The organism is Stutzerimonas stutzeri (assembly GCF_000935215.1).
Lineage (GTDB): Bacteria > Pseudomonadota > Gammaproteobacteria > Pseudomonadales > Pseudomonadaceae > Stutzerimonas.
Genome location: NZ_JXXD01000027.1, coordinates 56,930 through 103,516, shown reverse-complemented (window position 1 = coordinate 103,516; position 46,587 = coordinate 56,930). Strand labels below are relative to the sequence as shown.

Sequence of the window (46,587 nt, the reverse complement as noted above, 5' to 3'; positions counted from 1 at the left end):
ACCTGCCCCCGCACAAGGATCTGTTTCATGCTGACAAGACTCTGGCTCTGGATCGGTCGCCTGCTGGGCCGGCTGCTGCTCGCCGTCACCGCCGTGGGCCTGGCAGGCTGGGCGATTGCCGCCGTCCACTTTCACCTCACCCATCGTGGCCCCGTCTCCAGCGAAGAAGTCATCGCGCCGAGCGAAGCGGCCGACACCCAGGCGATCATCGCCGACGCCATTGCCGTGGTAGAGCAGCACAGCGAGAACACCCGTGTGCTGCGCGACGCCCATGCCAAGGCCCACGGCTGCGTGCGCGCCGAGGTCAGCGTGCGCGCCGACCTGCAGCCCGTACTGCGCCAGGGCGTTTTCAGCGAACCGGGCAAGACCTGGCAGGCCTGGGTGCGACTGTCCAACGGCAACGCCTATCCGCAGTTCGACCGCATCCGGGACGCGCGCGGTATGGCGATCAAGCTGCTCGACGTGCCGGGGGAAAAGCTCAGCCGCGACCCGCGCCACGCCAGTGAACAGGACTTCGTGATGTTCAACCACCCGGTGTTCTTCGTCCGCGACGTTGCCGAATACCGCAGCAACTTCGCCGCCCAGGCGCAGGGCAAGAAGGCGCTGGCGTTCTTCCCTAGCGTTGATCCGCGCAGCTGGGAGCTGCGCCACCTGTTCATCGCGTTGCAGACCCTGGCGCCTGCGCCGCAAAGCCCGGTTGCCACCACCTACAGCTCGGTGGCGCCCTACAAGTTCGGCCCGCACAACATCAAGTACCGGGTCATCCCGACGCCGGAGAACTGCCCAACCTACCAGCTGCCCGAGCAGAACCGCGACCTGCCGAACTTCCTGCGCAGTGCGCTCTATCAGCAGCTGTCCCTCGACCGCGCGCCCGCCTGCTTCGCCCTGCAGGTGCAGCGGCAGAACGCCGAGCACTACATGCCCATCGAGGACACCAGCATCGAGTGGGACGAAGCCATCGCGCCATTCGAGACGGTCGCCGACATCCGCCTGCCGCCGCAGGACTTCGACAGCCCCGAGCAGAATCTCGCCTGCGATAACCTCAGCTTCAACCCCTGGCACGCACTGCCGGAGCATCGCCCCCTCGGCGGCATCAATCGGCTGCGCAAGGCGGTGTACGAGGCGATCAGCAGCTATCGGCTCGAGCGTAACGGCGCACTTTGACGCGACCGTCGTGGTTCATCCGCCGGCCGTTGCCGACCACGGGCCACCCGGTCCTGTCTTGCCGGGCAGAGCCCTGCTAGCATCAATCGGGACTCCATCGCCCGACATAGGCACCCGTTTGCAGAAGATGAGCTCCACCCTGTCCTCGTCTCCCGGTTCGGTGACCCTCGATCAAGGGGCTTCACCATTGCGGGCGCACATCGTCGGTGACTGGACCCTCACCCATTACGCAGCACTGCGTCGTGAGGTGCAGCGGCTCAGGGCGCGGATCGACGAGCGCAGCCAGATCGAGCTGAGCGGGCTGGGTGCACTGGATACGGCAGGCGCCGGCCTGCTGGTGGAACTGCTGGGGCCCGAGCGGATCGCCGCCATTGAAGCCTGGGCGCCGCAATTGCCGGCCGAACGCCTGGCGCTGCTGCGCACCGTCGCCAGCGCCCTGGATCAACCGGATGCCGCCGAGCCGCCGCGTGGCTATGCCTTCGGCGACATACTGGCCCACGTCGGTCGCACCGTCGCTGCGGTATGGAAGCAGCAGCGCATGCTGCTCGGCTTTATCGGCCTGACCCTGCAGACGCTGCTGCTGACCCTGCCGCGACCGCGGCGCTGGCGGCTGACCTCACTGGCCGTGCATATCGAACAGACCGGTCTGGACGCGGTGCCGATCGTCGCATTGCTGACCTTTCTGGTCGGCGCGGTGGTGGCCTTTCTTGGTGCGACCGTGCTCGCCGACTTCGGCGCGACTATCTACACCGTCAATCTGGTGGGCTTTTCCTTCCTGCGCGAGTTTGGCGTGCTGCTGGCGGCGATCCTGCTCGCCGGACGCAGCGCCAGCGCCTTCGCCGCGCAGATCGGCTCGATGAAATCCAATGAAGAGATCGACGCGATCCGCACCCTCGGCCTGAGCCCGATCGAGCTGCTGGTGCTGCCACGGGTGCTGGCGATGCTGATCACGCTGCCGATCCTGACCTTCGTCGGCATGCTCAGCGGCATCGCCGGCGGGCTGGTGGTGTGCGTGCTGGCGCTGGACATCTCGCCGACGATGTTCTTCAACATCATGGCGCGCGATATCGCCGTCAGCCATTTCCTGGTCGGACTGGGCAAGGCCCCGGTATTCGCCTTCATCATCGCGGTGATCGGCTGTCTGGAAGGATTCAAGGTCAGCGGCAGTGCGCAGTCGGTGGGCGAGCACACCACCTCCAGTGTGGTCCAGGCAATCTTCATGGTGATCCTGCTGGACGCCATCGCCGCGCTGTTCTTCATGGAGATGGGTTGGTGACGAGCAACGACTCGCTGATTCAGGTACGCGGACTGGTCAATCGTTTTGGCAGCCAGACCGTGCACGAGAATCTCGACCTGGACATCCGCCGTGGTGAGATTCTCGGCGTGGTTGGCGGTTCGGGCACCGGCAAGTCGGTGCTGCTGCGCAGCATCGTCGGCCTGCGCCGGCCCAACGCCGGCAGCGTAACGGTATTTGGCGAGAACCTGCTGGAACTGTCGGCCGAGCGCCGCTCACAGCTGGAACGACGCTTCGGCGTGCTGTTCCAGCGTGGCGCACTGTTCACCTCGCTGAATCTGCAGGAGAACGTCGCCCTGCCGCTGATCGAGCACGCCGGGCTCGAGCGCCGCGACGCCGAGCACTTGGCGAGGCTGAAGCTGGCACTGGCCGGTCTCCCGGCCAATGCCGCGTGCAAGTATCCCGACGAGCTGTCCGGGGGCATGGTCAAGCGCGCCGCCCTGGCCCGCGCGCTGGCGCTAGACCCGGAGGTGCTGTTCCTCGACGAGCCCACCGCCGGCCTCGACCCTATTGGCGCGGCAGCCTTCGACCAGCTGATCCTGACCCTGCGCGACGCGCTGGGCCTCAGCGTGTTTCTGGTAACCCACGATCTGGATACGCTCTATACCATCTGTGATCGGGTCGCCGTGCTGTCGCGCAAGCGGGTGCTGGTGGCTGATCGCCTGGAGGTGGTGAAAGCCACCGACGACGCCTGGATCCGCGACTATTTCCATGGCCCACGTGGCCGGGCGGCGCAACAGGCTGCCGACTTGCAGGAGAACTGACATGGAAACCCGCGCCCATCACGTGCTGATCGGCCTGTTCACCGTCCTGGCAGTCGGCGGCGCCCTGCTGTTCGCCCTCTGGCTGGGCAAGTCGAGCATGGATCGCGAATACAACTACTACGAGATCAGCTTCAATCGCGCGGTCAGCGGGCTGTCCAACGGCAGCTCTGTGGAGTACAGCGGCATCAAGGTCGGCGACGTCGAAGCGCTGTGGCTCGAGCCGGACGACCCACGCAAGGTGCGGGCGCGCATCCGCGTGTATTCCGGCACGCCGATCAAGCAGGACACCCGTGCCCGCCTGGCGCTGGCCAACATCACCGGCAGCATGATCATCCAGCTGCACAGCGGCACGCCACAGAGCCCGCCACTGGAGGGCAAGCGCGGCGAGCCGCCACTGATCATCGCCGACCCATCGCCGCTGAGCGCGCTGCTGGAGAACGGCGAAGACCTGATGACCAACATCAACAACCTGCTGCGCAGCGCCAACCTGATGCTCTCCGAAGACAATGCCGGTCGTATCGGCCGCACCCTGGCCAATCTGGAACAGGCGACCAGCGTGCTGGCCGAGCAACGGGGCGATCTCAGCGAAGCGCTGACCCAGCTCGGCCAACTGGGGCAGCAGACCAACACCGCACTGGCGGAAATCACTCGCCTGACGCAGAACGCCAACGGCCTGATCGATGATGAGGGGCGCCAGCTGCTGAGCACTGCCGGTGAATCGATGGCGGCACTGGAACGCGCCACCTCGCGACTGGACGCCCTGCTGGCAGACAACCAGGGCGCGCTGAACAACGGCCTGCAAGGCTTCAGCGATCTGGGCCCGGCGATCAACGAACTGCGCGGCACCCTCGGCGCGCTGCGTCGCGTTACCCAGCGCCTCGAAGACAACCCGAGCGGCTTCCTGCTCGGCCGCGAAAAGATTCAGGAGTTCACCCCATGAGCCGCCTAGCGCTGTTCCGCCCCCTCGTCCTCGCGACGCTGTTCGGCACGCTTTCGGCCTGCACCTTGCTGCCCGACGCCGAACCAATCCGGGTGTTTCTGCTGCCGACCGGCGACGTGCCGGCAAATCAGTCCACTGGCACCTTGCGCCAGGCACTGCGTATTCATACCCCCCATGCAAGCCGCATCCTTGCCGGGCCACGCATCGCCGTGGTGCCGAACGGCAACCAGATCAGCAGCTATCAGGGCGCGCGCTGGGGCGATGCGGCACCGACGCTACTGCGCGACCGCTTGGTCGAGCAGTTCAGGCAAGGCGGGCAGGCCGCGGCAGTGAGCAATGAGGAAAGCAACCTGTTCGCCGAGCTGGAGCTGTTCAGCGATCTGAGGGCGTTTCAAAGCGAATACATCGACGGCCACCCTCATGTGCGGATCCGTCTCGACGCGCAGCTCGCCTCGACCGCTGACCAGCGGATTCTCGCCAGTCGCCGCTTCGACATTCTCCAGCCCGCCCACAGCCCACAACTGGAAAGCGTCGTCGATGCCTTCGCCCAGGCCAGCGACGAGCTGAGTCAGCAGTTGCAAAGCTGGGTCGTGGCGGTAGCAAAAAGCCATCCCGCGCAGTGAAAACCGGCGAAAAAGTCGATTAAAGACGCTGAATCGCAGTTTTATTGACTCAGGCTAAGCGTAACCTTCAGGGCAATCGCTTAGCATGCGAACTATCGCTTCACGTAAGGAACGCCCATGAAAGCGCCAGCCCAGAAAAATCTTCGACGGGTGCTGTTCGCGCTCGTCGCGCTCGTGGTAATCGGCCTGCTGGCATGGTCGGAGTTGCGCACGGATGGCTTGGGCGAGGGCTTTGCCAGCGGCAACGGCCGGATCGAGGCCACCGAGATCGATGTGGCGACCAAGCTCGGTGGGCGCATCCGCGAGATCACCGTCGACGAGGGCGACTTCGTCCAGCCGGGCCAGATCATCGCGCGCATGGATACCGAAGTGCTCGACGCCCAGCTCAACCAGGCCCGCGCCCAGGTGCGCCAGGCGGAAAACGCCATCCTCACCGCCCAGGCGCTGGTCACCCAGCGCGAGAGCGAGAAGGCCACAGCCGAGGCAGTGGTATTGCAGCGGCGCGCCGAACTGACCGCCGCGCAGAAACGCCACCAACGTACCAAGACGCTGGTCGACCGCAACGCCATGCCGCGCCAGCAGTTGGACGACGATCTCGCCGCCATGCAGAGCGCCCAGGCCGCGCTGGCCGCCTCCCGCGCACAGGTGCTGTCCGCCGACGCCGGTATCGCCGCCGCCAGGTCCCAGGTCATCGAAGCGCAATCTGCACTGGAGGCGGCACAGGCCAGCGTGGTTCGGCTGCAGGCGGACATCACGGATAGCGAACTGAAGACCGATCGCGTGGCGCGCGTGCAGTACCGCGTGGCGCAACCGGGCGAGGTACTCGGCGCCGGCGGCAAGCTGCTCAATCTGGTCGACCTGGCCGACGTCTACATGACCTTCTTCCTCCCCGAGCGCCAGGCCGGCCGGGTGGCGATGGGCAGCGAGGTGCGCCTGGTGATCGATGCGGCGCCACAGTACGTGATTCCCGCCAAGGTCACTTATGTCGCCAGTGTCGCGCAGTTCACGCCGAAGACGGTGGAAACCGAGAGCGAGCGGGAGAAGCTGATGTTCCGGGTCAAGGCGCGGATCGATCCGGAACTCCTTAGAAAACACATGGAGCAGGTCAAGACCGGGCTGCCCGGCATGGCTTATCTGAAGCTAGACGCTGACACCGAATGGCCGGCGCACCTGCAGATCAATGTCGGCAAATGAACCAGTCTCCTGACCCGGTCGCCGAGATCAGCGGAGTCAGCCTGCAGTACGGCAAGACCCGCGCGCTGGATGACCTCAGCCTGAGCCTGCCGGCGCGCTGCATGGTCGGCCTGATCGGTCCGGACGGGGTCGGCAAGTCGAGCCTGCTGGCGCTGATCGCCGGTGCGCGCAAGTTGCAGCAGGGCCAAGTGCAGGTGCTCGACGGCGACATGGGCGATGCCGGCCACCGCCGCGCGGTCTGCCCGCGTATCGCCTACATGCCTCAGGGGCTGGGCAAGAACCTCTACCCGACGCTGACGGTGTTCGAGAACCTCGAGTTCTTCGGCCGGCTGTTCGGTCAGGACGCCGAAGAGCGCCATTGGCGCATCGCCGAACTGACCCGCAGCACGGGCCTCGCGCCCTTCGTCGAGCGCCCGGCGGGCAAGCTCTCCGGCGGCATGAAGCAAAAGCTCGGCCTCTGCTGCGCCCTGATCCACGACCCCGACCTGCTGATCCTCGATGAACCCACCACCGGCGTCGACCCGCTGTCGCGCGCGCAATTCTGGGAGCTGATCGAGCGCATCCGCAGTGAGCGCCCGCAGATGAGCGTATTGGTCGCTACCGCCTACATGGACGAGGCGCAGCGCTTCGACCATCTGGTGGCGATGGACGCCGGCAAGGTGCTGGCCACCGGCACACCGGCCGAGCTCCTGGCGCGCACCGGCAGCGACTCGCTGGAGCAGGCCTTTATCCGCCTCCTGCCGGAAGCCAAGCGCAGCCAGCATCGCGAGCTGGTCATTCCGCCACAGCCGCACAGTGACAGCGTCGCCATCGAGGCTCACGGCCTGACCATGCGTTTCGACGATTTCGTCGCAGTGGATCAGGTCAATTTCCGCATCTCCCGCGGCGAAATCTTCGGCTTTCTAGGATCCAACGGCTGCGGCAAGACCACCACCATGAAGATGCTCACCGGCCTGCTGCCGGCCAGCGAGGGCGAGGCGCTGCTGTTCGGCAAACCGGTGGACCCGCACGACATGCAGACCCGCCAACGCGTCGGCTACATGTCCCAGGCCTTCTCGCTGTACAGCGAGCTGACGGTGCTGCAGAACCTCGAGCTGCATGCGCGACTGTTCCACCTGCCGGTGGAGCGGCGCGCCACGCGCATTCAGGAGATGCTCACCCGCTTCGATCTCACCGGCGATGCCGAAAGCCTGCCGAGCAGCCTGCCGCTGGGCGTGCGCCAGCGCCTGTCGCTGGCCGTGGCGGTGATCCACAACCCGGAAATCCTCATCCTCGACGAGCCCACCTCCGGGGTCGATCCGGTGGCGCGCGATGGCTTCTGGGAGTTGCTGGTGCAGCTGTCCCGCGAGGACGGCGTGACCATCTTCATCTCCACCCACTTCATGAACGAGGCACTGCGCTGCGACCGCATCTCGCTGATGCATGCCGGACGGGTGCTCGATAGCGACACGCCGCAGGCGCTGATGGCCAAGCGCGGCCTGCCGACGCTGGAAGAGACCTTTATCGCCTACCTGGAGGAAGCCGCCGCCGCACATGCCGCCGACCAGCCAGCAGCGCCGCCTGCCGCGACGCGCAACCCGATCCAACCGGCCGGCAACAATGGCCGTCAGGCCCGCTTCAGCCTGCGCCGCCTGCTCAGCTACACCCGTCGGGAGGCCATGGAACTGCGCCGCGACCCGATCCGCGCCACGCTGGCGATGCTCGGCAGCGTGCTGCTGATGTTCATCATGGGCTACGGCGTCAGCTTCGACGTGGAGAACCTGACCTATGCCGTGCTCGACCGCGACCAGACCACCACCAGCCAGCACTACCTGCTGAACATGGCCGGCTCGCGCTACTTCATCGAGCAGGCGCCGCTGGCCAACCATGCCGAGCTGGACCAGCGCATGCGCAGCAACGACATCAGCCTGGCGGTGGAGATTCCGCCGAATTTCGGCCGCGACCTCAAGCGCGGCGCTGTGCCGCAAGTCGCGTTCTGGATCGATGGCGCCATGCCGATGCGCGCCGACACCATCAAGGGCTATGTGCAAGGCATCCACCTCAACTACCTGCAGCAGCTGGCCCGCGAGGCGGGCGTCGACGGGCAGCTGGCACCGGCTGACGTGGCCATTCGTTATCGCTACAACCCGGACGTGCAGAGCCTGCCAGCCATGGCACCGGCGATGATCCCGCTGCTCCTGATGATGATCCCGGCGATGCTCACCGCCCTCGGCGTGGTGCGCGAAAAGGAACTGGGCTCGATCACCAATTTCTACGTCACGCCGACCACCCGCCTGGAATTTTTGCTCGGCAAGCAGCTGCCCTACATCGCGCTGGGCATGTTCAATTTCGCCACCCTGGCGCTGCTGGCGGTGTTCGTCTTCGGTATTCCGATCAAGGGCAGCATCCTCACCCTCTGCCTCGGCGCCCTGCTCTACGTGACCTGCGCCACCGGCCTGGGCCTGCTGATGTCGTCGATATTGAACAGCCAGATCGCGGCGATCTTCGGCACCACAATCGTCACCCTGCTGCCGGCCATCCAGTTCTCCGGACTGATCCACCCGGTTTCGGCGATGGAGGGCGCCGGCGCCTTCATCGGCAAGCTCTACCCGACCAGCCACTTCCTGATCATCAGCCGCGGGGTATTCTCCAAGGCGCTCGGGCTGGCCGAGCTGTACCCCTATTTCATTCCCATGCTGCTGGCGATCCCGCTGCTGACCCTGCTCAGCGTCGCCGGCCTGCGCAAGCAGGAGAAATGACATGGGCGGCCTGCGACGCAAGCTCGGCAACATCTTCCAGCTCGGCCTCAAGGAGCTGCGCAGCCTCTACCGCGACCCGGCGATGCTGGTGCTGATCATCTATTCGTTCACCCTGGCCATCTACGAAGGTGCCACCGCTGTGCCTGAGGCACCGCACCGGGCGAGCATCGCGGTGGTCGACGAGGATCGCTCGCAAGCCTCGCTGCGCATCATCAACGCCTTTCAACTGCCCTATTTCATCGAGCCGAAAGCGATCAGCCTGCAGGAAATGGACAGCGGCATGGACGATGGCCTCTACACCTTCACCCTGAACATTCCGCCGCGCTTCCAGCAGGACCTGCTCGCCGGCCGCCAGCCGACCATCCAGCTCAACGTCGATGCCACCCAGGTCAGCCAGGCCTTCACCGGCGCCGGGCATATCCAGCAGATCATCGCCAGCGAAACCGCCGAGTTCGTCCGTCGCTACCGCAGCAACGACGCACTGCCGGTCGAAGCGGTGGTGCGCACCGCGTTCAACCCCAACCTGAGCCGCGCCTGGTTCGGCGCGGTGAACGAGGTGATCAACCAGATCACCATGCTGGCGATCATCCTCACCGGCGCGGCGCTGATCCGCGAGCGCGAACACGGCACCATCGAGCACCTGCTGGTGATGCCGGTGACGCCATTCGAAATCATGGTCGGCAAGGTCTGGGCGATGGGCCTGGTGGTGCTGGCCGCAGCCGCGTTCGCCCTGCGCTTCGTGGTGGAAGGCTGGCTGGATATTCCGATCCAGGGCTCGCTGTGGCTGTTCGCCGGCGGCGCGGCGCTGCACCTGTTCGCCGCCACCTCGATGGGCATCTTCTTCGGCACGGTGGCGCGCTCCATGCCGCAACTGGGCCTGCTGGTGATCCTCACGCTGATCCCGCTGCAAATCCTCTCCGGCGGGGTGACGCCGCGCGAGAGCATGCCGGAGCTGGTGCAGAACATCATGCTGGTGGCACCCACCACGCATTTCGTCGAGCTGGCCCAGGCGATCCTGTTCCGCAATGCCGGCGCGGCGATCGTCTGGCCGCAGCTACTGGCGCTGGTGGTGATCGGCGTGGTGTTCTTTCTTGGCGCACTGTCTCGCTTGCGGGTGTCGTTGCGCTAGGCCGATCTACCTGCCACAACGCGATTACGTCCCCTGTGCTTGGCCCGGAACAGGGCGTCGTCGGCCTCGCTGAGCACAGCGTCGAGGTTGCAGGTGGCGCAATTGCATGCAGCGACACCGAAGCTCGCGGTACAGCGTATTGTTCGATCACCCTCCGCCACCTGTACCGCCTCGATTACCGTGCGTAGCCGCTCGGCAGTGGCCACCGCCTGTTCCAACGTCGTATCGGCGAGAATCACTGCGAACTCCTCACCGCCCAGACGCCCGAGCACATCATTCGGGCGCACCAACGGACGCAGCGCCTCCCCTACCGAGCGCAGCAATTGATCGCCTATCGCATGCCCATAGGTATCGTTGACCTGCTTGAAGTGATCGATATCGAACATGATGACTGCCATCGGCCGCGCCCGACGGTTGTGCGGGAAGAGCCGTTCGCCCAGTTCGAAGAATGCCCGACGATTGTTCAACCCGGTCAGCTCGTCGGTTCGCGCCAGTGCCTCAGCGCGTGTCACGGCCAGGTGCAGTTCCTGTTCGATGCGCTTGCGCGCGGTAATGTCGGTGGCGATCTCCAGCCGCACGATACGCCCGTCCGGCCAGGGTATCGCCTGGTCCCGACATTGGTACCAATGACCGTTGGCGGTATTCTGAAATTCCCAGACATGCACGCCGGCCGGCCGCCCCTGGGTATCGAGCAGCCTTCCATTGCTGCAGAAGCGGCATGGCCCGTCCTGGTCGGCCTGCAATACCTGCCAGCAGGTTTTACCCTGGTAGTCGCCCCAGACGTTGCGGCCGTACTCGTTCAGGTAGAGCAATTCGTAGGTCTGCATGTCGGAGACGTAAACCAGCGCATCGAGGCGATCGAGGATGCTGGCGACGCCATGACTCTGCTCGCCGGACGCTGGCACCGCGTGCGTATCGTGATCAGCACCTGCTGGCGGAAGCTGCGACAAGACCAATCTCCTTTGCGAGCATCTCGGAACATTCGAGGCCATCGAGCGATTGCTCTGTAACGCGGGGTCGCCCGGTACCGCGATTAACCATCAAGCCGTGCCGCACCGTAATCGCCATCCGCTACCGTCACCGCTCGGGAATTTTTGTATCGACGGCCGGTCTATCGTGCCGACATGCTAAGAGCCTGACGCTCAACAGCGCGCCAAGGAAGCCCAATCATTATGCGCATTCTCGTTACCGGCGGGGCCGGATTCATCGGCTCCGCAGTGATCCGCCATCTCATTCTCGATACCGAGCACAGCGTGCTCAACCTGGACAAGCTGACCTATGCCGGCAACCTGGAGTCGCTGGCAGCCGTGGAAGACAACCCGCGCTATCAGTTCCTCCAGGCCGACATCGCCGATCGTGAGCGGGTCAGCGAGGCGCTGCTGGAGTTCCAGCCGGACGCCATCATGCATCTGGCCGCCGAGTCCCACGTCGACCGCTCCATCGACGGCCCGGCCGAATTCATCCAGACCAACATCGTCGGCACCTATCAACTGCTCGAGGCCACCCGCGCCTACTGGCAGAGCCTGCCGGTCGAGCGGCGCGAGGCCTTCCGCTTCCACCACATTTCCACCGACGAGGTCTACGGCGACCTGCATGGCGTCGACGACCTGTTCACCGAGACCACACCCTACGCGCCCAGCTCGCCCTACTCGGCCAGCAAGGCCTCGTCGGATCACCTGGTGCGCGCCTGGCAGCGTACCTACGGGCTGCCGGTGCTGATCACCAACTGCTCGAACAACTATGGCCCGTATCACTTCCCCGAGAAGCTGATCCCGCTGGTGATCCTCAATGCCCTCGATGGCAAGCCGCTGCCGGTCTACGGCGATGGCTCGCAGATCCGCGACTGGCTGTTCGTCGAAGACCACACCCGCGCGCTGTTCAAGGTGGTCAGCGAAGGCGTGGTCGGCGAGACCTACAACATCGGCGGCCACAACGAGCAGAAGAACATCGAGGTGGTACGCGGTATCTGCGCACTGCTGGAAGAGCTGGCGCCGAACAAGCCCGCCGGCCTGGCCCGTTATGAAGACCTGATCACCTTCGTCAAGGATCGCCCGGGCCACGACCTGCGCTACGCCATCGACGCCAGCAAGATCGAGCGCGAGCTCGGCTGGGTGCCGCAGGAAACCTTCCAGACCGGCCTGCGCAAGACCGTGCAGTGGTACCTGGAAAACCTCGAATGGTGCCGTCGTGTTCAGGACGGCAGCTATCAACGCGAGCGCCTTGGCGCCCTGGAGAACGCATGAAAGGAATCATCCTCGCCGGAGGCTCCGGCACCCGTCTGCACCCCATCACCCTTGGCGTATCCAAGCAGCTCTTGCCGATCTACGACAAGCCGATGGCCTACTACCCGATTTCGGTGCTGATGCTCGCTGGCATCCGCGACATCCTGCTGATTTCCACCCCGCAGGACCTGCCTCAGTACAAGAACCTGCTGGGCGACGGCAGCCAGTTCGGGGTCCGCTTCAGCTACGCCGAGCAGCCCTCGCCGGACGGCCTGGCCCAGGCCTTCCTGATCGGCGAAACGTTCATCGGCGACGATTCGGTGTGCCTGATCCTTGGCGACAACATCTTCCACGGCCAGCACTTCACCGAGAAGCTGCAGCGCGCCGCCACCCAGGAAAAGGGCGCCACCGTGTTCGGCTACTGGGTCAAGGACCCGGAGCGCTTCGGCGTGATCGACTTCGACGAGAGCGGCAAGGCGCTGTCCATCGAGGAAAAACCGAAGAAGCCCAAGTCCAGCTACGCGGTCACCGGCCTGTACTTCTACGACAACGACGTGATCGAGATCGCCAAGTCGATCAAGCCCTCGCCGCGCGGCGAGCTGGAGATCACCGACGTCAACATGGCCTACCTGCAGCGCGGCGACCTCAACGTCGAGCGCTTCGGCCGCGGCTTCGCCTGGCTCGACACCGGCACCCACGACAGCCTGCTGGAAGCCTCGCAGTACGTGCAGACCATCGAGCACCGCCAGGGCCTGAAGGTCGCCTGCCTGGAGGAAATCGCCTACCAGAACCAGTGGATCGACCGCGAGCAGCTGCTGCGCCGCGCCGACGCGCTGGGCAAGACCGGCTACGGCCAGTACCTGTTCAAGCTGGCGGGTGAAGACGCATGAACGTGATCGAGAGCGGCATTCCCGACGTACTGATCATCGAGCCCAGGGTCTTCGGCGACGAACGCGGCTTCTTCTACGAGAGCTTCAACGCCGCCGCCTTCAAGGCCGCGACGGGCCTCGAGCGGCAGTTCGTCCAGGACAACCACTCCAAGTCCCAGCGCGGCGTGCTGCGCGGCCTGCATTACCAGATCCAGCAGCCGCAGGGGAAACTGGTGCGGGTGGTGGCGGGCGAGGTGTTCGACGTCGCCGTCGACCTGCGCAGGAGCTCGCCGAGCTTCGGCCGCTGGGTCGGCACCCGCCTGAGCGCGCAGAACCAGCGCCAGCTGTGGATTCCCGAAGGCTTCGCGCACGGCTTCGTGGTGCTCAGCGAGAGCGCCGAATTCCTCTACAAGACCACCGACTACTATGCGCCGGAGCACGAGCGCAGCCTGCTGTGGAACGATCCGCAACTGGCCATCGAATGGCCGATCGACGAACCACCGCAGCTGTCCGCCAAGGACCAGGCCGGCAAGCGCCTCAGCGACGCGGAGCTGTTTCCATGAAGATCCTGATCACCGGCAGTAAAGGCCAGCTCGCCCGAGAACTGCAGCTCGAACTTGCCGGTGTCGGCAACCCCCTCGCCCTCGGGCACAACGCCATGGACCTGGCCGACCCCGAGCAGATTCGCCAGCAGGTACGCCTGCTGCGCCCGGACCTGATCATCAACGCGGCCGCCTACACCGCGGTCGATCCGGCCGAGAGCCACCGCGAGCAGGCCTATGCGGTGAACGCCCGCGGCCCCGGCGTGCTCGCCGAGGAAGCCGCCCGGCTCGGCATACCGCTGATCCACTATTCCACCGACTACGTGTTCGATGGCAGCAAGCCCGAACCCTATGCCGAGCGGGACACGCCGCGCCCGCTGAACGTCTACGGCGCCAGCAAGCTGGCCGGCGAACAGGCGATCCAGGCGGTCGACGGCGACTACCTGATCCTGCGCACCAGCTGGGTCTACTCCCCGCACGGCAAGAACTTCCTGCTGACCATGCAGCGCCTGTTGCAGGAGCGCGACGCGCTGTCGGTGGTCAGCGACGAGATCGGCGCGCCGACCTCGGCGACCCGCATCGCCCGGGCGACCGCCGAGATGGTGCGCAAGCGCCAGGCCGGCGAAGGCGGCCCCGGCGGCCTCTATCACCTCACCGCGACCGGCGAGACGTCCTGGTACGGCTTCGCCTGCAGCATCGCCGAACACCTGCGCCAGCAGGGCCGGCTGAAGGCGCGCATCGATCCGATCCCCTCCAGGGACTACCCCACCGCCGCCGCGCGCCCGCTGAATTCGCGGCTGAACTGCGCCCGCCTGCAGCAGGACTGGGACATCCGTCTGGGGGACTGGGAAGCCGCGCTGCACGAATGCCTGGCCCGTTCGCAGCCGCAATCCATCGCAGCGGCCACGCAGATGGCACAGGCGGCGTCGATCGGACGCTGATCCCGACGCAGGCCGATACCCCACACGTCGAGCCACCCGCGTTCCTCGCATGCCGGCGATGAACCGCGAAGCGATCCGCGTGCATAATGCGCCCGACCCACAGGCGCCCACGCATGACCGCACCGCTCATACCCAACCGCCCTCGCTGGCGCAACCTCGCCCTGCTCGCGCTGCTGCTGGCGCCCCTGCTCTGGCCGTTGCAGCAACTCGCCGAGCGCTACTACCGCAACGAGTTGACCGAACAGAACCGGCAGACGCTGGACCTCTATGTCGCCAACCTGCTCGGCACGCTGCGGCGCTACGAAGTGCTGCCGGGCATCCTCGGCGCCCTGCCGGAGTTGCGCGCGCCGCTGCGCGAACCCGACGACCCGCGGCTGAAGGACCAGGCCAACCGGCAGCTCAAGCACCTGCAGCTGCAGACCGGCGCCGACGTGATCTACCTGATGAGCCTGGACGGCACCACCCTCGCCGCCTCCAACTGGAACGAGGAGGACAGCTTCGTCGACCGCAACTTCGCCTTCCGCCCGTATTTCCGCCAGGCCGTCGAAGGCCGCCTCGGCCGCTTCTTCGGCCTCGGCACCACCTCCGGCAAGCGCGGCTACTACTTCGGCGCGGCGGTGCGCGACGGCAGCGAAGTGCTCGGCGTGCTGGTGGTCAAGGTCGACCTGGACCACACCGAGACCCTCTGGGGCAACACGCCCGAGCAACTGCTGGTGACCGACAACTTCGGCGTGGTGATTCTCACCTCGCGCCCGGAGTGGCGTTTCCGCGCGACCCGAGGGCTGGGCGTCGACGAGCGCGAACAGATCGCCTTCGATCAGCCCTATCCAACCCTCTATCCGCAGGACCTGACGCTGGACATCGATGCCTGGTTGATCCAGAGCCGTGAGCTCAAGGAGACCGGCTGGACGGTGCGCATCCTCGCGCCGATCAACCTGATCGAGCGACCAGTGCGCACCGTGGTCGCCATCGGCGCTGCCACACTGCTCGCCCTGCTGCTCTGGATCGGCCTGCTGATGCAGCGCCGCCGGCACTTCATCGAACGTCTGGCGCTGGACACCCAGGCGCGCCAGCAGCTCGAACAGCGCGTGTTGGAACGCACGCGCGACCTGGAAGCGCTGAACAGCCGACTCAAGGTCGAGGTACTGGAGCGCGAGCAGGCGCAGCAGGAACTGGTGCGCGCCCAGGACGAGCTGCTGCAGGCCGGCAAGCTGTCGGCGCTGGGCACCATGTCGGCAAGCATCAGCCACGAACTCAATCAGCCGCTGGCGGCGATCCGCAGCTACGCCGACAACGCCGGGGTGCTGCTCGATCAGCAGCGCAACGCCGAAGCCCGCGACAACCTGCGGCTGATCAGCGAACTGACCGCGCGCATGGCGTCGATCATCGCCCACCTGCGCGCCTTCGCCCGTCGCGACCAGCACGCGCCGGAGCGGGTCGCGCTGCAGCCGGCGCTGGACGACGCCCTGGCCCTGCTCGCCAAGCGCCGCCAGGCCATGGGCGTGGAGCTGATCCGCGACCTGCCGGAGGCCACCCTGTGGGTGCAGGCCGGCGAGACGCGGCTGCGGCAGATCCTCGCCAACCTGCTGGCCAACGCCCTCGATGCGCTGGCCGAGCGGCCGCAACCGCGGCGCATCTGGCTGCGCGCCGAACTGCAGGGTGACGGCGTGTTGCTCAGCCTGCGCGACAACGGCCCCGGCTTCAGCGAGGAAGCGTTGCAGCGTGCCCGCGAGCCGTTCTTCACCACCAAGACCAGCGCGCAGGGGCTGGGCCTCGGCCTGGCAATCTGCGATACCCTCACCCGCGCCCTGGGCGGCGAGCTGCGCATGAGCAACCATCCCGAGGGTGGTGCGCAGCTCGGCCTGTTTCTGCGTTGCGCCGAGCCCGGCGTCGCCTTCCCCACCGAGGACCATTTTCAATGAGCAGTGACCAGCCGATCAGCGCCCAGGCGCAGGTGCTGCTGATCGACGACGATCCGCACCTGCGTCAGGCATTGAGCCAGACCCTCGACCTGGCCGGTCTCAAGGTCGTCAGCCTGGGCGATGCCCGCGACCTGGCCGCGCGGCTGCCAGCGGACTGGCCAGGCGTGGTGGTCAGCGACATTCGCATGCCCGGCATCGATGGCCTCGAGCTGCTGCAACAGCTGCGCACGCGCGACAGCGAGATGCCGGTGATTCTCATCACCGGGCACGGTGATATTCAGCTGGCGGTGCAGGCGATGCGCGCCGGCGCTTACGATTTCCTGGAAAAGCCCTTCCCCAGCGAAGCGCTGCTGGACAGCGTGCGTCGTGCCCTGGCGCTACGCCAACTGGTACTGGACAACCGCTCCCTGCGCCTGGCCCTGGCCGACCGGCAGCAGCTGTCGGCGCGCCTGCTCGGACAATCCCAGGCGATGCTGCGTCTGCGCGAACAGATCGGCGCGCTGGCCGGGACCCAGGCGGATGTGCTGATTCTCGGCGAAACGGGCGCCGGCAAGGAGGTGGTCGCCCGGGCGCTGCACGACCTGTCCAGCCGGCGCAACGGCCCCTTCGTCGCGATCAACGCCGGGGCGCTCGCCGAATCGGTGGTCGAAAGCGAACTGTTCGGCCACGAGCCGGGCGCCTTCACCGGCGCGCAGAAGCGGCGCATCGGCAAGTTCGAATTCGCCAACGGCGGCACGCTGTTCCTCGACGAGATCGAGAGCATGAGCCTGGATGTGCAGGTCAAGCTGCTGCGCCTGCTGCAGGAGCGGGTGGTCGAACGGCTCGGCGGCAACCAGTCGATCGCCCTGGATATCCGGGTCATCGCCGCGACCAAGGAGGACCTGCGGGTGGCCGCGGATCAGGGCCGGTTCCGTGCCGACCTGTATTACCGGCTCAACGTCGCGCCGCTGCGAATTCCGTCGCTGCGCGAGCGCAACGAGGACATCCTGCTGTTGTTCCAGCATTTCGCCGAAGCCGCCGCCCAGCGTCATGGCCTGCCGATCCGCGAGCTGCAGCCGGAACAACGCGCTGCACTGCTACGTCACGCCTGGCCGGGCAACGTGCGCGAGCTGCAGAACACCGCCGAGCGCTTCGCCCTGGGCCTTGGCCTGGGGCTCGACCAGTCGGCCGGCGAACCGGCTGCCGGGATAGCCGGAGGTGGCAATCTGAGCGAGCAGGTCGAGGCCTTCGAGCGCGCACTGATCGCCGATGAGCTGAATCGCCCGCATGGCTCGCTGCGCAGCGTCGCCGAAGCGCTGGGCCTGCCGCGCAAGACGCTGCACGACAAGCTGCGCAAGCACGGGCTGAGTTTTACCGATGCTGGCGGAAGCTCGCCCGATGAAAACGACTAGATGGCGGAAACCCGCCATCTTCGATGCTGATCAGGGGTCGAACTCGCCGGCACAGACCACGGCACGTGCGTGGCCCGCGCCAGCACCGGCGATCCCGCGCAAAGGTGCGACCTAGACGCGCTTGTTGGCAATTGGCCATTCAAACCTTCATCTATTGCTGGGTAAACTCGCTGCCCTCAGGCGGCTCTGCCAGCTCTTGGCACAGGCATTGCTCCTGAAACTCAATGAACCGGACGGAACGAGTCGCGATAGAGCATCGCACCCGGGCTTCAGCGCCTAGACTTGTCCAGCTGGTTACTGCCGGGATGCCGTGTGGCCTCCCACCCACAACAAGAGGAAACATCAATGTTCAAACTGACTGCCAAGGCGCTGGCATGCGCCCTGTCGCTGAGCATCGCTGGTCTGGCCCACGCGGCTGACCCGATCACCATCAAGTTCTCCCACGTGGTCGCCGAAAACACGCCGAAAGGCCAGGGCGCCCTGATGTTCAAGAAACTGGTGGAAGAGCGTCTGGCCGGCAAGGTCGAGGTACAGGTTTACCCGAACTCCTCGCTGTTCGGTGATGGCAAGGAAATGGAAGCCCTGCTGCTGGGTGACGTTCAGCTGATCGCTCCGTCGCTGGCCAAGTTCGAACACTACTCCAAGGGCGTTCAGGTCTATGACCTGCCATTCCTGTTCGACGACATCGCGGCAGTCGACCGCTTCCAGAAGAGCGAGGCTGGCCAGGGCCTGCTGCGTTCCATGGAAGACAAGAACATCACCGGCCTGGGCTACTGGCACAACGGCATGAAGCAGCTGTCGGCCAACAAGGAACTGCGTGAGCCGAAAGACGCGCGCGGCCTGAAGTTCCGCGTACAGGCTTCTGCAGTGCTGGACGAGCAGTTCAAGGCGCTGCGTGCCAACCCGCGCAAGATGAGCTTCGCCGAGGTTTACCAGGGCCTGCAGACCGGCGTGGTCAACGGTGCCGAGAACCCCTACTCGAACATCTACTCGCAGAAGATGCACGAAGTGCAGAAGCACATCACCGAGTCCGACCATGGCCTGCTGGACTACATGCTGATCACCAACACCAAGTTCTGGGACGGCCTGCCTGCCGATGTACGTGGCGAGCTGGAAAAGATCGTGGAAGAAGTCACTGTTGAAGTGAACAAGCAGGCCGACGCCCTGAACCAGAAGGCCAAGGCTGACATTCTTGCCGCCGGCACTACTGAAATCCTTGAGCTGACGCCGGAAGAGCGTGCCAAGTGGCGCGAAGCAATGAAGCCGGTCTGGAAGAAGTTCGAAGGCGAAATCGGTGCTGACCTGATCAAGGCTGCCGAAGCTGCCAACCAGGCTAAATAAGCCTTTGCCGAGGGGCGGACACTCCGCCCCTTTGCTGCACCACCCAGCGATACCCGACAGCTCAGTGAAAAAACAAAGCAGCTAGCGAAGACGAAGCCCGCACCAAGGGCAGACAGGTCAGGCCAAGGCGATCCCGGGCTGAGCCGCTTCGATGGCGACAACAAGAGTTTTTCATTGCTCTGTCTCCCAGCCTGCACCGGCTGGTTCACGGCGCACCTCCGTGCTGCCTTCGATACAACAAGCAGTCCATCGGGAGATGTCATCCATGAACGCCCTCTGGCGCGTCTGGGACCACTTCGAGGAAGGTTTCATCGCCTTTCTGTTGGCCGCCATGACACTGGTGACCTTCGTCTACGTGATCCTCAACAACCTCTACACACTTTTCTACGACCTGGGCGACCGGTTCGAGGGAAGCGCCGACTTCTGGTTCGCCATCGGTGATTTCATCATCGGCCTGGCCCAGTCCATGACCTGGAGCACCGCGCTGACCAAGGCGCTGTTCGCCTGGCTGATCTTCTCCGGTCTCGCCTATGGCGTGCGCACCGCCGGCCACATCGGTGTCGATGCACTGGTGAAGCTGGCGCCGCGACACATCCAGCGCGTCATCGGCATCATCGCCTGCCTGCTCTGCCTGGGTTACGCCGGTCTGCTGACCGTGGCCAGCTTCGAGTGGATCCAGGCGCTGTTCGTTGCCAACATCGGCGCGGAAGACCTGGGCCATGTCGGCGTCAAGCAATGGCACATCGGCATGATCGTGCCGTTCGGCTTCGCCATGGTGTTCATCCGTTTCGCCGAAATCTTCGTGCGCATCCTGCGCAACGAGCAGACCGGCCTCGGCCTCGCCGATGAAGCGGCCGATGCGCTCAAGCACGGCGAAGAGGAGCCCAAGTAATGACCATCCTGTTCCTGTTCGTCGCCCTCTTCGTGCTGATGTTCATCGGCGTGCCGGTGGCCGTATCCCTCGGCTTGGCCGGTTCGCTGACTATCATGATCTTCAGCCAGGACTCGGTGCGCTCGCTGGCGATCAAGCTGTTCGAGACCTCCGAGCACTACACCCTGCTGGCGATCCCGTTCTTCCTCCTGGCCGGCGCCTTCATGACCACCGGCGGCGTGGCGCGTCGCCTGATCGACTTCGCCAACGCCTGTGTCGGCCACATCCGTGGCGGCCTGGCGATCGGTGCGGTGCTGGCGTGCATGCTCTTCGCAGCGCTGTCCGGCTCGTCGCCAGCCACCGTGGCCGCGGTGGGCTCCATCGCCATCGCCGGCATGGTGCGCTCCGGTTATCCACAGGCCTTCGGCGCTGGCATCGTCTGTAACGCTGGTACCCTGGGCATCCTGATCCCGCCGTCGGTGGTCATGGTGGTCTACGCCGCGGCTACCGAGACCTCGGTGGGCAAGCTGTTCATGGCCGGTGTCGTCCCGGGCATCATGCTCGGCGGCGCGCTGATGCTGGCGATCTACATCATCGCGGTGAAGAAGAACCTGCCGGCACTGCCGCGCGCCAGCTTCCGCGAGTGGCTGTCCGCCGCGCGCAAGGCGGTATGGGGCCTGCTGCTGATGGTGATCATCCTCGGCGGCATCTACTCGGGCATGTTCACGCCCACCGAAGCGGCAGCGGTCGCGGCGGTGTATTCGGCCTTCGTCGCGATCTTCGTCTACAAGGACCTCAAGCTGCGCGAATGCCCGAAGGTACTGCTGGAGTCGGGCAAGCTGAGCATCATGCTGATGTTCATCATCGCCAACGCCATGCTCTTCGCCCACGTGCTGACCACCGAGCAGATTCCGCAGGCGATCACTGCCTGGGTCATCGAGGCCGGTCTGCAGCCGTGGATGTTCCTGCTGGTGGTGAACATCGTGCTGCTGGTGGCCGGCGCCTTCATGGAGCCGTCGGCGATCATCCTGATCCTGGCGCCGATCCTGTTCCCGATTGCCATACAGCTGGGCATCGACCCGATCCACCTTGGCATCATCATGGTGGTGAACATGGAGATCGGATTGATAACGCCACCGGTGGGGTTGAACCTGTTCGTCGCCTCAGCGGTGACGGGCATGCCGGTGACCCAGGTGATCCGCGCAGTGCTGCCATGGCTGGCGCTGATGCTGAGCTTCCTGGTGATCATCACCTACGTGCCGTCGATTTCCCTGGCGCTGCCGAACATGCTGGGCATGTAGCCCGAAACACTTACTTCCCTTTAGCCCGGCCTGAGCCGGGCTTTTTTTCGTCTGCGCAAATGTCGATGCGGGCTCGTCAGAGCGCCAGCACATCGGCCGGCCGCCGACGGAACCAGCCGGTCAGCGACAGACGGTCGGCCTGGGTGACCAGCACTTCGTGGGGGAAATCGCCGGAGAGAAAGACCACCAGATTGCCCGCCAGCGGAGGCACGTCCAGCTGCGATCCATCAGGCATGTGCATGCGCAATTCACCGGCATGGCCGGGCTGCCAATCCGGATTCAGATACAGCACGGCGGTGACCGAACGGCTGTCGTCATCGCGAAAGCGGTCCAGGTGCGTCTGATAGAAGGCGCCCGGCGGGTAGAAGGCGAAATGGCACTCGAAGTCTTCCAGCCCGAGGAACAACTCGCGGTTAAGCTGCTGGCGCAAGCCGTCCATGAGTTCGAGGTAATCGTCGCAGACTGCCGACTGGCCCGGTTCGAGCCACTGAATATGGTCGCTGCGAATGCCTTCGCGCACCGCCTGCGCCTCGCCGCGGCCGACCCCTGCCGGTGCCAGCGCACCCTCGGCTTCCCGCCTGCGGCACTCGTCGGCCAGCTTGTGGGTCACATCACTGGGAAGGAAAGAACTCTGCACCGACCAGCCGCGCTCGGCCAGGTCGTCGATGATCGAAGAGAACGGCAAGGAAGTGACTCCGAAGGGATACCGCAGGAGTCTAGGGTCTGTTGAGACTCCGCTGCAAGCTGCGTCGCTGCGCCAAATGGCAGCAGTAACCGTGCGCCTCGACAAGCACGCGTCGACGCACGGAAAATGAACCGCCCGCCAGACAGGAGCTTCCATGCGCGCCCTCTTGACCTGTGTACTGCTGACCTTGAGCTTCAGCAGCTTCGCCGACACCTATCAGGAACTCTACGAAACCGCCGGCTGGACCGAACAGCGCGCCAATTTCGGCGATGCCCTGACCGCGGCCCAGCAACGCTACAAGGACACCCTGCCACCGGCGGTATTCCAGGCACTGGTGACCAACAGCAACCGCCGCTTCGCCGCCCATGCCATCGACCAGCGCGCGCAGCAGGCATTGCGCGGCAACCTGGCCGAGCCGCAGCCGGCGCTGGAATTCTTCCAGTCGACCCTGGGACGCAAGATCGTCTCGGCCGAAGTGCTCGCCGCACGGCGCGAACAGCTGGCCAAGCACGCCGCCGGCCTGCCGCGGGTGGAAGCCGGCAGCAACCGACAGCTGCTGATCCGCCACCTGGCCCAGGCGCTGCCAGCCAGCGAAGCGGGCGCGGAAGTCAGCCTGGCACTGGCCGGCGTCGCCGCCGACAGTCTCAGCCAGATGATTCCCGGCCTGCTCGGTGGCAATCAGGCGCAGAGCCTGCTGAGCAGCCAGCGCCAACGCATGATCGAGCAAATAGAGGCCGATCTCGACAACACGCTGCTGTACGTCTATCGCGACCTGTCCGATGCCGAACTGGAGGAATATGTGACATTCGCCCAGTCGGACGAAGGCAAGGCCTATTACCAGGCCGCGCTGCAGGCGCTACGCGCCGGCCTGGCGGTGGGCATGAGCGGCGCCGAGCTGGAGCCGCAGCAGGGCATCTGACCCCGCTATCTGAAGCGCTCGCGCAGGAAGTCGAAGTACGCCTGGCGCAATTCCTCGCGCTCGTTCACCAGATGGTGGCGCGCCTCGGGCAGTCGCAGCACCTCAGCACTTGGGAACTTGCGCTGCAGAATCGGCAGGTTGTACTGCCAATCCACGGTCATGTCCGCCTCGCCCTGAATGATCAACGGCGCGTGCCTACTGTCAGCCGCACCCTCGATACGTGGAATCCAGCGTGACAGGGCGCCGACCCAGGCCGTGGGCAGGATGTCCGGCTGCAGCGGGTCCTGGCTCTGGACGAATTCGAGGAAGGCCGGGTCGCCAGAGTTCTCGCTGAACGTTCGTGGGATCTGCTGAACGAAGCGCCGCAGCAACTCGTAGCTGATGCGCGAGCGCAGCCAGGCGCGCGGGCGAACCAATGGCGCCAGCAGGATGGTGCGCCCCAGGTCGGGGTTTTCGGCCTGATGCAACAGGTGATCCAGCGCGATGGCACCGCCGGTACTCTGGCCAAGTAGGTGCCAGGGACGCGGCAGGTCGAGCTGGCGTGCCTGTTCGAACAGACCGCTCAGCACCGCCTGGTATTCGGCAAACTCGTTGATGCTCGCCCGGGGACCGCTGGACAGCCCATGCCCCGGCAGGTCGCAGGCGAGCACGGCGAACCCCATCTCCAGTCCCCAGTCGACCACATGGCGATACAGGCCCATGTGGTCGTAGTAGCCGTGCAGGATCAGCAGGCTGGCGTGGGGCTGCTCCGGCCACCAGGCCTGAGCGACGACATCGTAGTCATGCACGCGAAAGCGCCCCAGGCGGCGCTGGACCTGCGTGCGATGCGGCAGGTCGAGCCCGTAATAGCTCTGGTAATGGAGTGTTTCGGCGCTTGCGGCGACCGCCTCGGACAGGGCGGGCAGGCTGTTACGCAGGCGCTCGGGATCGATACGCGAGGGCATGGAAATTCTTCGATTGCGTTGACCTGGGATATTCAGCTCTGCGCCGCCCCATGGCAAGCTTGCGCACCCACATCGGAGCCCGCCATGAGCGCTCGTCGCAAATACCTGATCGCCGCACTGATCGCCCTGCTCTGGGGCGGCGCCATGCTGGCTGCGTTCTGGTGGTTCGAGGCGCGCTACCTGCGCACCTTCGACGGCGAGCGCGCCGAGCTGTTCTCCGGCGACGCCCTTCGCCTGCCGGCCGAGCTGCAGGGCCCAGGACCAGTGCGCTTCGTGCATTTCTGGGACCCGGGATGCCCGTGCAACGTCGGCAATCAGCAGCACCTGGAAGAACTGCTCAAGCGCTTTGCCGGACAACCCGTGGACTTCTACGAAGTACGCAAGCCGGGCAGCAAGGGCCGCTTGCCGCAGCCGCTGGCAGCGCTGAAACCGCTGAGCGCCCCGCCCGGCTCCGAGCAACTACCGGCCAGCCCCGCTGTAGGCATCTGGGATCAAAGCGGGGAGCTGGTCTATATCGGCCCCTACAGCGAGGGTGCGGTGTGCAGTTCGGACAACAGCTTCGTCGAGCCTATCCTCGATGCCGTGCTGGCCGGGCGCAAGGTGCGCGCCACCCATTCGCTGGCGGTGGCCTGTTTCTGCGACTGGCAGCAGTAGCGCGCTTGCGACAGGTAAACTTGATCGCGATCAAATGATAATTATTATCAGTTAAACGAGAATTGCTCCCATCCAAGTCGGCATCACCGCCGACGAATTATCCGGGAGCCGTTCGATGATACTCCGCCTTCACCCACTCGCCCTGGCCTGCCTGGCCGTCAGCAGCGCGTCCGCCTTCGCCGCTCCGCTGGAGCTGCAGGAAACCGTCGTCACCGCCAAGGGCTACGAGGCCGCAACGCAGGACATTCCGCAAGCCATCGAGGTGCTGCAGGCTCAGCCAACCGAAACGGCAGCGCCGGTCGGCAGTCTGTTCCGCGGCAAGCCGGGCCTGGCCGTGCATAGCGACGGCGCCTGGGGGCAGAACCCGGTGCTGCGCGGCATGAAGAAGGAAAGCGTGGTGCTGATGGTCGACGGCGTGCGGGTCAATTCCGGCCAGCCGCAGGGCTCGCTGGCCTCCATGCTCGATCTCGGCCTGCTGGAACGCGCCGAAGTGGTCAAGGGTCCGGGCTCGGTGCTGTACGGCAGCGGTGCCATGGGCGGGGTGGTCAACCTGATCACGCCACAGGCACGCTTCACCGAGCAGGACGAACGCAGCGGACGCTTCTCCACCAGCGCCAGCAGCGTCGACAAGGGCTTTACCGGCGCTACGCTGCTGCGCGACTCCAGCTCCGATCATGCCCTGGTGCTGGGCGTTGCCGGGCGCAAGGTCAACGATTACAAGAGCCCCAACGGTACCGAAGAGAACACCGGCTACAGCTCCGATACCCTGCTGCTCAAGTACAAGCAGCGGCTGGCCGAGGATGTCAGCGTCAACCTGAACATCCAGCGCCACACCGACCGCGACGTCTGGTACCCGGGCTCGGCGCGTACCGGCGGGCAGCCGGGTGGCGCCGGCATCCCGGTACCACTTGGCACCGCGACCATCCATTCGCCGGAACAGCAGCGCGAGCTGTTCCAGATCGGCCTGGAAAACGGCCTCGGTGAAGGCACTCTGACCACCGAGCTCTATCGTCAGGAGGTCTACCGGGAGATCCGCGCCTACTCCGAGCGGCTCGACCGCGACTATGTACGCAACAACGTCAGCTTCATCACCCATGGGCTGCGCTCGAGCTGGGTGGTGCCAGTAGCCGATCACCTGCTGACGGTGGGCGTCGACGGCTGGAAGATGACCGGCGATCCGGAACGCTACGTGGATGGCCCGCCGACCTTCAACAACAACCAGCGCAACGACCCCTTCAAGGATGCCGAGATCGAATCCTACGGGCTGTTCGTGCAGGATGAATTCGACCTCGGCCAGACGCGCCTGACGGCCGGCGCCCGCTACGACCGCGTCAGCGCCGACGCCCGAGCCAAGGGCAACGGTCCTTCATTTACAACCAGCGGCCTGGACAGCACCGACCACAACCTGTCGTGGTCGCTGGGCGCGCTGCATCCGCTGACTGACACCCTGAACCTCTACGCCAACGTCGGCCAGGCCTACCGCGCCGCCGACATGCGCGAGCGCTACGACGACGCGCCGCGCGGCGACGGCTACTTCCACGTCGGCAACCCGCAGCTGGACCCGGAGCGCTCCACCAGTTTCGAGCTCGGCCTCAAGGGTAGCGATGGCGATTTCACCTATCAGCTGGCGGCCTTCCACACCCGCATCGACGATTACATCGCCGGCCGCGTGACCGGCACCAACGCCCCGAATGGACTGCCGATCAAGCGCACCGAGAACCTCGACAAGGTGGTGATCTACGGCCTTGAAGGCAGCGCCAGCAATGCCGTTGGCGCCTTCGTGGTGGACGGCAGCTTCACCTGGCTGCGCGGCGAGAACAAACAGGACGACGAACCGCTGCACCAGATGCCGGCCCACGAGCTGACCCTGGGCATTGGCCAGCCGGCCGAGCGCGGCCTCTATTGGCATGCCCAGCTGCGTGCGGTCGCCGAGCAGGATCGTGTAGCGACCGAGTTCACCCGCGGTGGCGAGGACCGTACCGCAGGCTTCGTTACTGCCGATGCCAGCCTCGGCTGGGGCTTCGGCAAGATCGGCGTGCTGCAGACTGCCAACCTCGACGCGCGCCTTAGCAACCTGTTCGACAAGGCCTACCACGAGCATCTGGCTGACGGCATCAGCGGCAACGAGCTGCAAGCACCCGGGCGCGGCATCACCGTCGCGCTGAGCGGGAGCTTCTGATGCTGCGCCACCTACTGATGGCCGTTCTGCTGGCGGCTGGAGCGCCAGCGCTGGCGGACAAGCTGCCGCGCCTGGTCCTGGCCGGCCCATCCTCGTCGGTATCGAACCCGCTGATCCACATGGTCGAATCCGGTGCGCTGGACGACCTGGCGGACAAGGTGGAATTCGTCAGCTGGCGCGATCCCGACCAGCTGCGCCTGCTGGCGCTGAACCAGCAGGCAGACGTGCTGGCCATGCCGGTCAACGTTGCCGCCAACCTCTACAACCGCGGCGCCAAGCTGCGCATGCTCAACGTTTCGACCTGGGGCTTGCTCTGGCTGGTGTCCCGCGAGCAGGGCCTGAGCACCCTCGACGACCTGCGCGGCAAGGAAATCGCCATGCCGTTCCGTGGCGACATGCCGGACATCCTCTTCGGCCTGCTGGCCGAGCGTGCCGGCATCGATGTGCGCAAGGACCTGCGCCTGCGTTACGTCGCCACCCCCATCGACGCCATGCAGCTGTTGCTGATGCGCCGTACCGACCACGCCCTGCTTGCCGAGCCGGCCATCTCCATGGCACTGCGCAAGGCCAGCGAGGGTCCCTTGGGGCTGGTCGCGCCGGACCTGTATCGCAGCGTCGACCTGCAACAGGAATGGGGCCGTCTGCTGCAGCGCGAAGCACGCATCCCGCAGGCCGGTATCGCGCTGATGGCCAGCGTGAAAGACCAGCCGCAGATCGCCGCACGGATCGCCCAGGCCTACGCCGACTCGCTGCAATGGTGCAGCACCAACGCCGAGCGCTGCGGCCAGCTGGTCGCCAGTCATCTGCCGATGCTCAGCGCCGAAGCGGTGACCGATTCGCTGGCCGTGGCGCAGATGGCCGCCGTGCCCGCCGCCGAGGCGCGGGCGGAAGTCGAGTATCTGTTCGAGCTGCTGCTGAAGAAGAATCCGGCGCTGATCGGCGGCAAGCTACCGGCCGATGACTTCTACTCGCCAGTCAGCGATCAGCCATGAGCCTCCTGCGCAGCTGGCTGACCAGCCTGCCCGGCTATCTGTGGAGCGGCTGGGGGGCGCTAGCCAGCCTGTTTCTGCTGCTGGCGGGCTGGGAAGCAGTGGCTAGTCACTATGGCGCACTGGTGCTGCCGACGCCTCTGGAGACGTTTTCCCGCCTGCTTCAGCTGATTGATGAAGGTGCCGCCTGGCCGGAGCTGCTGGCCACCAGTCGCCGGGCGCTGCTCGGCTTCGCTCTTTCCGTGGCGGTCGGCAGCGTGCTCGGGCTCGCCGCCGGTGTCTCCATGACCGCCTCGATGATGGCGCGGCCGCTGGTCACCGTGCTCATGGGCATGCCGCCAATCGCCTGGCTGGTACTGGCGATGCTCTGGTTCGGCGCCAGCGACGGCACCCCGGTGTTCACCGTGTTCATCGCCAGCTTTCCGCTGGTGTTCGTCGGTGCGTTGCAAGGCACCCGTACGCTGGACAACCAGCTAAAGGACATGGCCCTGGCATTTCGCCTGCCGCGGCGGATGCTGTTGCTCGATGTCTACCTGCCGCACGTCGTCTCCTACCTGTTCCCCGCCTGGATCACCGCACTCGCCATGTCCTGGAAGATCGTGGTGATGGCCGAACTACTCGCCACCCAGGACGGGGTCGGCGCCGCGCTGGCGGTATCACGCTCGCACCTGGATACCAGCGCGACCATGGCCTGGATCACCGCGGTGGTCGGTCTGCTGCTGGCGGTGGAGTACCTGCTGCTGGAACCGATCAAGCGCGAAGTCGAGCGCTGGCGCGAGGTGTCCTCATGACGCAATTGCACATCCACGGCCTGGCCCACGCCTTCGGTCGCGACGAGATATTCAGCGGCATCAACTTCAACCTGGCGGCGGGCGAAGTGGTCGCCCTGGTCGGCCCCTCCGGCTGCGGCAAGACCACCCTGCTGCATCTTTGCGCGGGGCTGCTGGACGTCCAGGAAGGTCGCATCGACAACGGTTTCGGCAACCCCGCCAGCATGTTCCAGCAACCGCGGCTGCTGCCGTGGAAAACCACGCTCGACAACATCGCCCTGGGGCTCAAGGCGGCCGGCATGCCGCGGCAGCAACGCCTGCAGCAAGCCAGTTCCCTCGCGCTGCGCCTGGGCCTGGCTGCTGGCGATCTCGGCAAATTTCCGCACCAGCTTTCCGGCGGCATGCAGAGCCGCGTTTCGCTGGCGCGGGCGCTGGTGCTGCAGCCGGACCTGCTGCTGCTCGACGAACCCTTCGCCGCGCTGGATATCGGCCTCAAGGAAGACCTCTACGCCCTGCTGCTGGCCGAGCAGGCTGCACGCGGCATGGGCGTGCTGATGATCACCCACGACCTGATGGAAGCCGTGCGCCTGGCCGACCGCATACTGGTAATGGCGGCGGCGCCGGGGCGCATCGTCAGCCACCTGGAGCTGGATCTGCCAGCCGTGCAGCGCAGCGATGCCTGGATCTATCAGCACACCGCCGAGCTGCTGCAGTTGCCGGCCGTACGAGAGAGCTTCGGCCTGGCCACCCGCGCGCAACAGACCTTGCCTGGCGCCGCCAAAGTCGCCATTCGCGAGGCGGCCCCCTTACCCTCCGCCAGCAGAGCGCGCTCACGATGCTGAAAACCTTATCGCCGCGACTCGCCAACTGGCCGCTGCTGCTGTGCAGCTTTCGTCCGCTGTTTCTCGCCACCGTGCTGCTGGCGGTGACTGGTGTTGCACTCTGGCTGGGCTTTCTCGGGTTCGGGTTGCCGCTGCCAGGCGTGCCGGGTGGACCAATGGTCTGGCATGCCCACGAAATGCTGCTCGGCTTCGGCCTGGCGGCGGTCGCCGGCTTCGTTCTCACCGCGGTGCCGGAATTCACTGCTACCGCAGCGTTCGGTCGGCATGTGGGTTTCGGCTTTCTACTGCTGTGGCTAGCCGCCAGGCTGAGCTTCTGGCTTTCCGGCGTCATGGGGCCGTGGCCGGCGGCACTGTTCAACAGTGCCTTCGCCATCGCCCTGCTTGTGCTGCTCGCGCCGCGCCTGCTGGGCGACCCGCTGCGCCGGCAGTACGGCTTCTTCGGCGGGCTCGGCGCGCTGGCGCTGGTGACCGTGGGCTTTCATGTCGATGCCGTCGGCGGCCGATACCCGATGCGCTGGCTGTACGCTGGCATCGGCGTGATGATGGTGCTGATCGTGGTGGCCATGAGCCGAATCTCCATGCGCATTCTCAACGACGCCACCCAGGCACGCCGGGATGCCGGGCACGACGTGGACGACGACTACCGCGCGCGTCCGCCACGACGCAATCTGGCGATCTTCTGCATCAGCCTGTTCACTCTCGCCGAATGGCTGGCACTGCCGGCCCCGCTGAACGGCTGGCTGGCCCTGGCCACAGCCGCCGCCATGTTCAATCTGCTCAACGACTGGCACATCGGCCGAGCGCTGCTGGAGCGCTGGTCGCTGATGCTCTACAGCGTCTACTGGCTGATGGCGCTGGGCTATGGCGCACTGGGTGTCTCGCTGCTAGCCGACGGCTTTGCCAGCAGCGCAGGCCGCCATCTGCTGACACTCGGGGCCATGGGCGTATCGATTCTCGCGGTGCTGTGCATCGCCGGGCGTACCCACAGTGGCTATGCACTGGATCAGCGGCGCTGGGTGCCGATAGCGACCTGCCTGCTGGTGCTCGCCGCGCTGCTGCGTGCCAGTGCGGGGCTGCCGGGCGCTCCCGTGCCGCTACTGAACATGCTCGCCGGGCTCGGTTGGCTGACAGTCTTTGGCCTGGCATTGCGCTACCTGGCACCGATCTGGCTGCGCCCGCGCCCGGACGGTGGTACGGGATGTGAAGAACCGATGGATGAACACAGCACGGGTTCGGGCTGCCGGACCTGAGCAGTGATCGGCAACTGGACGCGGTATTCGCTGCAGGCGAACAGACAACCGAGCCGTGAATGCGGGCTCGGGGACGGAGAAGGCGCGGCGGTGGATAAGCTTCGCGTTAGTCACCCTACCGCTCTGCGGCAGGGGACACTCCATCTGAAACGAAAAGGGCGCATCGATGCGCCCTTTTCGTTTTGCTGCTCAAACCATCATCAGGTATGCGCCGAGGGCGGCACCAGCACCTTGCGGCTGTCGATCACCTGACGCCAGGTGGGATTGCCAGCGGTTTCATCCATCGCCTGCTGCATCGCGCGAATACGGCGCTTCTCGGCCCGGCGGCTGAGGTACCAGGCGAGAAAGGTCGCCAGCGACACGCTGAGCAGGATCAGACTCGCCACCGCGTTGATCTCCGGCTTCACGCCCAGGCGCACGGCGGAGAAGATCTCCATCGGCAGAGTGGTCGAGCCGGGACCGGAGACGAAGCTGGCCAGTACCAGATCGTCCAGCGAGAGGGCAAAGGAGAGCATTCCGCCGGCCGCCAGCGAGGGCGCGATCATCGGCATGGTGATCAGGAAGAACACCTTCCACGGCCGCGCTCCGAGGTCCATCGCCGCTTCCTCGATGGACAGGTCCAGCTCGCGCAGGCGCGCCATCACCACTACCGCGACGTAGGCCGAGCAGAACGTGGTGTGGGCGATCCAGATGGTCACCAGCCCGCGTTGCGCCGGCCAGCCGATCAGTTGCGCCATGGCGACGAACAGCAGCAGCAGGGATAGACCGGTGATCACTTCCGGCATCACCAGCGGCGCGGTGACCAGGCCACCGAACAGCGTACGGCCGCGGAACACCGGGATACGGGTGAGGACGAAAGCCGCCATCGTGCCCAGAGCCACCGCGGCAATCGCGGTATAGGCCGCGACTTCCAGCGAGCGCATTACCGCGCCCATCAACTGGGAGTTGTCGAGCAGGCCGGCGTACCATTTCAGCGACCAGCCACCCCACACCGTCACCAGCCGCGAGGCATTGAACGAGTAGATGACCAGGATGACCATCGGCAGGTAGATGAACAGCAGCCCGAGCACCAGAATCAGGTTGGAAAAGCTCCAGCGTTTCATAGCTTGCCCTCCAGTTCCTTGGCTTGGTTCCGGTTGAACAGGATTATCGGCACCAGCAGGATCGCCAGCATCACCACCGCCAGCGCCGAGGCCACCGGCCAGTCACGGTTGTTGAAGAATTCCTGCCAGAGCACCTTGCCGATCATCAGCGTCTCCGGACCGCCGAGCAGTTCGGGGATGACGAACTCGCCTACCACCGGAATGAACACCAGCATGCAGCCGGCGATGATGCCGTTCTTCGACAGCGGCACGGTGATCTTCCAGAAGCTGGAGAGGTTGCGCGCGCCGAGGTCGGACGCAGCCTCGAGCAGGCTCGGGTCGTGCTTCACCAGGTTGGCGTAGAGCGGCAGGATCATGAACGGCAGGTAGGAGTAGACCACGCCGATGTATACCGCAGCGTCGGTATTGAGTATCTGCAACGGCGCGTCGATCAGGCCGAGGCCCTGCAACAGTCCGTTGAGGATGCCGTTGCTGCTGAGGATGCCCATCCAGGCGTAGACGCGAATCAGGATGGCGGTCCAGGTCGGCATCATGATCAGCAGCAGCAGAACCGTCTGCAGATCCTTGCGCGCACGGGCAATGGCGTAGGCCATCGGATAGCCGATCAGCAGGCAGAGCAGCGTGCTGAAGAAGGCAATCTTCAGCGAGCCCAGATAGGCCGCCAGATACAGTTCGTCTTCGCTGAGGAAGATGTAGTTGCCCAGGTTGATCAGCACCTGCAGCTGCTGGTCGGCGTAGGCGAAGATGTCGGTGTACGGCGGAATGGCCACATCCGCTTCGGCAAAGCTGATCTTCAGGACGATGGCGAAGGGCAGCAGAAAGAACAGCATCAGCCACAGGAAGGGCACGCTGATGACCAGTCGGCGCCCGGTATTCAGGGGCGAGCGCTTCATGCCTGCAACACCACGCCGCTGTCATCCCACCAGTACACGTACACCTCTTCCTCCCAGGTCGGCAGCTTCACGTGACGTTCGGCGTTGGCCATGAAGGCCTGCAGCACACCGCCGGACGGCAGCTTGATGTAGTACACCGAGTGGCCGCCAAGATAGGCAATGTCGTGCACGACGCCTTTAGCCCAGTTGTAGCCGGGGCGCTCCAGTTCCGGCAGTTCGGTGCCGATCAGCAGCTTTTCCGGGCGGATCGCGTAGGTGATCTGTTTGTCCTGCGCGCGGGTACTGATGCCGTGGCCGACGTAGATCGGGTTCTCAAGGCCTGGGCTGGCGATGACGGCGTGGTCGCCCATGTCCTCGATCAGCTCGCCGTCGAACAGGTTGACGTTGCCGATGAATTCGCAGACCAGGCGGCTTGCCGGCGTCTCGTAGATGTCCATCGGGCTGCCGACCTGGGCGATCCAGCCCAGATGCATGATGGCGATGCGTTCGGCCATGGTCATGGCCTCTTCCTGGTCATGGGTGACCATCACGCAGGTCACGCCGACGCGCTCGATGATCTGCACCAGCTCGAGCTGCATCTGCGAGCGCAGCTTCTTGTCCAGCGCGCCCATGGGCTCATCGAGCAGCAGCAGCTTCGGCCGCTTGGCCAGCGAACGCGCCAGGGCGACACGCTGGCGCTGCCCGCCCGACAGCTGATGCGGCTTGCGTTTGGCGTACTGGGTCATCTGCACCAGGCCGAGCATCTCCTTCACCCGCGCCTCGACTTCCTGTTTCGGCAGACCATCCTGCTTCAGGCCGAAGGCGATGTTCTGCTCCACCGTCATGTGTGGAAACAGCGCGTAGGACTGGAACATCATGTTGATCGGCCGCTCGTAGGGCGGCATGTCGGTGATGTCCTGGCCATCGAGGAAGATGCGCCCCTCGGTGGGCCGCTCGAAGCCGGCGAGCATGCGCAGCAAGGTCGACTTGCCCGAACCCGAGCCACCAAGCAGGGCGAAGATTTCGCCCTGATGGATGCTCAGCGAGACATCATCGACCGCCACCGTTTCGTCGAACTTCTTGGTGACGCGGTCGATCTTCAGCAGCACCTGCTTGTTCTTGCTTTCGCCACTGAGGGCTTTCTTGTAGGCGCTGGAGGCAACGGCCATGCGCGAACTCCCGAAATGAAAAAGGTTGGCCGGCCTGGGCCGGGGATCTAATGGTCGTTGCAGAGAGCGCGTCGCCTGACATGCTCCCGATCGGCCGGTTCCGATTCGTCACCGGCAATGCCGCAGACGAAACGGGAACAGGCCATGGAGTTCACTTGCCGGATTTCACCTTGGTCCAGGAGCGGGTCGAAAGACGTTGAGTCTTCGGCGGTAGCTCAGCGGAGACGTACAGCCGGTCGAGCACTTCCTGCGGCGGATACACCGACGCATCGCCCACGCACTTCCTGTCCATCAGCTCGCCCGCCTTAAGATTGGGGTTGGCGTAACCGACGTAGTCGCTCACCGCGGCAATCACCTCGGGGCGCAGCAGGTAGTTGATGAAGGCATGGGCTTCTTCGACATTGCTGGCATCCGCGGGGATGGCGAGCATGTCGAACCAGAGGTTCGCGCCCTCCTTGGGAATGGCATAGGCGATCTCGACACCCTTGCCGGCTTCCTCGGCGCGGGCGGCGGCCTGGAACACATCACCGGAGAACCCGGCGGCGACGCAGATATTGCCATTGGCCAAATCGGAAATGTACTTGGACGAGTGGAAATAACGTACATGCGGCCGCACGGCCAGGAGCTTCTCCTCGGCCTTCTGATAGTCCGCCGCGTTCTCGCTGTTGGGGTCGAGCCCCAGGTAATTGAGCATGGCCGGGATCATCTCATCGGCCGAATCGAGGAAGGCTATGCCGCAACTGGCCAGCTTCTCGGCGTTCTCCGGTTCGAAGATCACCGCCCACGAGTCGATCGTGTCGACGCCCAGTGCGGCCTTGACCTTCTCGACGTTGTAGCCGATGCCGTTGGTGCCCCACAGATAGGGTGCCGCATAGGCATTGTCGGGATCGTTCTTCTGCAGCTGCTTGAGCAGTGCCGGATCGATGTTTTCCCAGTTCGGCAGCTTGCTCTTGTCCAGCGGCTGGAAGGCACCAGCGCGAATCTGCTTGCCGAGAAAATGGTTGGAAGGCACCACCACGTCGTAGCCGCTACGGCCGGCCAGCAGCTTGCCTTCAAGGGTTTCGTTGGAATCGAAGACATCGTAGACGGGCTTGATGCCAGTCTCCTTCTCGAACTCCTCCAGCGTCGTTTCGCCGATGTAATCCGACCAGTTGTAGATATGCACGGAGGCGGCCTGGGCGGTGGCCGCACCGGCTACGGCGGCGGCGACGATCAACGACTTGAGTGTCGAGCGCATGGGATGAGTCCTCTTGTTACAGGCCGCGCGTGATCCCGGCGGGAAAGGCGGGCTGTTTATTGGAAAAACCTCTGAAAATCAACAGATTTGATGCAAATGTCGGTGCATCACAAAAGACAGGGAACGTGGCTACACGACGAGCTGCGCTCAACCGGGCTCCGGTGCCGGTACGCATACTCCATGCGGCCCGGCAACGGATCGGTCGTATCAGCGGCCCGACTTGATCTTGGTCCAGCTGCGGGTCATGGCGCGCTGGGTTTTCGGATCGAGGTCGGGGAAGGTGTACAGCTTCTTCAGCACGTCCTGGTTCGGGTAGATGCCCGGGTCGGTGCGGATCGCTTCATCCACCAGCGGGGTGGCCGCGGCGTTGCCGTTGGGGAACTGCACGTAGTCGGTGATCGACGCCATGACTTCCGGCTTCATCAGGTAGTTGATGAAGACGTGGGCGCTCTCGACGTTCTTCGCGTCAGCCGGTACGGCCAGCATGTCGAAGAAGCTGCCGGCACCTTCCTTGGGAATCTTGTAGCCGACGTTGACGCCGTTGCCGGCTTCCTCGGCGCGCGCCTTGGCCTGATAGATGTCACCCGAATAGCCGATCGCCACGCAGGACTCGCCATTGGCCAGGTCGGAGATGTACTTGGAAGAGTGGAAGTAGGCCACATGCGGACGGATCTGCATGAACAGCTCTTCGGCCTTCTTCAGCTCGTCGGCCTTGCCGCTGTCCGGGGCGTAGCCCAGATAATGCAGGGCGGCGGGCAGGATTTCGGTCGGCGAATCGAGGAAGGAAACGCCGCAGGACTTCAGCTTCTCGATGTTTTCCGGCTTGAACACCAGGTCCCAGGAATCCACCGGCGCGTTGTCACCCAACGCGGCCTTGACCTTGTCGACGTTGTAGCCGATGCCAATGGTGCCCCACATGTAGGGAATCGAGTACTGGTTGCCCGGATCACTCGGATCCAGCGCCTTGAGCAGGTCCTTGTCGAGGTTTTCCCAGTTCGGCAGCTTGGACTTGTCCAGTTTCTGGAACACGCCAGCCTTGATCTGCTTGGCTAGGAAGGGGTTGGACGGCACCACCACGTCATAACCGGAGCTGCCGGCCAGCAGCTTGGCTTCCAGCACTTCGTTGCTGTCGAAGACGTCGTAGACGACCTTGATACCGGTTTCCTTGGTGAAGTTCTCCAGGGTGTCTTCGGCGATGTAGTCGGACCAGTTGTAGACGTGCAGAACCTTTTCCTGGGCCTGCGCAGCCCCGGCAACGGTGCCGGCCAGCGTCATGGCAAGTAGTGTCTTGGCGAAGGGATTCATCCGTGCAGCTCCTGTTGTCATCATTAATGTCGGGGCAGTGGAACAGGCCATGAACACGCGGCGGCCTGGCGGTGTGGCGGCATCGACACACCCCTCGGCAGGTCTGGCCTCCAGCACGCGCGCAGTCTGGCAAGGTCAGGACCCTCTTTTCAACAAGCCGAACGCACAGCGGTGCAAACGACAACCTTAGCTCAGCTGGCGCGGGCCGCCGCACGGCTCAACCCAGCGCATCCTTGGCCGTGGCGTCGAGGCACAACCGCACCTTGCCAACCAGCTCGTCGATCTGCTCTTCGCTGATCACCAGCGGCGGCGAAATGATCATGGTGTCGCCAACCGCACGCATCACCAGGCCGTTGCGGAAGCAGTGCTCGCGACAGAGCATGCCCACACCGGGATCGGCAAAGCGTTCGCGGGTCTTCTTGTTCTTCACCAACTCGAGCGCGCCGAGCAGGCCGACGCCACGCGCCTCGCCTACCAGCGGATGCTCGAGCAGTTCCTGCCAACGGGATTGCAAATAGGGTGCCGTCTTCGTCTTCACCCGCTCGACGATCTTCTCCTCGCGCAGGATGCGGATGTTCTCCAGCGCCACCGCGGCGGCCACCGGATGCCCCGAGTAGGTGAAGCCGTGGTAGAACTCGCCGCCCTCGTTGAGCGTGTGCACCACTTCGTCGCGCACCACCACGCCACCCATGGGGATGTAGCCTGAGGTCAGGCCCTTGGCGATCGGCATCAAGTCCGGCTCGAGGCCATAGTAGTCGCTGCCGAACCACTCACCGGTACGGCCGAAGCCGCAGATGACCTCGTCGGCGATGAAGAGGATGTCGTAGCGCGCGAGGATTTCCTTGACCCGCGGCCAGTAGCTCTCGGGCGGGATGATCACGCCGCCGGCGCCCTGGATCGGTTCGGCGATGAAGGCGGCGACCTTGTCCTCGCCGACCTCGAGAATCTTCTGCTCCAGCTGGTCGGCGATGCGCACGCCAAACTCTTCCGGGCTCATGTCGCCGCCCTCGCCAAACCAGTAGGGCTGGTCGATATGCTCGATGCCCGGGATCGGGCCGTCGCCCTGCTCGTGCATGGCCTTCATGCCACCGAGGCTGGCGCCGGCGATGGTCGAGCCGTGATAGCCATTCCAGCGGCCGATGACCACCTTCTTCGCCGGCTGGCCCTTGATCGCCCAGTAATGGCGCACCATGCGCAGCACGGTGTCGTTGGCCTCCGAGCCGGAGCCGGTGAAGAACACGTGGTTCATCCCGGCCGGCGCGATGTCGGCAATCGCCTTGGCCAGCGCCACCGCCGGCGGGTGGGCGGTCTGGAAGAACAGGTTGTAGTACGGCAGCTCGCGCATCTGCCTGGTCGCGGCCTCGACCAGCTCCTCGCGGCCATAGCCCAGGTTGACACACCAGAGCCCGGCCATGGCGTCGAGGATCTTGTGGCCTTCGCTGTCCCACAGATAGACGCCTGACGCCTTGGTGATGATGCGCGTGCCTTTGGCGTTCAGCGCCTTGTAATCGGTGAACGGCGGCAGATGATGGTCGCGGCTAAGCGCTTGCCAGTGCAGGGTTTGCGAATCGCTCATCAGTCACCTCTCGATAAAAGTTCGTGCATGTTCGGTGGACGAGAAAAGCGTCATCCACCCTACGACCGGCTCCGGCAGGAAGCGGCGCTTACACCGACAGCATCAGGAATTCCCGCTCCCATGAGCTGATCACGCGGTGGTAGTTTTCCTGCTCGGCGCGTTTAACCGCGACGTAGCCGGTGATGAATTTCGGGCTCAGGTATTTCTCCAGCTCACGACAGGTTTCCATCCGCTCCAGCGCTGCTTCCAGGGTCAGCGGCAGGCGCAGGTTGCGCCGTTCATAGCCACGGCCCTTGACCGGCTGGCTCGGTGGCAGCTGCTCGACCATACCGATATAGCCGCACAGGAGGCTCGCGGCGATGGCCAGGTAGGGGTTGGCATCGGCGCCCGCGAGGCGGTTCTCGACGCGGCGGTTCTGCGGGTCGGAGTCCGGCACGCGCAGGCCCACGGTGCGGTTCTCCTCACCCCACTCGACGTTCACCGGCGCCGAGGTGTCGGGCAGGAAGCGGCGGAACGAATTGACGTTCGGCGCGAACATCGGCAGCAGCTCGGGGATGTACTTCTGCAGGCCGCCGACGTGGTGCAGGAACAGCTGGCTCATGGAGCCGTCTTCACTGGAGAAGATGTTGCGCCCGGTCTTGAGGTCGATAACGCTCTGGTGCAAGTGCATCGCGCTGCCTGGCTCGCCGGTCATCGGCTTGGCCATGAAGGTGGCGGCAACGTTGTGCTTGAGCGCCGCCTCGCGCATGGTGCGCTTGAACACCAGGATCTGGTCGGCCAGGTGCAGTGCTTCGCCGTGACGGAAGTTGATCTCCATCTGCGCGGTGCCTTCTTCGTGGATCAGGGTGTCCAGATCCAGGCCCTGCGCTTCGCACCAGTCGTACATGTCCTCGAACAGCGGATCGAACTCGTTGGCGGCGTCGATGGAGAACGACTGGCGGCCGGTTTCCTGGCGGCCTGAGCGGCCGATCGGCGGCTGGAACGGCAGGTCCGGGTCCTCGCAGCGTTTGGTCAGGTAGAACTCCATCTCCGGCGCGACGATGGGCTGCCAACCGCGGTCGGCGTACATCTTCAACACGCGCTTCAAGATGTTGCGCGGCGACAGTTCGATGGGGTTGCCCATCTTGTCGTAGGTGTCGTGGATCACCTGGGCGGTGGGCTCGATGGCCCAGGGCACGAGGAATACGGCGTTCGGGTCAGGGCGGCAGAACATGTCGATGTCGGCTGGATCCAGCAGCTCGTAGTAGATATCGTCCTCGACGTAATCGCCGGTCACGGTCTGCAGCAACACGCTTTCCGGCAAGCGCATGCCTTTCTCGCCGAGGAACTTGTTGGTTGGTGAAATCTTGCCGCGGGCGATCCCGGTCAGGTCGCTGATCAGGCATTCCACTTCGGTGATCTTGTGTTCTTTCAGCCAGCCGGTGAGCTGGTCGAGTTGGATACTCATGTTGACCTCGGGGTTGCTGGGGAGGGCCGCCTGGATCGGCCGTCAGCGTTGTCGGGCGCGCGCCTCGCAGGCTTCGGCGAAGCCGCTAAACAGCGTCAGATAATGCGGATGCTCGTGAACCTTCCACTCCGGGTGCCACTGCACGCCGAGGGCGAAGCTGCGCGCCTGCTCGACGGAGAACGCCTCGATCAGTCCGTCCGGCGCCAGCGCCTCGATGCGCAGACCGGCTCCAAGCCGCTCGACGCCCTGGCCATGCACCGAGTTGACCTGGATCTGCGCCGGCAGGCCCAGCTGCTCAAGTAGCCCGCCCGGCTGCACGTGCAGCGGATGGCTGAGTCCGTACTGCACCTCCAATGGATCGTCCGGACGTTCGCGGTGGTCCTGATACGGGCCGGCTTCGTGAACCTTCTGGTGCAGGCTGCCGCCAAAGGCCACGTTCATTTCCTGAAACCCACGGCAGATGCCGAACACCGGGATGCCCGCCTCGACAGCCGCGCGAATCAGCGGCAGGGTGAGACGGTCGCGCAACGGATCGTGATGGGTGCCCGTCTCGCTCGCCGGGCCGCCATAGTGATGTGGCTCGACGTTCGAGGGCGAGCCGGTGAACAGCAGGCCATCGAAGGTCTCCAGCAGGGTCGCCGGGTCGATCAGCTCCAGCGCCGGAATCACCAGCGGCACGCCGGCAATCGCCGCGGCACGCAGGTACTTGTCACCGGCGATGTGGAAGCCGTGATGTCCGATCTGCTTGGTACAGGCCGAAACGCCGATCAGAGGCTTGCGAGGCATGGGATACTCGTTGTTCGAATGGGGCATACCGGAGAGTAGTCTTGTTCATTTTTATAGACAATAGCCCGAGCATTAGCCCGGTGCGCGATGGATTCAGCGCACCGGAGATGCCCCAAAAAAGGCCCATTGTGGGCACTCATGGGGCGCTGGCGGGCTACTATTGACAGTGAACAGGCTTTTCGATTGACTCCCAGACAAGCATCTGATGATTGAAATTTTTAACAATTAAGGTAATTCATCATGGCCCCGCCGCGTGCCGTTCAGCTCAACGAAGCTAACGCATTTCTCAAGGAACATCCGGAGGTTCAGTACGTCGATCTGCTGATCACCGACATGAATGGAGTCGTGCGCGGCAAGCGCATCGAGCGCGCCAGCCTGCACAAGGTCTACGAAAAGGGCATCAACCTCCCCGCTTCGCTGTTCGCCCTCGACATCAACGGAATCACCGTTGAAAGCACCGGCCTGGGCATGGATATCGGCGACTCCGACCGCACCTGTTTCCCGATCCCCAACACGCTGTGCAAGGAACCCTGGCAGAAGCGTCCCACTGCGCAGCTGCTGATGACCATGCACGAGCGCGACGGCGACCCCTTCTTCGCCGACCCGCGCGAGGTCTTGCGCCAGGTGGTGAGCAAGTTCGACGAGCTGGGCCTGACCATCTGCGCCGCCTTCGAGCTCGAGTTCTATCTGATCGATCAGGAGAACATCAACGGCCGGCCGCAGCCACCGCGCTCGCCGATCTCCGGCAAGCGCCCACACTCGACCCAGGTCTATCTGATCGACGATCTCGACGAGTACGTCGATTGCCTGCAGGACATTCTCGAAGGCGCCAAGGAACAGGGCATTCCGGCCGACGCCATCGTCAAGGAAAGCGCCCCGGCGCAGTTCGAGGTCAACCTGCATCACGTCGCCGATCCGATCAAGGCGTGCGATTACGCGGTGCTGCTCAAGCGCCTGATCAAGAACATCGCCTACGACCACGAGATGGACACCACCTTCATGGCCAAGCCCTATCCGGGACAGGCCGGCAACGGGCTGCACGTGCACATCTCGCTGCTCGACAAGAATGGCAACAACATATTCGCCACCGAGAATCCGCTGGACAGCGAGCCGCTGCGTCACGCCATCGGCGGCCTGCAGCAGACCATGGCGGCCTCGATGGCCTTCCTCTGCCCCAACGTAAATTCCTATCGCCGTTTCGGCGCCCAGTTCTACGTGCCCAATGCGCCGTGCTGGGGCATGGACAACCGCACCGTGGCGCTGCGTGTACCGACCGACAGCCCCGACGCCGTGCGTGTGGAACATCGGGTCGCCGGCGCCGACGCCAACCCCTACCTGCTGCTCGCCGGCATCCTCGCCGGGGTGCACCACGGCCTGACCAACAAGATCGAGCCGGATGACCCCATCGAGGGCAACTCCTACGAGCAGGTCGAGCAGAGCCTGCCGACCAACCTGCGCGACGCCCTGCGCGAGCTGGACGACAGCGAGATCATGGCGCGCTACATCAGCCCGGACTACATCGACATCTTCGTCGCCTGCAAGGAAAGCGAACTGGCCGAGTTCGAACACTCGATCTCGGACCTTGAGTACAACTGGTATCTGCATACCGTCTAGCCGCAGGCCCGCGTGCAGCGGGGCGACCGCCACGGCGGTTTGCATCCGCCGCCGTGCTGGCTTCAAATAGGCCGATGACCAAGCCCAGCCCCGCGATGCCCAGTCGCCGCCCGCGCGCCAGCAGCCAGGTGCGCATCCGCCAGATTCTCTCCAGCGCCCGTGAACTGCTCGCCGAGCAGGGCGCCGCGACGCTATCGGTGTACGCGGTGGCGGAGCGCGCCGGCATTCCGCCCTCCTCCGTCTACCACTTCTTCTCCGGCGTGCCGGCATTGCTCGCGGCGCTGACGGCCGATGTGCACGCAACGTTCAGGGACAGCCTCGAGCAGCCCATCGATCACCAGAGCCTGAGCAGCTGGCGCGACCTGTCGCGACTGATCGAACAGCGCATGCTCGGGGTCTACGAGCAGGACAGCGCCGCCCGCCAGCTGATCCTCGTGCAGCACGGCCTCGGCGAGGTAACGCAGACCGATCAGCGCCTGGACCTGGAACTCGGCCAGGCGATGCAGGCCGTGTTCGAGCGACATTTCGCCCTGCCGCCTCTGCCGCAGGACATCGATGTGTTCGCCATGGCCGTGGAACTCGGCGACCGCGTCTATGCTCGATCCATACAGCTGTACGGCAGCCTGACGCCACGCATGGCCGAGGAAGGCCTGCGTGTATTCGATGCCTATCTCGGCCTGTATCTGCCGCCATGCCTGCCGAAGCGGGAAACACTGAGCCACTGATCGATAAATATCGATAAACGGTCAGCCATTTATTTTCTATCGGCGTTCAGCCCTCTACCAATCCAGATAACTATCGAATAAATTTGCGCTTTCGATAGCCGTCGCCCTTTCAACTGCAGCCGCGAGGTTTCCATGTCCCGAGTCGTTACCGTTGCCGCCACCCAGATGGCCTGTTCCTGGGATAGCCAGGCCAACATCGCCAATGCCGACAAGCTGGTGCGCGAAGCCGCCGCCAAGGGCGCGCAGATCATCCTCATCCAGGAGCTGTTCGAGACGCCCTACTTCTGCCAGAAGCCCAACGCCGAGTACCTGCAGCTGGCGACGCCGGTCGAGGAAAACCCGGCCATCCAGCATTTTCAGAAGGTCGCCGCCGAGCTGCAGGTGGTGCTGCCGATCAGCTTCTTCGAGCTGGCCGGACGCGCCCGCTTCAATTCCATCGCCATCATCGATGCCGACGGCAAGCTGCTCGGCGTCTACCGCAAGAGCCACATTCCGGATGGCCCCGGGTATCACGAGAAGTACTACTTCAACCCGGGCGACACCGGCTTCAAGGTGTGGAACACCCGCTACGCCAAGATCGGCGTGGCCATCTGCTGGGATCAGTGGTTCCCCGAAACCGCGCGCAGCATGGCGCTGATGGGCGCCGAACTGCTGTTCTACCCGACCGCCATCGGCAGCGAGCCGCACGACCCGAACATCACCTCGCGCGACCACTGGCAGCGCGTACAGCAGGGCCATGCCGGCGCCAACCTGATGCCGCTGATCGCCAGCAACCGCATCGGCCGCGAAGAGCAGGACGGCTACGACATCACCTTCTACGGTTCGTCGTTCATCGCCGACCAGTTCGGGGCCAAGGTCGAGGAAATGGACGAAACCAGCGAGGGCGTGCTGGTGCACCAGTTCGATCTCGACCAGCTCGAACACATCCGCAGCGCCTGGGGCGTGTTCCGCGATCGCCGGCCGAATCTCTACGGCTCGATCCGGACCCTGGACGGCTCGCAGCCTTCAGAGTGAGCCGCGCGCCCGCCGCTACGAACCACGGGAAAGGCCTGTCCTTTCCCGCTTCATGAGAGATGCAGATGACCACCCTGACCACCACGCCGCGTACCGATGGCTACTTCATGCCCGCCGAATGGGCACCGCACAGCCAGACCTGGATGGTCTGGCCGCAACGCCCGGACAACTGGCGTAACAACGGCGCGCCCGCGCAGGCCGCGTTCACCGCTGTCGCCAAGGCCATTGCACGCTTCGAGCCGGTTACCGTCTGCGCCAGCGCCGAGCAGTACCTCGCAGCCCGCGCGGCACTGGACGATCCGCGCATCCGCGTGGTGGAACTGAGCACCGACGACGCCTGGGTGCGCGATACCGGGCCGACCTTCGTCATCGACGACCAAGGCGGCCTGCGCGGCGTCGACTGGACGTTCAACGCCTGGGGCGGTGAAGACGGCGGCCTCTATGCCGACTGGCAGCGCGACGACGAAGTGGCGCGCAAGATCCTCGAACTCGAATACTGCGACCGCTACCGCACCGAGGGCTTCGTGCTCGAGGGCGGCTCGATCCACGTCGACGGCGAGGGCACGCTGATCACCACCGAGGAATGCCTGCTCAATCGCAATCGCAACCCGCATCTGTCCCGCGAGCAGATCGAGAGCGTGCTGCGGGAACAGCTGGCGGTCGACAGCATCATCTGGCTGCCGCACGGCCTGTTCAACGATGAAACCGACGGCCACGTCGACAACTTCTGCTGCTTCGTGCGCCCGGGCGAAGTACTGCTGGCCTGGACCGACGATGCGAACGACCCCAACTTCGAGCGCTGTCAGGCGGCCATGGCCGTGCTGCAGAGCGTTCGCGACGCTAAGGGCCGCACACTGACGGTGCACAAGATGCCGATTCCCGGCCCGCTGCATGCGACTGCCGAAGAATGCGCCGGGGTCCTCGCCCTGGATGGCAGCCAGCCGCGCGACCCGTCGATACGCCTGGCCGGCAGCTACGTGAACTTCCTCATCGTCAACGGCGGCATCATCGCCCCAGCCTTCGGCGACCCGCTGGACGCCGAAGCCGAGCGCATCCTGGCGCAGGTCTTTCCGGAGCACCGGGTCGTCATGGTGCCTGGCCGCGAGATTCTCCTCGGCGGCGGCAACATCCACTGCATCACCCAGCAGCAGCCGGCACCGCTGAACCGATCAGCCATGTAGTTGATCCCCTGGGCGGGTCAACATGGCTGTAATGAGGAGACCGCGCACCGTGCGAATCAGAGCCATCCTGCTATGCATGCTGCTGGCGCCATCAGCGCAGGCTATCGAGCCGTATTCCTGCCGCAATGGCTTCTTTCCGGCCTTCGCCGGCGAAGTAAGGCATGCGGAGGTTGTAGCCAATGCAGATCAACCCGTGCATTTTCGCGATGACGCGGTTGGCTGCCCGGAGCAGGAATACTGCATCCGACGCGCCTATCTAGTGAATGGTGACAAGCTGCTGGTCGGCAAGGAGACGGATGGCTGGGCTTGTGCCTGGTATTTCTCCAGCAAGCGCGAGTTCGTCGGCTGGCTGCCGGCGCACCACGTCCGTATCGACCACGCTACGCCGGTACCCAAGGCCGGCGACTGGATCGGCCGCTGGCACCCCATCGCGGGAGGCAACAGCATCCTCATTACCCAACCCTCGCCCGACGGCCCCTTCACCGTTGAAGGCGAGGCCTTGTGGCAAGGCGGCCTCAACAGCTACGGAGAGCCAATCGTTCATGTCGGGGCATTCTCCGGCCATGCTCGACCCTCGGACGACCTGCTGAAGATCAGCGAAGGCGATGACGAATACGACTGCCAGGTGACCCTGCAGCATGTCGCCGGCAATCTGGTGGTGACCGATAACAGCCACTGCGGCGGGCTCAACGTGCGTTTCGACGACGTATACCGCAAGTCGCGCTGATGCCAGAGCCCGGCAGGCCCCCGCTGACTTGAAGCCCTGTCGATCTGGTCTACATTTGGGGTTCGCTTGACCGTTGGTGCGGTCACACATCCCAGCGCCCCGCCAGGAAACACCTCTTGTCGATCCCCCGTTCAGTCCAGTTCGTGCTGCTGTCGCTCGCTCTCGCAGCCAATGGCTGCAGCGAAGAAGAGGGCTCAGCATCCATTCCCAAGGCCGCTAATGCCGCTCCGACGCTGGAACAGCTGCCCAAGTGTGAACGGATCGCGGCACGACTCACGCCGCTTCTGGATGGTCTGGCCCAGGTGGATCTGGACGATGGGGGCCGTTACGACAACCTGACCGTCTATGGCATCAGCTGCTCCTGGCTTTCCCGGGAAATGCAGAGCGGCGATATCTCCCAGCACGTCAAAGGCGGCGGCCTTTCCATCGCCATTTCTGTCGACGAAACCCCCTCGGACGAGCAGATGCTTCGCAAACTGGGCATGGTCCATGACGACGCCCGCGCCGAGGACATCGGCGGCTTCGTGGTAGATGTCAGCAAGCGTATGGACCCCAGCGCTCAGCTGGGGATCATCGGCCCTCAGGTGGTCGTCGGCCGGGTCACCGTCACCGCTACGGCTGCCGGTATCGCCCTGCAGAAAGTGGAGAGCATGGAGTACATCACCAACGACCAGGCGATCGAGGCAGCCATTGCCATTCACCGAATGCTTCGCTGAGTCGAATCACAACCATCAGGCCGAAACCACTGAGGCCTCGCCACGCACCGAATAAACAAATACCGATCATAGGAGCAATCATGTCTTCAGCCATCCACCTGCCATCCCTGGCGCTCGCCGCAGCGCTCACGCTGATCAGCTCGACCACTCAGGCGCAGGAGCCGAATCAACAGATGATGACCAACATGCACGCGCAGCTGGCCAAGTTTGGTGGCGCCATGCATGTGACAGCTAAAGTCTGCGACGACTACACCGACGAGAAACTTGCCGAGCATAGAGAGCAGCAAAAAACCCAGGCGACCCGCGCCGGGATGGACCCGGCAACTTTCGATACGGCCTTTGCCGACGGCGTCAAGGAGAGCGAGGCAAAGTGGAAGGATGTCCCCGCGTCCGAGCGTCAGGCCAAATGCACCGAGTTCAAGCAGCAGATGGAGAGCTTCGGGCAGCAGCTTGGCCAGTGACGGCAGAGCGCGCCGGGCAAGCCAGCCCGGCCAGCCCGCCGCAATTAGCCGACGATCACCTGGTTCTTGCCCAGGCGCTTGGCGGTGTACATCGCCGCGTCGGCGCGGGCGAACACGCTGCTCAGCTCGGGATCGCTGGCTTTCAGGTAGGTCAGGCCCAGGCTGGCGGTGACGCG

The 46,587-nt window shown here is 64.7% G+C and carries 43 protein-coding genes (1 of these 43 running past the window's edge); 31 read left to right on the top strand and 12 right to left on the bottom strand.

The window, feature by feature from the left end:
- Positions 1–27: 27 nt before the first annotated feature.
- From LO50_RS04650 to LO50_RS04615, 8 genes are all read left to right on the top strand, one after another.
- Positions 28–1,164 carry a catalase family protein gene (locus LO50_RS04650; protein ID WP_014822136.1) on the top strand — a complete coding sequence of 379 codons (1,137 nt, stop codon included), beginning with the start codon at positions 28–30 and terminating at the stop codon, positions 1,162–1,164.
- Between the two features lie 127 nt (positions 1,165–1,291).
- The gene (locus LO50_RS04645; RefSeq protein WP_041754858.1) at positions 1,292–2,440 is read left to right on the top strand and encodes an MlaE family ABC transporter permease; all 1,149 of its coding nucleotides are present in this window, start codon (positions 1,292–1,294) and stop codon (positions 2,438–2,440) included.
- The gene (locus tag LO50_RS04640) at positions 2,437–3,222 is read left to right on the top strand and encodes an ABC transporter ATP-binding protein (protein ID WP_044314266.1); all 786 of its coding nucleotides are present in this window, start codon (positions 2,437–2,439) and stop codon (positions 3,220–3,222) included. Before LO50_RS04645 ends, LO50_RS04640 begins: the two co-directional genes overlap by 4 nt.
- Position 3,223: 1 nt before the next feature.
- On the top strand, positions 3,224–4,162 hold the full coding sequence (locus tag LO50_RS04635) for an MlaD family protein (RefSeq protein WP_014822139.1): 939 nt from the start codon (positions 3,224–3,226) through the stop codon (positions 4,160–4,162).
- The gene (locus LO50_RS04630; RefSeq protein WP_014822140.1) at positions 4,159–4,785 is read left to right on the top strand and encodes an ABC-type transport auxiliary lipoprotein family protein; all 627 of its coding nucleotides are present in this window, start codon (positions 4,159–4,161) and stop codon (positions 4,783–4,785) included. Before LO50_RS04635 ends, LO50_RS04630 begins: the two co-directional genes overlap by 4 nt.
- Before the next feature lie 117 nt (positions 4,786–4,902).
- Positions 4,903–5,979, top strand: a complete 1,077-nt coding sequence (locus LO50_RS04625; protein WP_044314265.1) for an HlyD family secretion protein — start codon at positions 4,903–4,905, stop codon at positions 5,977–5,979.
- The gene (gene rbbA / locus LO50_RS04620; protein ID WP_044314264.1) at positions 5,976–8,717 is read left to right on the top strand and encodes a ribosome-associated ATPase/putative transporter RbbA; all 2,742 of its coding nucleotides are present in this window, start codon (positions 5,976–5,978) and stop codon (positions 8,715–8,717) included. Before LO50_RS04625 ends, rbbA begins: the two co-directional genes overlap by 4 nt.
- A gap of 1 nt (position 8,718) precedes the next feature.
- Positions 8,719–9,846 carry an ABC transporter permease gene (locus LO50_RS04615; protein WP_044314263.1) on the top strand — a complete coding sequence of 376 codons (1,128 nt, stop codon included), beginning with the start codon at positions 8,719–8,721 and terminating at the stop codon, positions 9,844–9,846.
- Here the strand turns inward: LO50_RS04615 and LO50_RS04610 are convergent.
- On the bottom strand, positions 9,843–10,796 hold the full coding sequence (locus tag LO50_RS04610) for a GGDEF domain-containing protein (RefSeq protein WP_226930471.1): 954 nt from the start codon (positions 10,794–10,796) through the stop codon (positions 9,843–9,845). The two genes, LO50_RS04615 and LO50_RS04610, sit on opposite strands and share 4 nt — an antisense overlap.
- Positions 10,797–11,018: 222 nt before the next feature.
- Here LO50_RS04610 and rfbB point away from each other — a divergent pair, with 222 nt between their 5' ends.
- From rfbB to dctM, 9 genes are all read left to right on the top strand, one after another.
- Complete coding sequence (gene rfbB / locus LO50_RS04605; protein ID WP_044314262.1) at positions 11,019–12,089, top strand: dTDP-glucose 4,6-dehydratase; 1,071 nt, start codon at positions 11,019–11,021, stop codon at positions 12,087–12,089.
- On the top strand, positions 12,086–12,958 hold the full coding sequence (gene rfbA, locus LO50_RS04600; RefSeq protein WP_044314261.1) for a glucose-1-phosphate thymidylyltransferase RfbA: 873 nt from the start codon (positions 12,086–12,088) through the stop codon (positions 12,956–12,958). The genes rfbB and rfbA overlap by 4 nt, the downstream gene beginning before the upstream one ends.
- Positions 12,955–13,500 (top strand): dTDP-4-dehydrorhamnose 3,5-epimerase, encoded by a 546-nt coding sequence (rfbC, locus tag LO50_RS04595; RefSeq protein WP_044314260.1) that lies wholly within the window; start codon positions 12,955–12,957, stop codon positions 13,498–13,500. The genes rfbA and rfbC overlap by 4 nt, the downstream gene beginning before the upstream one ends.
- On the top strand, positions 13,497–14,420 hold the full coding sequence (gene rfbD / locus LO50_RS04590; RefSeq protein ID WP_044314259.1) for a dTDP-4-dehydrorhamnose reductase: 924 nt from the start codon (positions 13,497–13,499) through the stop codon (positions 14,418–14,420). The genes rfbC and rfbD overlap by 4 nt, the downstream gene beginning before the upstream one ends.
- A 113-nt stretch (positions 14,421–14,533) precedes the next feature.
- Positions 14,534–16,342 carry a sensor histidine kinase gene (locus LO50_RS04585; protein ID WP_044314258.1) on the top strand — a complete coding sequence of 603 codons (1,809 nt, stop codon included), beginning with the start codon at positions 14,534–14,536 and terminating at the stop codon, positions 16,340–16,342.
- Positions 16,339–17,733 (top strand): sigma-54-dependent transcriptional regulator, encoded by a 1,395-nt coding sequence (locus tag LO50_RS04580; RefSeq protein ID WP_044314257.1) that lies wholly within the window; start codon positions 16,339–16,341, stop codon positions 17,731–17,733. The genes LO50_RS04585 and LO50_RS04580 overlap by 4 nt, the downstream gene beginning before the upstream one ends.
- Positions 17,734–18,078: 345 nt before the next feature.
- A complete protein-coding gene (gene dctP, locus LO50_RS04575) occupies positions 18,079–19,074 on the top strand; it encodes a C4-dicarboxylate TRAP substrate-binding protein DctP (protein ID WP_044314256.1) in 996 nt (331 codons plus the stop codon).
- Between the two features lie 265 nt (positions 19,075–19,339).
- Complete coding sequence (locus LO50_RS04570; protein ID WP_023445785.1) at positions 19,340–19,966, top strand: TRAP transporter small permease; 627 nt, start codon at positions 19,340–19,342, stop codon at positions 19,964–19,966.
- Complete coding sequence (gene dctM / locus LO50_RS04565; RefSeq protein ID WP_023445784.1) at positions 19,966–21,246, top strand: C4-dicarboxylate TRAP transporter large permease protein DctM; 1,281 nt, start codon at positions 19,966–19,968, stop codon at positions 21,244–21,246. The genes LO50_RS04570 and dctM overlap by 1 nt, the downstream gene beginning before the upstream one ends.
- A 76-nt stretch (positions 21,247–21,322) precedes the next feature.
- Here the strand turns inward: dctM and LO50_RS04560 are convergent, their stop codons facing one another.
- Entirely contained in the window at positions 21,323–21,931 is a 609-nt protein-coding gene (locus LO50_RS04560; protein WP_044314255.1) for a 2OG-Fe(II) oxygenase, read from the bottom strand.
- A 154-nt stretch (positions 21,932–22,085) separates the two neighbouring features.
- Between LO50_RS04560 and LO50_RS04555 the strand changes: the two genes are divergently transcribed.
- A complete protein-coding gene (locus LO50_RS04555; RefSeq protein WP_023445782.1) occupies positions 22,086–22,850 on the top strand; it encodes a hypothetical protein in 765 nt (254 codons plus the stop codon).
- A 5-nt stretch (positions 22,851–22,855) separates the two neighbouring features.
- Here LO50_RS04555 and bipL read toward each other — a convergent pair whose 3' ends face one another.
- Positions 22,856–23,794 carry a phospholipase BipL gene (gene bipL / locus LO50_RS04550; protein WP_044314254.1) on the bottom strand — a complete coding sequence of 313 codons (939 nt, stop codon included), beginning with the start codon at positions 23,792–23,794 and terminating at the stop codon, positions 22,856–22,858.
- An 84-nt stretch (positions 23,795–23,878) separates the two neighbouring features.
- On the opposite strand from bipL, the gene LO50_RS04545 reads away from it, so the two are divergent.
- From LO50_RS04545 to LO50_RS04520, 6 genes are all read left to right on the top strand, one after another.
- Positions 23,879–24,448 (top strand): DUF6436 domain-containing protein, encoded by a 570-nt coding sequence (locus LO50_RS04545; protein WP_041015499.1) that lies wholly within the window; start codon positions 23,879–23,881, stop codon positions 24,446–24,448.
- A 115-nt stretch (positions 24,449–24,563) separates the two neighbouring features.
- Positions 24,564–26,627 (top strand): TonB-dependent receptor plug domain-containing protein, encoded by a 2,064-nt coding sequence (locus LO50_RS04540; RefSeq protein ID WP_044314253.1) that lies wholly within the window; start codon positions 24,564–24,566, stop codon positions 26,625–26,627.
- Positions 26,627–27,619: an ABC transporter substrate-binding protein gene (locus LO50_RS04535; RefSeq protein ID WP_044314252.1), complete on the top strand. Its 993-nt coding sequence runs from the start codon at positions 26,627–26,629 to the stop codon at positions 27,617–27,619. The genes LO50_RS04540 and LO50_RS04535 overlap by 1 nt, the downstream gene beginning before the upstream one ends.
- Positions 27,616–28,407 (top strand): ABC transporter permease, encoded by a 792-nt coding sequence (locus LO50_RS04530; protein WP_044314251.1) that lies wholly within the window; start codon positions 27,616–27,618, stop codon positions 28,405–28,407. Before LO50_RS04535 ends, LO50_RS04530 begins: the two co-directional genes overlap by 4 nt.
- Positions 28,404–29,228 carry an ABC transporter ATP-binding protein gene (locus tag LO50_RS04525; protein ID WP_042928598.1) on the top strand — a complete coding sequence of 275 codons (825 nt, stop codon included), beginning with the start codon at positions 28,404–28,406 and terminating at the stop codon, positions 29,226–29,228. The genes LO50_RS04530 and LO50_RS04525 overlap by 4 nt, the downstream gene beginning before the upstream one ends.
- Positions 29,222–30,478: an NnrS family protein gene (locus tag LO50_RS04520; protein ID WP_044314250.1), complete on the top strand. Its 1,257-nt coding sequence runs from the start codon at positions 29,222–29,224 to the stop codon at positions 30,476–30,478. The genes LO50_RS04525 and LO50_RS04520 overlap by 7 nt, the downstream gene beginning before the upstream one ends.
- A gap of 200 nt (positions 30,479–30,678) precedes the next feature.
- Here the strand turns inward: LO50_RS04520 and LO50_RS04515 are convergent, their stop codons facing one another.
- From LO50_RS04515 to LO50_RS04480, 8 genes are all read right to left on the bottom strand, one after another.
- A complete protein-coding gene (locus tag LO50_RS04515) occupies positions 30,679–31,581 on the bottom strand; it encodes an ABC transporter permease subunit (RefSeq protein ID WP_014822162.1) in 903 nt (300 codons plus the stop codon).
- The gene (locus tag LO50_RS04510) at positions 31,578–32,474 is read right to left on the bottom strand and encodes an ABC transporter permease subunit (protein WP_014822163.1); all 897 of its coding nucleotides are present in this window, start codon (positions 32,472–32,474) and stop codon (positions 31,578–31,580) included. The genes LO50_RS04515 and LO50_RS04510 overlap by 4 nt, the downstream gene beginning before the upstream one ends.
- Entirely contained in the window at positions 32,471–33,622 is a 1,152-nt protein-coding gene (potA, locus tag LO50_RS04505; RefSeq protein ID WP_023445773.1) for a polyamine ABC transporter ATP-binding protein, read from the bottom strand. Before potA ends, LO50_RS04510 begins: the two co-directional genes overlap by 4 nt.
- A gap of 151 nt (positions 33,623–33,773) precedes the next feature.
- Entirely contained in the window at positions 33,774–34,859 is a 1,086-nt protein-coding gene (locus LO50_RS04500) for a polyamine ABC transporter substrate-binding protein (RefSeq protein WP_044314249.1), read from the bottom strand.
- A gap of 207 nt (positions 34,860–35,066) precedes the next feature.
- A complete protein-coding gene (locus LO50_RS04495) occupies positions 35,067–36,164 on the bottom strand; it encodes a polyamine ABC transporter substrate-binding protein (RefSeq protein WP_044314248.1) in 1,098 nt (365 codons plus the stop codon).
- A gap of 217 nt (positions 36,165–36,381) precedes the next feature.
- Positions 36,382–37,740, bottom strand: coding sequence for an aspartate aminotransferase family protein (locus tag LO50_RS04490; RefSeq protein ID WP_014822167.1), 1,359 nt, complete (start codon positions 37,738–37,740; stop codon positions 36,382–36,384).
- An 88-nt stretch (positions 37,741–37,828) separates the two neighbouring features.
- Positions 37,829–39,187 carry a glutamine synthetase family protein gene (locus tag LO50_RS04485; protein ID WP_044314247.1) on the bottom strand — a complete coding sequence of 453 codons (1,359 nt, stop codon included), beginning with the start codon at positions 39,185–39,187 and terminating at the stop codon, positions 37,829–37,831.
- A 42-nt stretch (positions 39,188–39,229) separates the two neighbouring features.
- Positions 39,230–39,973 carry a gamma-glutamyl-gamma-aminobutyrate hydrolase family protein gene (locus LO50_RS04480; RefSeq protein ID WP_044314246.1) on the bottom strand — a complete coding sequence of 248 codons (744 nt, stop codon included), beginning with the start codon at positions 39,971–39,973 and terminating at the stop codon, positions 39,230–39,232.
- A 240-nt stretch (positions 39,974–40,213) separates the two neighbouring features.
- On the opposite strand from LO50_RS04480, the gene LO50_RS04475 reads away from it, so the two are divergent.
- The 7 genes from LO50_RS04475 to LO50_RS04445 all read left to right on the top strand — a co-directional run bounded on the left by LO50_RS04475 (position 40,214) and on the right by LO50_RS04445 (position 46,411).
- Positions 40,214–41,587, top strand: coding sequence for a glutamine synthetase family protein (locus LO50_RS04475; RefSeq protein ID WP_014822170.1), 1,374 nt, complete (start codon positions 40,214–40,216; stop codon positions 41,585–41,587).
- Between the two features lie 74 nt (positions 41,588–41,661).
- Complete coding sequence (locus tag LO50_RS04470; protein WP_044314245.1) at positions 41,662–42,312, top strand: TetR/AcrR family transcriptional regulator; 651 nt, start codon at positions 41,662–41,664, stop codon at positions 42,310–42,312.
- Between the two features lie 132 nt (positions 42,313–42,444).
- The gene (aguB, locus tag LO50_RS04465; protein WP_014822172.1) at positions 42,445–43,326 is read left to right on the top strand and encodes an N-carbamoylputrescine amidase; all 882 of its coding nucleotides are present in this window, start codon (positions 42,445–42,447) and stop codon (positions 43,324–43,326) included.
- Between the two features lie 65 nt (positions 43,327–43,391).
- Positions 43,392–44,507 carry an agmatine deiminase gene (aguA, locus tag LO50_RS04460; protein WP_044314244.1) on the top strand — a complete coding sequence of 372 codons (1,116 nt, stop codon included), beginning with the start codon at positions 43,392–43,394 and terminating at the stop codon, positions 44,505–44,507.
- Positions 44,508–44,556: 49 nt separating this feature from the next.
- On the top strand, positions 44,557–45,234 hold the full coding sequence (locus LO50_RS04455; RefSeq protein WP_044314243.1) for a hypothetical protein: 678 nt from the start codon (positions 44,557–44,559) through the stop codon (positions 45,232–45,234).
- 116 nt (positions 45,235–45,350) lie between these two features.
- On the top strand, positions 45,351–45,950 hold the full coding sequence (locus tag LO50_RS04450) for a hypothetical protein (RefSeq protein WP_044314242.1): 600 nt from the start codon (positions 45,351–45,353) through the stop codon (positions 45,948–45,950).
- An 80-nt stretch (positions 45,951–46,030) separates the two neighbouring features.
- Entirely contained in the window at positions 46,031–46,411 is a 381-nt protein-coding gene (locus LO50_RS04445) for a hypothetical protein (RefSeq protein ID WP_041015511.1), read from the top strand.
- A 44-nt stretch (positions 46,412–46,455) separates the two neighbouring features.
- Here LO50_RS04445 and LO50_RS04440 read toward each other — a convergent pair whose 3' ends face one another.
- A protein-coding gene (locus LO50_RS04440) for a GGDEF domain-containing protein (protein WP_041015512.1) crosses the window boundary here: on the bottom strand, positions 46,456–46,587 show its final stretch. Its footprint extends 867 nt past the window's final position; only the last 132 of its 999 coding nucleotides appear in the window; its start codon lies off the right edge, out of view — the gene reads right to left on this strand; it ends in the stop codon at positions 46,456–46,458.

What these genes read in the sequence shown, in the direction of transcription:
- potA (WP_023445773.1), bottom strand. Translation starts at nt 33,622, where the DNA reads ATGGCCGTTGCCTCCAGCGCCTACAAGAAAGCCCTCAGTGGCGAAAGC.
- LO50_RS04530 (WP_044314251.1), top strand. Translation starts at nt 27,616, where the DNA reads ATGAGCCTCCTGCGCAGCTGGCTGACCAGCCTGCCCGGCTATCTGTGG.
- rbbA (WP_044314264.1), top strand. Translation starts at nt 5,976, where the DNA reads ATGAACCAGTCTCCTGACCCGGTCGCCGAGATCAGCGGAGTCAGCCTG.
- LO50_RS04635 (WP_014822139.1), top strand. Translation starts at nt 3,224, where the DNA reads ATGGAAACCCGCGCCCATCACGTGCTGATCGGCCTGTTCACCGTCCTG.
- LO50_RS04485 (WP_044314247.1), bottom strand. Translation starts at nt 39,187, where the DNA reads ATGAGTATCCAACTCGACCAGCTCACCGGCTGGCTGAAAGAACACAAG.
- aguA (WP_044314244.1), top strand. Translation starts at nt 43,392, where the DNA reads ATGACCACCCTGACCACCACGCCGCGTACCGATGGCTACTTCATGCCC.
- LO50_RS04535 (WP_044314252.1), top strand. Translation starts at nt 26,627, where the DNA reads ATGCTGCGCCACCTACTGATGGCCGTTCTGCTGGCGGCTGGAGCGCCA.
- LO50_RS04470 (WP_044314245.1), top strand. Translation starts at nt 41,662, where the DNA reads ATGACCAAGCCCAGCCCCGCGATGCCCAGTCGCCGCCCGCGCGCCAGC.
- LO50_RS04625 (WP_044314265.1), top strand. Translation starts at nt 4,903, where the DNA reads ATGAAAGCGCCAGCCCAGAAAAATCTTCGACGGGTGCTGTTCGCGCTC.
- aguB (WP_014822172.1), top strand. Translation starts at nt 42,445, where the DNA reads ATGTCCCGAGTCGTTACCGTTGCCGCCACCCAGATGGCCTGTTCCTGG.
- LO50_RS04510 (WP_014822163.1), bottom strand. Translation starts at nt 32,474, where the DNA reads ATGAAGCGCTCGCCCCTGAATACCGGGCGCCGACTGGTCATCAGCGTG.
- LO50_RS04495 (WP_044314248.1), bottom strand. Translation starts at nt 36,164, where the DNA reads ATGAATCCCTTCGCCAAGACACTACTTGCCATGACGCTGGCCGGCACC.
- LO50_RS04490 (WP_014822167.1), bottom strand. Translation starts at nt 37,740, where the DNA reads ATGAGCGATTCGCAAACCCTGCACTGGCAAGCGCTTAGCCGCGACCAT.
- LO50_RS04585 (WP_044314258.1), top strand. Translation starts at nt 14,534, where the DNA reads ATGACCGCACCGCTCATACCCAACCGCCCTCGCTGGCGCAACCTCGCC.
- bipL (WP_044314254.1), bottom strand. Translation starts at nt 23,794, where the DNA reads ATGCCCTCGCGTATCGATCCCGAGCGCCTGCGTAACAGCCTGCCCGCC.
- LO50_RS04545 (WP_041015499.1), top strand. Translation starts at nt 23,879, where the DNA reads ATGAGCGCTCGTCGCAAATACCTGATCGCCGCACTGATCGCCCTGCTC.
- LO50_RS04555 (WP_023445782.1), top strand. Translation starts at nt 22,086, where the DNA reads ATGCGCGCCCTCTTGACCTGTGTACTGCTGACCTTGAGCTTCAGCAGC.
- dctM (WP_023445784.1), top strand. Translation starts at nt 19,966, where the DNA reads ATGACCATCCTGTTCCTGTTCGTCGCCCTCTTCGTGCTGATGTTCATC.
- LO50_RS04630 (WP_014822140.1), top strand. Translation starts at nt 4,159, where the DNA reads ATGAGCCGCCTAGCGCTGTTCCGCCCCCTCGTCCTCGCGACGCTGTTC.
- LO50_RS04480 (WP_044314246.1), bottom strand. Translation starts at nt 39,973, where the DNA reads ATGCCTCGCAAGCCTCTGATCGGCGTTTCGGCCTGTACCAAGCAGATC.
- rfbA (WP_044314261.1), top strand. Translation starts at nt 12,086, where the DNA reads ATGAAAGGAATCATCCTCGCCGGAGGCTCCGGCACCCGTCTGCACCCC.
- LO50_RS04500 (WP_044314249.1), bottom strand. Translation starts at nt 34,859, where the DNA reads ATGCGCTCGACACTCAAGTCGTTGATCGTCGCCGCCGCCGTAGCCGGT.
- dctP (WP_044314256.1), top strand. Translation starts at nt 18,079, where the DNA reads ATGTTCAAACTGACTGCCAAGGCGCTGGCATGCGCCCTGTCGCTGAGC.
- LO50_RS04445 (WP_041015511.1), top strand. Translation starts at nt 46,031, where the DNA reads ATGTCTTCAGCCATCCACCTGCCATCCCTGGCGCTCGCCGCAGCGCTC.
- rfbB (WP_044314262.1), top strand. Translation starts at nt 11,019, where the DNA reads ATGCGCATTCTCGTTACCGGCGGGGCCGGATTCATCGGCTCCGCAGTG.
- LO50_RS04475 (WP_014822170.1), top strand. Translation starts at nt 40,214, where the DNA reads ATGGCCCCGCCGCGTGCCGTTCAGCTCAACGAAGCTAACGCATTTCTC.
- LO50_RS04520 (WP_044314250.1), top strand. Translation starts at nt 29,222, where the DNA reads ATGCTGAAAACCTTATCGCCGCGACTCGCCAACTGGCCGCTGCTGCTG.
- LO50_RS04570 (WP_023445785.1), top strand. Translation starts at nt 19,340, where the DNA reads ATGAACGCCCTCTGGCGCGTCTGGGACCACTTCGAGGAAGGTTTCATC.
- LO50_RS04645 (WP_041754858.1), top strand. Translation starts at nt 1,292, where the DNA reads ATGAGCTCCACCCTGTCCTCGTCTCCCGGTTCGGTGACCCTCGATCAA.
- LO50_RS04525 (WP_042928598.1), top strand. Translation starts at nt 28,404, where the DNA reads ATGACGCAATTGCACATCCACGGCCTGGCCCACGCCTTCGGTCGCGAC.
- LO50_RS04580 (WP_044314257.1), top strand. Translation starts at nt 16,339, where the DNA reads ATGAGCAGTGACCAGCCGATCAGCGCCCAGGCGCAGGTGCTGCTGATC.
- LO50_RS04650 (WP_014822136.1), top strand. Translation starts at nt 28, where the DNA reads ATGCTGACAAGACTCTGGCTCTGGATCGGTCGCCTGCTGGGCCGGCTG.
- LO50_RS04515 (WP_014822162.1), bottom strand. Translation starts at nt 31,581, where the DNA reads ATGAAACGCTGGAGCTTTTCCAACCTGATTCTGGTGCTCGGGCTGCTG.
- rfbC (WP_044314260.1), top strand. Translation starts at nt 12,955, where the DNA reads ATGAACGTGATCGAGAGCGGCATTCCCGACGTACTGATCATCGAGCCC.
- LO50_RS04615 (WP_044314263.1), top strand. Translation starts at nt 8,719, where the DNA reads ATGGGCGGCCTGCGACGCAAGCTCGGCAACATCTTCCAGCTCGGCCTC.
- rfbD (WP_044314259.1), top strand. Translation starts at nt 13,497, where the DNA reads ATGAAGATCCTGATCACCGGCAGTAAAGGCCAGCTCGCCCGAGAACTG.
- LO50_RS04540 (WP_044314253.1), top strand. Translation starts at nt 24,564, where the DNA reads ATGATACTCCGCCTTCACCCACTCGCCCTGGCCTGCCTGGCCGTCAGC.